Below are 57,671 nucleotides of genomic sequence, written 5' to 3'. Positions count from 1 at the left end.
GATGGGGAGGATCCCATCATGCTCATCATGCCGTCGGACCACGTGCTGGAAGACGGCGAGGTGCTCAGCGCGGCGTTTGCCCAGGCGTACGACGCGGCCCGTCAAGGCGCACTGGTGACGTTCGGCATCAAGCCGACCGCGCCGCTCAGCGGCTACGGCTACATCCAGGCGGACGAGCCCGGCGCCATGGCCCCGGCGCGCCGTGTGCGCCGGTTCGTGGAAAAACCGTCGCCCGAGGTCGCCCAGCGCTTCATCGACGACGGCGGTTACTACTGGAACAGCGGCATGTTCGCCTTCCAGGCGTCGGTCTTCCTGGCCGAGCTGGGCCGGCTGGCGCCCAAGATCCTCGCGCAGGCGCAGTCGGCCGTGGCGACGGGGCATGGCGACAACGGCCTCTTCCATCTGGACGGCCCGGCGTTCGAGGCATGCCCCAGCGATTCGATGGACTACGCCATCATGGAGCGCACCGACAGCGCGGTGGTCATCCCGCTGGCCGCCTCGTGGAGCGACGTGGGTGCGTGGGATGCCGTATGGGGCATCGCCCAGAAGTCGGTGGAAGGCAACTCCACCACGGGCGACGTCATGGTGGAGGATTCGCGCAACTGCCTCATCCATTCGACCAGCCGGCTGGTGGCCTCGGTGGGCCTGGACGACATCGTGGTCATCGAGACGGCCGACGCGGTCCTGGTGGCGCACAAGTCGCGCTCGCAGGACGTCAAGCGCCTGGTCGAGGTCTTCAAGTCGCAGCACCGCAGCGAACTGAACCACCACCGCGAGGTCCAGCGGCCTTGGGGGTCGTACGACTCGGTCGGCCAGGGGCCGCGATACCAGGTCAAGCGCATCACCGTGAAGCCGGGCGCGCGGTTGTCGTCGCAGATGCACCACCACCGCGCCGAGCACTGGATCGTGGTGTCGGGTACGGCGCGCATCTACAACGGCGACAAGCAGTACCTGCTGACCGAGAACCAGTCGACCTACATCCCGCTGGGCGAAATCCACAGCCTGGAGAACCCCGGGAAGATTCCGCTGGAAATCATCGAGGTGCAGTCGGGGGCTTATCTCGGCGAAGACGACATCGTGCGTTTCCAGGACATCTACGGCCGTGTTTAGGGAGCCCCCACGCCGCACACGCTCCGCGCGCTTGCTGCCCCCCGAGGGGGCCGTCTTCGCCTTGGGGCGGCCCGGCGGCGAAGATAAGCCCCCACGCGGCGCACGCTCCGCGCGCTTGCTGCCCCCCGAGGGGGCCGTCTTCGCCTTGGGGCGGCCCGGCGGCGAAGAGCCTCCTCCGGAGCGGGTTCCCTTTTGGCGCCCGGGCATGGCCAAGATCTGCCTGCCCGTGGCGGCCCTCTTTTTCATCGTTCTGATCACGGTGGGCAACCTGCCCGGGCTGGCGGCGGACATGTCCGATGCCTTTGGCGACAAGCGGCTGCATCTGGCCGCCTACGCCTTCCTGACCGGGCTGATCTACGTATCGGTCAACCGGCGCCCGGCGCTGGTGGCCATGCTGGCGGTTACCGCATTGGGAGTGGTGGACGAATCCATCCAGTCCCTTTTTCCCTACCGAGAGGCTGAACTCTTAGACCTTTTGGCCGATATCTCAGCGGCTGGTGCAACAGTAATCTCTTTGCACATTGGTAACGCAGCCATCGGCTCCTTTCGTGCAGTCACTAAGTCTTAAGGACACAACCATGCCAAAACGGGCACTGATTACCGGCGTAACTGGCCAAGACGGGGCCTATCTGGCGGAGCTTCTGCTGGCCAAGGGCTATGAGGTCCACGGCATCAAGCGGCGCGCTTCGCTGTTCAACACCGCGCGGATCGACCATCTGTACCAGGACCCGCACGACCAGCCCCGCAATTTCGTCCTGCACCACGGCGACATGACGGACTCGTGCAGCCTCATCCGCATCGTCCAGTCGGTGCAACCCGACGAAATCTACAACCTGGCCGCGCAAAGCCACGTGGGCGTCTCGTTCGAGGAACCGGAATACACGGCCAACGCCGACGGCCTGGGCACCCTGCGCCTCTTGGAAGCCATCCGCATCCTGAAGCTGGAAAACAAGTCGCGCTTCTACCAGGCGTCGACGTCCGAGCTGTACGGCCTGGTGCAGGAAACGCCGCAGAAGGAAACCACCCCCTTCTACCCGCGCAGCCCCTACGCCGCCGCCAAGCTCTACGCCTACTGGATCAGCGTGAACTACCGCGAAGCCTATGGCATGTACGCCTGCAACGGCATCCTGTTCAATCACGAATCGCCCAAGCGCGGCGAAACGTTCGTGACGCGCAAGATCACCCGCGGCCTGGCGCGCATCGTGCTGGGGCTGCAGGAATGCCTGTACCTGGGCAACCTGTCCGCCCTGCGCGATTGGGGCCACGCCCGCGACTACGTCGAAATGCAGTGGCTGATGCTGCAGCAGGACACGCCCGAAGACTACGTCATCGCGACGGGCATGCAGTACAGCGTGCGCGAGTTCATCAACACCGCCGCGCGCGAACTGGGCATCCTGCTGGCGTGGGAAGGCGAAGGCCTGGAAGAGACGGCCACGGTGCTGTTCTCGCCGGTGCATGACGTCAAGGCCGGCCAGGTCATCGTCCGCGTCGATCCGCGCTACTTCCGTCCGACTGAAGTGGAGACCCTGCTGGGCGATCCCACCAAGGCCCGCGAAAAGCTCGGCTGGTCGCCCCGCACCACGTTTGCGCAGCTCGTCAAGGAGATGGTCGAGGCGGACCTGAAGGACGCGCGGCGCGATGCACTGGTCGAACAGAACGGCTACGAAATCTACGCCTACAAGGAGTAGCCCGCCATGACGAACCTGGACCAACGCGTTTTCGTCGCCGGCCACCGCGGGATGGTGGGCGCGGCGATCACCCGCGAACTGCACCGGCGCGGCTACGAGAACGTGCTGACCCGCAGCCGCGCGGAACTGGACCTGGAAAACCAGAACCAGGTGCACCGCTTCTTTTCGACCACGCCGGTCGACGTGGTGTACCTAGCCGCCGCCAAGGTGGGCGGCATCCTGGCCAACCAGACGCATCCGGTGGATTTTCTGTACAAGAACCTGATGATCCAGTGCAACGTGATCCGCGCCGCGTATGCGGCCGGGGTGCGCAAGCTGCTGTTCCTGGGTTCGTCATGCATCTACCCGCGCGAGGCGCCGCAGCCCATCCGCGAGGACGCGCTGCTGACCGGTCCGCTGGAGTCCACCAACGAACCGTACGCCATCGCCAAAATCGCCGGCCTGAAGCTGTGCGAGGCCTATCAGCGGGAGCACGGCGCGCGCTTCATCTGCGCCATGCCCACCAACCTCTACGGCCCGCACGACAACTACGACCTGCACAGCAGCCACGTGCTGCCGGCCCTGATCCGCAAGTTCCACGAGGGCCGCGAGGCCAACGCGGAAAGCGTGACGATCTGGGGCACCGGGTCGCCGCTGCGCGAGTTCCTGTACGTGGACGACCTGGCGCAGGCCAGCGTCATGCTGATGGAGCATCCGGACGCCGAGGGCATCTACAACATCGGCGCCGGCCAGGACATCTCCATCGCGGACCTGGCGCGGCTGGTGGCGCGCGTGATCGGCTACGAGGGCAAGATCGTCTACGACACCTCCAAGCCCGACGGCACGCCGCGCAAGCTGATGGATTCGTCGCGCGTGCAGGCGCTGGGCTGGCGGCCGGAGATCTCTCTGACGCATGGCATCACGCTGGCCTACGGCCATTTCCTGCGCGAGCGCACGCAACAGGCGCTGCCGGTGGCCTGACGGCCGCGCCAGCATGACAGACAGGGTTACCGATGCTTGGATTCGTGAAGAAACACATCGCCGGCAATGCCTCCTTCTGGGGGCTGGTGGAGTACGGCATCGGTCCCGTCGCGGCGCTGGTGGCGCTGCCGATCCTGTTCCGCCAGCTCGGCACGGTCGGCTTCGGCCAGTATTCGATGATCATCGCGCTGGCCGGCTTCGGCAACGCGGCCAACCTGGGCGCGGCGGTGACTGCGACCAAGCTGGTGTCCGAGAGCGCGCACGAACCCGGCGGCGCCTATCGGGCGGCCGGCGTCAGCATGTCGCTGATCGGCTGTGCGCTGGCCGTCGTGACCCTGGCTGCCGTGCTGCTGTGGGGTGTGGTGGGACTGGGCTGGCCAGAAGCCACGTTCGGCGGCGTGGCGGTGACGATGCTGGCCATGCCGGCGCTCGCCATCTATCTCACGCAGCAGTATGACCAGCTCTTTTCCGGCTGCCTGAAGGGGCGCGAGGACTTTCGCGCCACCGCGCTGTGCGAGGTCTTCAGCCGCACGGGCACGATGGCGCTCGCGTGCGCGGCCGCCTGGTACACCGCCTCGCCCACGTGGACGGGACTGGCGCAGGCGCTGGGCCTCCTGATCGCGGGCAGCGTCAAGATGCGCGTGTTCTCGCGCGCCTACGACCGCTACATCGTGCGGCCCGTGCGCGATCGCGGCGCCATGATGGCCGCCTTCCGGTTCTCGCGCTGGTCGTGGCTGAACAGCCTGAGCGCGCTGGCTTTCGGCTCGGTCGACCGCGTGCTGGTCGGCAGCCTGATGGGGCCGGCGGCGCTGGCGATCTACACCGTGGGCGTGCAAGTGGGCCAGATCATCCACACCGCGTCCGTCGCCATCTTCCAGAAGGCCATGCCGCGCGTGACCCGCCTGTCGGTCTCGCCGCCCTACCCGGGCGCGGCCGAACGCGAGATCCGCCGCATGATGCTGTGGAATCTGGCGCTGTCGGCCGGGGCCACGCTGGCAGTGCTGGCGGTCAGCCGGCCGCTCTTGAACGTGCTGCTGGGCGACAACGTCGCCGGCGGCCATCTGGGCACATTCCAATTGCTGATCGTGGCGTCGGGCCTCTTGTCCCTGAACGCTGCGGCGCATTTCTCCCTGTTGGGGCTCGGCAATTCCCGCGCCGTCGCGATCCTGAACGGATTGGGCGGCCTGGCAATGCTGTGCGTCATGGCGGGACTGGTTCACGTGGCGGGGGAACACGCCGCAGCCTGGGGCCGCATGGCCTACGCGGCGATCACGCTGGCCGGCGTGGCCCTCGCCATCCGTCAATCCCGCCCCGAGTTTCCGGGCGCCATGCCTGCGGCCACCCGATAACCAACATGCTGAGGTCTTACATGCGCAAGCGCCACAACGAGTATTCACGCCAGCTCATCGACTTCGTCCGCGAGCTCCGTCCGCCAGCGCCCATCGCCAGCGGCCTGCTGCCCAAGGTGACGATCGTGACGCCCTCGTTCAACCAGGCCAAGTTCCTGGAGCGCACCATCCTGTCCGTGCTGAACCAGGGGTATCCGCGGCTGGAATACATCATCATCGACGGCGGCTCCACGGACGGCAGCGTGGACATCATCAAGAAATACGAGCGCTACCTGTCCTACTGGGAAAGCACACCGGACCGCGGCCAGTCGCACGCGATCAACAAGGGCTTCGAACGCGCCACGGGCGATTACGTCGGTTGGCAGAACTCGGATGACCTGTATTTCCCGGGCGCGCTGCGCAAGCTGGGCACGGCCGCCGCCAAGGGCCGCGCGCCGATCGTCAGCGGCAACCTGTTCGTGGCGGATGCCAACAACCACATCTTCCGCAAGATCCACTACACGCCCGTCAACCGCGGCACGCTGACGGTGGTGAAGGCGTCGATCCCGAACCAGTCGGCCATCTTCCGCCGCGACCTGCTGCGCAAGTACGGCCTGCTGCAGGAAAGCATGCGTTACTGCATGGACCTGGAGCTGTGGAGCCGGCTGCTGCGCGAAGGCAAGAACCTGATCGTGCCGGACGCGCTGGGCGTCTACACCGCCCACGACGAGACCAAGACGGCACTGATGCAGGACGTGCTGCTGGAAGAGCGCGAACAGATCGTCAGCCGCATCCGGCGTACCGAACCGGGTCTGGGCAAGCTGTTCGAACTGTCCTGCCGCGCCTCGAAAGTCGCCGCGCACGCACGCCAGGGCGATCTGACGTATCTGCTGGAGAAGCTGACCACCAAGATCTTCGGACGCGATGATTGGGCCGCGCACTAGGCCGGACCGACACTGATACGGAACTGCAATGACTACGCGCCGGCTTTCCACCCTGCACCTCCTGGGCCTGTTCGTCTTCACCGCGCTGGCGCTGAACGACGACAGGTTCGTCATCGGGGTGGGGAGCTTCAAGCTCTCGCCCTTCGACCTGCTGTTCGTGGCCATGCTGGGCGTCAAGGCGCTCCGGCTGGCCGACCCGGGCGCGTACGCGTTCCCGCGCGGCGCGCTGGGGGTGCTGCTGGGCATCCAGGCGATCTCGGTGATCTATCTGCTGGTGGTGTCGAGCCATCACCCCGGCATCGAGACCGGCGACGTCGCGCGCGACCTGCGCATCGTCTTCTACTTCCTCTGCACGCCGTTCCTTTGCTACAAGGATATCGACAGTCCGCACGCCTATGCGATCCTGCAGAAGTACATCGTTGCGGCGAGCCTGGCGGTTGCCACGTTGATGCTGGTGGAACAGGCGGCCGGCTTCAGCGTCGCCAATCCCCTGCGCAACGTGCGGCTGGGCGTGTGGGCGATCCCGATGGGCGTGGTGTCACTGCTGTACTTCCGCCGCACGCTGAACGTATCGGGCCCCAAGGCCTACATGTTGACGCTCTACATGGTGATGGCGCTGGTGTTCTCGCTGAACCGCAGCCAGTACCTGCAGCTGGCGATCTCCGTCATCATCGCCGTGCTGCTGGCCGGCAGCGCCGACATCCGGCGCCGCGCCGTGATGATCTTCGCGCCCGCGGCCGTGGCCGGGGTGCTGATCTTCGGCGCCATCGGCTATCTGGACGTGCTGACCGATCGGATCTTCAGCGTCGAGCGCCTGGACGAAGACTCCAGCTACGGCGCGCGCGTCCAGGAGATGGAAGGCCAGATGCAGTTCTTCGCGGAAAGCCCCGTGTTCGGCAAGGGCGCGGGCTTTCGCAGCTGGGTGATGGGCGAGAACGGCTTCGAGCTGAGCACGTTCGCGCACAACTCATGGGCCTTCTATCTGATGAAGTTCGGCGTGGTCGGCACGATCATGATCATGTTGCCGCCATTATTGATCCTGCTGTTCTCGCTCTTTCGGCGCTACGCCCATCCCGGGCTGGAGATGCACCGGCGATATCTGCTCGCCACCGCGCCCATCTACATCTTCATCGACTCGATGTCCGGCGGTCTGGCCTATGCGCCCAAGACCGCGTTTACCGGCTTCCTGCTGTGCTATTGCCTGTCGCTGATGCGCAATGCACAGATCATGCCCGTGCCTCGCCAAGAATCTCCCGCTCCCAGCCCTCGCCCGGATATCGTGCGCCGGGCGCCACCCACGCGAGTAATACCCCATGTCTGATGTCTTGTTTGTCGCACCGGACTTGCATGGCGGCGTCGGAAGATGCGTCGCCTTCATTGTGGATGCGTTGCCGGAACAGGGGGTGGACTCCGCCCTGTTCCTGCTGCGTTCGCGCAATCGCGAGTATCCCATCGCCAATCCCAAGGTCACCCGCGCATTTCCGATCATCGAGTCCCCAACCAAGCTGCGGCTGGCGCTGCCCGTGGCGTTCTTCAAGCTGCTGCAGCACATCCGCCGCGAAAAGCCCGCCATCGTCTGCTCGCACGGTCTGTTGTGCAACATGCTGGTCGTGCTGGCCAGAAAGATCCTGCGCGGCAACTTCCGTACCGTGGCCTTCGAGCACAGCAGCCCGGCCATCCACTACGGCGCATCGAAAATGCGCCGTCTGAAGTGCTGGCTGGTCAGCCAGACTTACCGGCGCCATGACGCCGTGGTGGGCGTGTCGCGCGGCGTGAAGGAAGACCTGGTCAGCATGTTCCCGCCGCTGCGCGGCAAGGTCCACACCATCTACAACGGCGTGCCGCTGGACAACGTGCGCCGGCAAGGCGCGCAACCCAAGCTGAACGACGGTGGCGAGTCGCCCTATCACGTGGTGGCCGTGGGCCGGCTCGAGGCGGTGAAGGACTATGCCACCTTGATCGACGCAGCCGCGCTGCTGGACGACCCGCGTATCGCATTCACGATCCTGGGCGAAGGCTCCGAGCACGCCGCCCTGCAAAAGCGCATCGACGACAGGCCATCGCGCACGCAGGTCACGTTGGCGGGCCATATCGACAACCCCTTTCCGGTCATCGCCGGCGCCGGCGCCTTTGCGCTCACCTCCGTGCGCGAGAGCTTCGGCAACGTGCTGGTGGAGGCCCTGTGCCTGGGCGTGCCCGTGATCTCCACGGACTGCCCGCATGGTCCGGCCGAGATCCTGGACGCCGGCCGCTACGGGCTGCTGGTGCCGGTCGGCGACGCCGAGGCACTGGCCGAGGCGGTCCGGCGCCTGGCCTACGACGGCGAGATGCGCGAGAAGCTGGCGGCCCAGGGCCCCGAGCGCGCGGACGCCTTTTCCCTTGAGCGGCACTGCCGCAACGTCATCGATCTCTTCCGCCCGCTCATGCAGCGCGGAACGCCCTGAACAGGACAGCATCATGCAGAAGATACCGGTATCCGTCGTGGTGATGACGAAGAACGAGGAACGCAACATCGCGAAGTGCCTGAAGGGGCTGGTGGAGTTCGACGAGGTCTTTGTCGTCGACTCCAACAGCACGGACGCGACCTGCTCGATCGCCACGGCGATGGGCGCGCACGTGTCGAACTTCAATTGGGACGGCAAGTATCCGAAGAAAAAGCAGTGGTGCCTGGAGCAGCTTCCTTTTTCGCACCCCGTCGTCCTGTATGTCGACGCCGACGAAGAGATGACGCCAAGCCTCGCCGCCGAGATCCGCGAGGTGCTGCCGCGCTTCGCGGCCGGCGCGGGCGGCGCCTTTGTGCCGTTCGACTACGTGTTCTGCGGCAAGAAGCTCGAACACGGCCACCGCGTCTACAAGCTGGCGCTGCTGGCGCGCGACCGCTCGCGCTTCCTGGACTACGACGACCTGGACGTCGCCAACATGTGGGAGGTCGAGGGCCACTACCAGCCGCAGGTCCAGGGCGAAACGTTCGCGCTGCGCCAGCGCATGGTGCACAACGACCACGATTCGCTCTATCACTACTTCGACAAGCACAACCGCTATTCGGACTGGGAAGCGAACCTGCGCACCAAGGGCCTGATGAACGACCCGCGCGAAGCCAATGTGGGCGGACGCGCGCTGCTCAAGAAAATCTTCCAGGCCATGCCGTTCAAGGCGCCCATCTCGTTTCTGCATTCCTACGTCTTCAAGCTGGGCTTCCTGGACGGCAAGGCGGGCTATGACTACGCCGTCGCGCGCGCCATGTACTACTGGCAGATCCGCATCAAGACCGAAGAAATCCTGAAGGCGCGCCGGGCCAGCGAGGCCGCCTCGCAGCGCGATGCCGTTGCGGGAGCGGCCAAATGAGCACCTTGCAACGCCTGGACCAGTTCGCGCTGGCGCCGGGTCAGCGCGGGCGTTCGGCGCTGACCGTGCAGTTGTGGTGGATGGTGCAAGGCACGCTCTTTCGCTGGTCGCCGCAGGTGGCCTACGGCTTTCGCCGCTGGCTGCTGCGCTGCTTCGGGGCGCGCGTGGGCCACAAGGTGCTGATCCGGCCCACGGCCACGGTCACCTACCCCTGGAAGGTCGAGATCGGCGACTACGCCTGGATCGGCGACGACGCGGTGATCTACAGCCTGGGTCCGATTCACATCGGCGCGCACGCCGTGGTGTCCCAGCGCAGCTATCTGTGCGCGGCGGACCACGACGCCGGCCGGCCCGACTTCCCGCTGCGTGAACGCGCCGTGCGCGTCGAAGACGGCGCGTGGGTGGCGACCGACGTGTTCGTCGGACCGGGCGTGACGATCGCGCGCGAGGCGGTCATCGGCGCACGCAGCTCGGTGTTCCGCAACATGCCTGCCGCAATGGTCTGCCACGGCAACCCGTGCCGACCCATCCGGCCCCGCACCGCCACGCCAACATGAAAATACTCATCTATGGCATCAACTACGCGCCCGAACTGACCGGCACCGGCAAGTACACCGCCGAACTGGCCGAATGGCTGGCCGCGCGCGGGCACGAAGTCAGCGTGGTCACCGCCCCGCCCTACTACCCGCAATGGAAGGTGCACGAGGGCTACCGCGGCTCGCGCTATGCCAAGGAAACGCGCCGCGGCGTGACCGTGCGACGCGCGCCCTTGTGGGTGCCCGAAAGACCTGGCGGCGCCAAGCGCCTGGTGCACCTGGCAAGCTTCGCGCTGTCCAGCCTGCCGTCCCTCCTGCGCGCCGCAATGCGCCGCCCGGACATCATCCTGGTCGTCGAACCCGCCCTCTTCTGCGCCCCGGCCGCGTGGCTGACCGCGCGCCTGACCGGCGCGCGCGCCTGGCTGCACATCCAGGACTTCGAGGTCGACGCGGCGTTTGAACTGGGGCTGCTGAAGGGCGGCGCCTTGCGATCGATGGTCAAGCGCGCCGAGCGCTGGTTGATGCGCCGGTTTGACCGCGTGTCGACGATTTCAAACCGGATGCTGGATCTGGCGCTATCCAAAGGCATCGATCCCGCCCGTGCGGTGCTGCTGCCCAACTGGATCGATGTCAACGCCATCACGCCGCTGGCCGAAGGCGGCGATTACCGTGCGCAGCTCGGCATTCCGGATAACGCCATCGTTGCGTTGTATTCGGGGAACATGGGCGGCAAGCAGGGTCTGCAGATTCTGGCGGACGTGGCGCGGCGTCTCAACCGCGAGGACCGCCTGTGGTTCCTGTTCTGCGGGCAAGGGCCAGAACGCGCGGCGCTGGAAGAGAAGTGCCAAGGCCTGACGCGCGTCATCTTTCTGGACCTGCAGCCAGCGGAACGCCTGGGTGCGCTGCTGGGCACTGCGGATATCCACCTCCTGCCCCAACGCGCCGGCGCCGCCGACCTGGTGATGCCTTCAAAACTGACCGGCATGCTGGCCAGCGGCCGCCCGGTGGTCTGCGGCGCGGCGCGCGGTACGGAGCTGGCCAGTGTGGTTTCGCGGTGCGGGCTGCTGACACCGCCCGAGGATGCCGTGGCGATGGCCGAAGCGGTGCGCAAGCTCAGCTATAACGCACAAATCCGCGAAACTTTGGGCGCGGCGGCACGGCAGTATGCGATGGCGCATCTGCATGTGGACGCGGTGCTAGGTGCGGCGGAGCGGGAGTTTATGGCGATTGCGAAGAGCAAGGGCCGCGAAGCGCCGGCGGGGACGCGGGCGAGTGAGGGGGATGTTTGAGAGGCGGTGTCTGTCGGACTTGGCGCACGCATTGGCGGGCTCGGGACATCATGCACAGCGTCGCCTTGCCCCGCCGTTCTTGTTTAGCCTGAAGAAAAGCCACAATGTCGATTGTTCCCTTCCGGAAATTGAATCTCCGGGTATAGGAGAACGATCAATTGCGGCAAGGCCATGGACGGCATGAACACAAGCAGAATCGCCAAATCCACCCAGATTGTCAGCGGCAACCATAGCCGCGCCTTCTTTGTGGTGAGAGACCTGACGATCCAACGGCCACCGTAGCGCATCAGCACATCACGCGGACTTTGGGGGAATGTGATGATTTTGGGTGGGGGCAAGTCTTCGATCTGGGCCATAAACCGATGAAGCCAAGCCCAGATATGGTCTGCGAAAATTCTCTCGTTGGACATTATGGGTATCTTGACTAATTGCGGCTCAGGCAGGTTGCAGGTATAGCCCACGATGTAAAGATACGGTTGCGCATGACCCGTCATCCACCTGATGCCCTGAAGCCCATCCCAATCAAGTTCCCATATTTCCTCCGAGCTTTCTTCGGGATATGGAACGTAGTAGACCCGACGACTACGGCGATCGAAACGAACTTTCGAACAACGGTATCGATGGCGCGGTCCCAATACGCGAGGAAGGAAGAACAACATAAGCCCTATGACTGGAAAGCCTAGAACGAACAGCCAAATCAATCCGAACCAGTCGTCAACGCCTACGACCACTGCAATAAAAAAAACAACCAGCCCAAAGAAAGTGAACATTCGAAGAATGAGCCCCTCACCTTCGGTTGGCATATCGGATACGACTTCGATGCAATGCTCGTTGAACTTGGTTGCCTCTATGGCGGAGGATTCCTGCGCGTCGGGCTGCAGAGGCAGTAGCGTCGATGCAAAGCGAAATAGCCTCCATTTTTTCTGGATTTCTCTAAATGACGGGCGCGGGCGGCGGGGTTGCTTGGTAGCCCGCATCACGTGGGTTCCTGAACCGGAGCGATCAACGCATCGTCAATGGGATCTTTTAGCCAAGTACCGCGCGTGAAGACAAGCGGTTCGTTTTGTGGAAACAACGCGAGGCTGGGTTGGTCCACCACATCCGGTCGGTAACAGTAGTCCAGCAATATCTCCGTATCTTCACGCATAGTGATTTGCCAGCTCAACTGGCGGGTGCCATCGCGGATGAAATCCTTGCCAATAACTATGCATTCTGTGTCATAGGGAAAGCGGTAATCCGGAGGTGTAGCGATGGGCCCGCGGGCCATATTCAGGCTTTTGCCGTTCCTCTTGGCCTTGAGCGTGTATTGGAAAATATCGGCATGACTAATGACGGTCTCGCCTTCGCCCAAAGTGGGATAGCCGGGCAAGACCACTGTGAGCGAAAGCGTTCCCACTCCTTCCTTGGCGATAGCACGTTTTAGATCAGCGCTGTCTAGCCAAAGGCCATAAACAGGGATGCTGCGAATTACGATATCGCCTGCCGACATTGAGGGAGTCTCCCAATTCGCTACAGCGCGGACACCGTACACGGCACCGTGGAATGCATTGAGTTCCTGGTCCAGCGAGTTATAACGATATGCCCGATTACCCAGGCTCCAATGACTATGTGCCAACCAGACTTCGTCGGGCTGGAATTTGGCGAGAGCGGCCTGGAAACTGAAATAAGCTGCTCCCGCTGTGGCAATGAACGCCACCACAAACCAGCCGACTGGTCCAACGACGCCTAGAACGGTGCCTAAAGCGCTTAGAACCAATCCAGCAGCCGCCAAAACCCCACAACCAGCGGACGCCAGATACAGTCGGCCCGCTTCGGCGTTTTGTTGAGTGGTGAAGGCGTGTGCAGCGCGCAGTCCATCCGCGATGGCCGAAATAGCGGCCGTTATTGAGCCGACCCATGTGGCTAGGGTCCGAGATGCCAATGCAGCCTCTCGCGCCAACGCAAGCGACTTTCCATTTGCCAATGCACGCAATTGGATTTGATCGCCCTTCACTAACAAGCCGGAACTAATCACGGCTGTCACTGCCGCAAAGGCGTTAACGCCGTTGGCGGCGCCGGCAATCGACAGATCAATCTTACCGTTCGCGAAGTCTTTGATCGATGATCGAAGCGCCATGATGGCAGAAACCGCCGCAAGTCCTGTAAATGCATATTCCCCACGCACAATCGCAGTCTGCGCGGCGCCGTAGGCCGGACTTTGGCGCCCCCGCTCCAACATACGCTTGAACACGTTGCCTTCAAGTTGAAACGGCTGCCGATTGTTCACTGTCGGTTGAACGGAAGAAATGCGCTTCACCTGATCACCGAAGCGCACCTCTTCGTAAAGGAGCACCGTTGCCGCCTGGTTGCGCAATGGCCGCTTGACCGTAATGCCCCACTTCCTGAGTCGTTCGGTGTTCATGTGTTGCTCACCATGAAACTGGGCGTATTGAAAGCGCGCCTCAGCGCTGGACACGCGGTACGTGACGATCGTGCTGCCAACACGGACTTCAGCAAATAGGCGTAAACGTCGAACTATCCTGTCGGCCGTAGCATCGGACAAACTCATATCGCCTAGTTGAGACAGCATTTGGTTTATGAGTACACCTGAGGACTCAGTCGCCGGATAAGAGACATTGAACTCGAAGATTGGCACAAAGGCAGCACCCCCGACGTCCAGCGCGCTCTTGAGTAGCGGCGGGTTGGTCATGTTTTCGTGCAACTCTGGAATGCCGTGCCCCAGCGCCAACCAGACGGGACTTTTTCCTGGTTGGGCCAACAACATCTTTCGGTAGGTGGATCGACCGCTTTCGCTGTGAGTCAGGTTACCAACGCAGTGGGCAACAACCCGCTCGTAGTCTTGCGCATTCTCTTTTGCGCCCAGGTCGAAACAGGACAGCATCTTGCTGAACCACCCATCCTGCCAATCGTCGGCGATGGTGCTGCCGCCAGTCTTGATCCAACTCTCCAGGTCGTTCACTAGCGTGTCGATGGCGGACTGTTTCCGCTTGACGGCTTCTTCGTACGCCAGCATGTATGGAACCGCATTGCCGAACGAGACGTCCGCATTGCTGTTTTGATCGAAGCGAACCAGATCTCGCCTTTTGGCGTAGGCTTGCGGGGTCGCCCGCTCCTGAACGCTCTGCAAGTACTGTTTGATGACAGTCGCGCTCGTGTATGCGTGATTGTTATCGATTTCATAAACTTGCCGATCTGCCGCGGCAACAGCGACGAGATGCGCCAATTCACTCACGACGCCGATCGGGTCGTGCAGTACGACCGCCAGCGGAACGATATCCTTTATGGGAACAAGCTCGACGTGAGCGCCTGGAATGACGGTGTCGTAGGTCGTGAACGACTCGGGGAGAGATATCTCGCTCCATGTGTAGCCCGGCTTTTCGTTCGAGCCGGGTCGTCGCAGTTCCGGTGCTGCGTGAGCAAGCAGCGCAATGTTGAACGCATGGGGCTGTTCAACGCCACCGGACGGTCTGACCGTTGTCGCCAACCTGGTGCGGATGCCATCGGCATCATTCTCAATGCTCCATAGCCGAGCATGGGTGAGCATCGTCTCACTGGTCAGCAGGTAGACAACGTCCGCTGTCTTGCTCTCTGGGGCAGATAGATAGGGTCTGGCGCTGGCGATCTCGGGGCGAGCGAGCCGCCCCGGGATCTCATCCTGATCGTCTTCGCGAGTCCACCAAATGCGTGCAAAGCGCAGGTCATCGGTGACTTGATAGTGCTGCGTCCACATACGGCCGTGCTGGAAATAGCACAGGTAGACGTAGGCGCCGGGACGCAGCACGCGCAGGCCGTATGCCTTGCCAGCGGCCAGCTCGGGATAGCCATCGGTGCTAAGCGTTGGAAACACGCCTTCTTCCCAGGAGCGCTCTGCAACGCCATAGCGCAAAGGATAGATGGGCGCGCATCGCTGACACGCTGGCGGTGAGATGGCCTTGCCCAGTTGTTTTTCATTGGGACGGTCGGGACCCAGTGCTTTCTTGTAGGGCTTCGTCATGTCGGCTTCCTCAAGATGGTGTGACACCGGATCGTGAGCGCCGCTGCGTGATCAAGAACATTGCGGAGGTCGGCGGCCGCATTGGCGATAGCCAGGGCCACATGCATCACGAAGTTCCTGAACAGACTTCTCTGCAATGTGAAATCGACCACGACGAAGGACTTGTCGTAGACGGCAAATGTGAACCGAAGATCGGACTGGATAGGAATGGCGTGCTCCCGGGAACAACAGGCCTTTTCTCATCCCCGATGAGTGCTCAGCCCGCGCCCGGCCATTACGGCATGCCAACACAGGCTTGGATATCAGACACGTATGATTTTGAAGTGCACCAGCTGAGAACTTGATCGGGTTCGCAACCTTGGGCGTGGCCGGGACCCGCCACGCGCCGCTGCAATGCTCAGTGGCACAGCATCCGATGACGCAACGCTCAACGAACGACTTTTATTGCGATAACTTTCACGCGCCCAAAAAAGCAGAGCCCGTGCAGGCAGCATCGCCACCCGCACAGGCCCTGACTCGCGTCATCGCATCAACCCGCTTCGCCCTTCCCGGGCGCGGGCTGCCCATTCGAGCTTCGCACCAACCCCATCTGCACCGCGATGTACGCGGCCTCGGCCTGGTTGCGCGCATTGAGCTTCCAGTACAGCGTGCGCGCGTGGCTCTTGACGGTGGCGACCGAGATGCCGACTTGCTGGCCGATCTCGCGCATCGTCTTACCCTGCACAAGGAGCTGCAGGATTTCCTCCTGCCGCTGCGTAAGCTCACGCAGCTCCTGCACGGACGCGTGTGTCGTGCTGGGCGGCCTGCCTGCGGGTTGGGGATAGCATTCGCCGCCTGCGATCACCAGGCTGACGGCCGCGGCCAGCGCGTCGGGGCTGGACGCCTTGGGCAGATAGCCCGCGACGCCGGCGCGCGCACACGCGGCCATGACGCTCTGGTCCATCGCAGAATACAGCACCAGCACCAGCCTGGGCATGAAGAACGCCATCGCCTGGGAAAGAAGCCCGATGTCCTGCTCCGCAGTGCCGCTGCAACCGACCACCAGCAACTCCACTGGCTTGTTGATCGAGCTGGACATATTGAGAAGGTGAGCTGGCGAGATGGCCAGGATATCGTCGGCGTTGCGCACACGTTCCAGCACATGCTGAATTGCGACACGAAGCAGAGCGTAGTCTTCGATCAGTACGGTTGTCATCCCGGGAAGAACCTTGTGACGCATGGCCCATTACGGCTCCCATGACGCTGGCGCGACGCCGCGCAAGGCGCGGGTTCACGCGCGTCGCCAGGTTCAAGGGAATCCTGTCCGCAGCCTTGGGATTGCAGTGGCGAGACTAAGTGATTCGCCCTATCAATCCATGCTTGCGGACACAACTCATGCTATCAGCGGCTACGTTCGCTGAATCTCGTTCAGGAGGATGATTGGTGGCGGAAAGCGAGGTGACAGCAACCCGAACACCTGCTTTCTATGCCTTAGCCGTATTGGCTATGCGCAACCCCGGCAGCGTTGGAACTGGGCGTTCCTGCTGCCGGGCAGGCAGCGCAAACCTGACTCAACCGAGCTTGCGCCCATAGATCTGCCCGGCATCCACTTCGCGCCCGTTCGGTTCATGCCATTCCAAGGTCGCACCGCGTTGCAGCGCCGCGTAAACGGCTTCGCCCTTGTTCTTGACATGCAGGCGTTGATACAGCGTGCACGCGTGCGTCTTGGCCGTCGCCACCGAGATGTTCAACATCCGGCTGACGGTCTTGATGGGATAACCCCGTGCAAGCAGCACCAGCACTTCGTACTGGCGCGGCGTGATCTGCAGGAGCTGTGCCCCCGCGCTCACGGGCATGGTGCCCTTCGAGCCGGCTTCTTCCGCGTCCCGCGACGGCAAGGCGCATACGGTGGAGGCCGGAGCCTGCAGCGCCTGTTCGCTGGGGAAGCATTGCCCGCCCGCCATCACCAGGCGGATGGCGGCCTCGAGGATCTCGACCGAGGCCGTTTTCATCAGGCAACCGTACACGCTGGCGCCAGGCAGGCCTTGCACCGGCATGGGCAAGGGCATGACGTCCGTCAAAAGCAGAATCCGCTTGGGCGTCAGAACGCGCTGAATCTCGTGCAACGCGCTCCATGCTTCATCGGTATCCACTGGCAAACCATAGATCAGAAGATCGGCGCCCGCGTGCACGCCGTCGGCCTTGGACACGTCCGCAAGGCCCATCCCCTCGATCTCCCACACATCATCCAACTTGCTAAGAATCTGCCACAAACCCAACCGCAGTAGCGGATGAGCTTCAATCAGGACCATCTTGGCCATGGTGTCCTCCCGGTTTTTCGACGGGCCTAGAAGGGATCTTCGCTGTGCTGAAGACTATTTTTTATCCAGCCCTGCGGGGGTGGTCCGCATATCCCGGAATATCTAATGAAGCTGAACCGGGACGTTTGGGCTGGGCGACTTTGGTAGCCAACATAACGGATGGCATGGAACCCATCTTATGGTTCGGATTTGTCAAAATCAAGACGTTTCAGGGCGATATAATCCGACAAAATCAGAAATCAATCGTTAGCCTTAATCACGTTCCTAAATATGGATGAGAATTTCATCTCGTCCTTTTCGCCGCTAGGGTTTTCACCAGCGGCGACGGGCTTCGGGGACGTGTCTCCCTCTATGAAACGGCCCGTCAGGGCGGCCCTCACAGGCGCTCTGGCCCTTGTTACAGACGAAAAAAAGCCGCGTCGGGACATCAGCCGGACGCGGCGTCGAGTAGCCGGTGGAAGAGGGAAACCTGTCAACTTGTATCCGTAGACACATCAAGCCCGTGAACAGTCCCTGTATTCGAAATAACGGTAACATTTTTTATTTACACGCCCGCAGGCGGATTTACTCCATATAGGCGAAGTCAAATACCGTGTGCCCCCCCTGATGATGCCAATGGTGCATTGAAGCATGGCGTTTTCTCAGGAAGTTTGCGTAGTGGATTTCGCCGTCGGTTTCGACATAGGTGGAAGGCGTCAATTCCTCGATCTGGTTGAGCGAGACACCCTTGCCGTAGTGACAGAAGCCCTGGTACTGCGCGCACCGGATCACGTCTCCCCCAGGCGAGACAACGATTCCGGCGTTGCGGGCGCGCATCGGGTTGCGCACGATCGGGTTGCAGGCGTGCGGCGTCCAGGTCGTGGAACGTGGCGAATCGGAGAAGAACGCGAACAGCTCGTCGCAATGGCTCTGCCCGTCCGTCCGGTCGATATTTGTTAATAGCCACCAGTATTCTCCGTGTTTAAAAATAATGGTATCCACGGCCGAAATATTGGTCATCAGATTAACATCAAGCTCCCATTTCAGCGGAAATTCAGTGCATTTCCACAGTTCAATACTGCGATTTCCGCACGTTTCCGGAACCATGTACGTCACGCCTTCGTGTTCAAAAATATACGGAAACGAGAGGTGATAGGGCAGGTTCAGCGCAGTGCCCAGCAGCCGGAAAGCCCCGTCGGAGTAGGTCGCAACCGAGATCGTGCCCTTGCGGGACGTAAAATCGTAGTCTTCGAAGAATATATATGGTTTTTTATCGTGCGTATAAACGAAAGGGTCGGCGAAAAACCGGCCCTTTGGCGGCTGCAATACCATGGCTTCGGAGACCACGGCCTGCTGGCGCGCAGACGGAAACATACCGATCCGCCAGCGGACATTGCGTTTCATGATGCGGCGCACAACGAGATCGGACATTAACCAAGCCTGGCGCGCAATATATGCAGCGCTATCCCACTCAGCCGGATCGGCCCGGCGCGGGCCGCTCATGATCTGCATGGCGGGCGGGGCGACGCCCGGGCGGTCATGGGCCAGCGCCTGCAAGGCGTCGTAGACCATGAAGTTTCCCAAACTGAATGCGCGCGCCTGATTCTTCAGCCAGAACACTTCCGTATTGAAGCTGCGCTGGTCCAGAAGCTCGTCGTCTTCCTGCCTGGCGCCCACGCGCCAGAGTTTCACGGTGGTGTGATCCTCGCGCTGAAAGACCTCCCAGAAACCCGCATATCGGCTTGTCGCCACCGCAATATCGGAATAGCTCAACTGCCAGACGCCCAGCCGCGACCAACTGGCGAGCTGCGCCCGTGTGGCCGGCGACGCACCCAGCGTGATGACCAGGTCCAGCCCCAGCGCCTGGACCTCGGCGCGCGCGTGCGGATCCTCGTCGCCCGGCGCCAGCGGGATCACCGACGCGCCCGCCTCCTGCAGGCCATCGCGCATGTCGCGGCAGGCCAGCATGTCCCGCTGCTTCTGCGGCAGCAGCTTGCCTTCCAGACGCGACAGCGAGCCAAACAGTGCCTTCACGCTCAGCCTGGGCGCGGTATCGGCAGCCTCGCCGTTCATCACCAGCAGTGCCGTCAGGTCGAAATCCTGGCTATGGAGTAACCACTCAACCATCTCGTGCATCCAGCCGGGTTGCTCATACCCGTCAACCAGCAGTCCCACCTTGTACGTCTTCATTTCTCGTGCTCCTGTATCAGGGCGATTGGCCTGCCGCGTCGTGACTGCGCGGGTGCCTCGCCCGGCACACACCCGGGGCAATGCGTTCATGTTCTCGCGCTGATACTGCGGGGTTTTGGGCGTGCGTTCCAGAGCACATTCATCCTAGGGCCGGTGTCCGAGGCCGATCGGCCAAAACTCAACCTGGCGGACATGTCGCGCCTCATTCTTCTTTCCGGCGGGTCTCGTCCTTACGCCCGATGCGAAGCGCACGTGCCGCAAAACCGACACATCACGCGCGCCTGGTTAGGGGTAAACCCTATTGGGGATAGCAGAGGCTCGCCTCTCATCCCTGCCTCCCGCATAATGCTTTGAAACAAACGTTTGAATTCAACCTTATGCAAGAAATCCGCGCCACGTCCACCAGAGAAACCATCCTCGACACCGCCGAATCCCTGTTTGCGCAACAGGGACACGAAGCGACGTCGATGCGCCAGATCACGGGCGCGGCCGGTGTGAATCTCGCTTCGGTGAACTATCACTTCGGCTCGAAAGAGTCACTCGTGCAGGCGGTGCTCAAACGCCGCCTGGAAGTGCTGAATCGCGAGCGCATGCGCCTTCTGGACGAACTCGAGGCGCAATCCGGCGGCAAGCCCCTGAAGCCCTCCCAGATCGTGGATGCGTTCTTCGGCACCCTGCTGCGCCTGGCCGCCGATCCGGCGCAGGCCGGCAGCACCTTCCTGCCGCTACTGGAGCGCACGATGACCGACCCCACGGATTTCATCCGCGCGTTGTTTGCCGAGGAATATGCCGACGTGCTCGCGCGCTACCGCAACGCGCTGTTCGCCGCCCTGCCCGACGTGCCGCGCGCCGAGATCATCTGGCGCTTCCAGTTCATGCTGGGCGCGACGTCGTACGCCATCATGGGCACCGACCTGCTGCGCTCGGTCACCGGTCTGGCCGGCGACGAGGCGGAACAGCCCAACGACCGCGAGCTGCTCTTGCCGCGCCTGATGAGTTTCCTGCTGGGCGGGCTGCGCTCGCCCCTGCCGCACTTGAATGCAAGCCCCGGAGGCGCCTGACCGCCTTCCACCGCAACAGGCCGGCGAGCCGCCTTCGGTCACCGCCAGGCAACTGAAGAACAACGAGGAGACAAGAAAATGTACGCAGTCATCGTCGCGCTGGTTGTCATTGCGCTCCTGGCCGCCGTGTTGCTGGGCGTGCGCCCCATCCGGCGGGCGCTGCTGTCCGCGCCGATCTTCAACCTGTACCGCAAGGTGCTGCCGCAGATGTCCGACACCGAGCGCGATGCGCTCGAGGCCGGCACGGTCTGGTGGGAGGGCGAACTCTTTCGCGGCCGTCCCGACTGGAGCCGCCTGCTGGCGTATCCGCGCCCCTGCCTGACCGACGAAGAGCAGCGCTTCCTGGACAACCAGGCCGAAGCCGCCTGCCGCATGGTCAATGACTGGAACGTCACGCAAGAGCGCTTCGACCTGCCCGCCGACGTCTGGAACTACCTGAAGTCCGAGGGTTTCCTCGGCATGATCATTCCCAAGCAATACGGCGGCCTCGCGTTTTCCGCTTACGCCCACTCCGAAATCGTGACCAAGCTGTCCACGCGGTCTTCCGCGCTGGCCGTGTCGGTCATGGTGCCGAATTCGCTCGGTCCCGCAGAGTTGCTGCTGCATTACGGCACCGAAGAGCAAAAGAACCATTACCTGCCGCGTCTTGCGCGCGGCGAAGAGGTGCCGGCCTTCGCGCTGACCAGCCCGTGGGCAGGTTCGGACGCCGCAGCCATCCCCGACAGCGGCATCGTCTGCAAGGGCGAATGGCAGGGCCGCGAAGTCATCGGCATGCGCGTCACCTGGGACAAGCGCTACATCACGCTGGCGCCCGTCTGCACGCTGCTGGGCCTGGCGTTCCGCCTGTACGATCCGGACGGGCTGCTGGGCGGCAAGAAGGACCTGGGTATCACGTGCGCGCTCGTGCCGCATGATCACCCCGGCGTGGACACCGGCCGCCGCCACTTCCCGCTGAACGCCATGTTCATGAACGGCCCGACGCGCGGCAACGACGTCTTCATGCCGCTGGACTTCATCATCGGCGGTCCCGCCATGGCCGGCCAGGGCTGGCGCATGCTGATGGAATGCCTCGCCGCGGGGCGCTCGATCTCGCTGCCCTCTTCCAACACGGGCATGTCCAAGCTGACGGCGCGCGCAGTGGGCGGCTATGCCCGCGTGCGCAGCCAGTTCCGCATGCCGGTCGGCAAGTTCGAAGGCGTCGAAGAGGCGCTGGCCCGCATCGGCGGCAACACCTACATGATGGACGCCGCGCGCACCATGACGGCGGGCGCGGTGGACCTGGGCGAGAAGCCCTCGGTCGTGTCGGCCATCGTGAAGTACCACGTGACCGAACGCGCGCGCCAGGTCGTCAACGACGGCATGGACGTGATCGGCGGCAAGGGCATCTGCCTGGGACCATCCAATTTCCTGGGCCGCGCCTACCAGCAGATCCCCATCGGGATCACCGTGGAAGGCGCCAACATCCTGACGCGCAGCCTGATCATCTTCGGCCAGGGCGCAATCCGCTGCCATCCTTATGTGCTGGCGGAAATGCAGGCCGCGCAATCGCCGGACCGCAAGCAGGGACTGGACGATTTCGATGCCGCGTTCTGGGGCCACGCCCGCTTCGTGGTGCGCAACACGCTGCGGGCGCTGGGCACCTCGCTGACCGGCGCGCGCTTTGTGGCCGTCAACGCCGACGTCGCACCGGACATGAAGCGCTACTACCAGCTCCTGGGCCGCTACTCGGCCGCCTTTGCACTGCTGGCCGACACGTCGATGCTGGTGCTGGGCGGCAGCCTGAAGCGCCGCGAGCGTCTGTCGGCGCGCCTGGGCGATGTGCTGTCGCAGATGTACCTGATCAGCGCCACGCTCAAGCGCTTCGAGGACGAAGGCCGCCAGAAGGCCGACGCGCCGCTGGCGCACTGGTCGATCCAGGACGCGCTGTGCAAGTTGCAGGAGGCCTTTGACGGCGTGCTGGACAACTTCCCGAATCGCGCTGTCGCGTGGATCATCCGCCGCATCGTGTTCCCGTGGGGCCAGAGCCAGATCCCGCCGTCCGACCAGCTTGGCCAGGACGTGGCCCGGCTGCTGATCAGCCCCAGCGCAACGCGCGACCGCCTGACGGCAGGCTGCCACCTGCCCGATACCGCGGACGAACCCGTGGGCGCGATCGAGCAGGCGCTGGCCGCCACGCTGGAGGCCGAGCCCATCGAGGCCAAGATCCGCGAGATCGAAAAACGCGGCGTGCTGGACGGCAATCCGCAAGCCAACGTGCGCGACATCGCCGACGCGGCGGTCACCATCGGCGCGATCACCGCCGAAGAGTATGCGGTCGTCAAACGCCGCAACCGCTTGCGCGATACCGTCGTCAAAGTGGATGATTTCCCCTTTGACCTCGGCGCCGCCGACGCAGACCGGCCCACGGCCGAACGCAAGGTCGCCTGAGGGAGGAAGCGGATGGCATTCAAACCGGTTTACGTCGTCGATGGTTCACGCACGCCTTTCCTGAAGGCCCGTACGGGCCCGGGACCCTTCTCCGCCGGGGATCTGGCGGTACAGGCCGGCCGCGCCCTGCTGCTGCGCCAACCCTACGCGCCCACGGATCTGGACGAGGTTATCGTCGGCTGCGCCGCGCCCTCGCCCGAGGAAGTCAACATCGGCCGCGTGATCTCGCTGCGGCTAGGCTGCGGCGACCGGGTGCCGGGGTGGACCGTCATGCGCAACTGCGCGTCGGGCATGCAGGCGCTGGACTCCGCCATCGCCAACATCCAGAACGGCCGTTCGCACCTGGTGCTGGCCGGCGGCACCGATGCGCTGTCGCGCGCGCCGGTGCTGTTTTCGGACGGCATGGTGCGTTGGCTGTCGCACTGGTATGCCGCGCGCGGCCTGGGCGCCAAGCTCAAGGCGCTGGGCGGCTTCAGACCGAAACACCTGGCGCCCGTCATCGGATTGCTCAAGGGGCTGACGGACCCGGTGGTGGGACTGTCGATGGGACAGACCGCCGAAAACGTCGCCACGCTCTTTCACATCGACCGCGCCGCGATGGACGCCTATGCGGCGCGCAGCCACCAGCGCGCGCTCGCGGCGCGCGCGGCCGGCATGCCCGAGATCACGCCGCTCATCGACACGCAGGGCAAGCTGCATCCCCACGATGACGGCGTGCGCGACGACTCCACGCCGGACAAGCTGGCCAAGCTCAAGCCCGTGTTCGACAAGCCCTGGGGCAACATCACCGCAGGCAACAGCTCGCAGGTCACCGACGGCGCCGCGATGCTGGTGCTGGCCTCGGAAGAGGCCGTGCAGAAATGGAACCTGCGCCCGCTGGGCCGCATCATCGATACGCAATGGGCCGGGCTGGATCCCGCGATCATGGGGCTGGGCCCCGTGCATGCCGCCACGCCGATCCTGCAGCGCCACGGCCTGGGCTTGAATGACCTGGACTTGTGGGAGATCAACGAGGCCTTCGCGGCGCAGGTGCTAGGCTGCCTGGCCGCGTGGCGGGACGAGGCCTACTGCCAGCAGAACTTCGGCACACCTGCCTGGGGCGACCTGGACCCCGCACGGCTCAACGTCGACGGCGGCGCCATCGCCATCGGCCACCCGGTGGGCGCGTCTGGCGCCCGCATCGTGCTGCATCTGCTGCACGCCCTCAAGCGCCGCGGCGCCCGGCGCGGCATGGCGGCCATCTGCATCGGCGGCGGTCAAGGCGGCGCGATGCTGGTCGAAACCCTGGACGAGGACCGCCCATGACGACACTGGACACGCTTTCCCACTGGCGCCTGGACCGCGACCCCGACGGGCTCGCCTGGCTGACCTTCGACCGCGCGGGCAGCGCGGTCAACGCGCTGTCGGCCGACACGATGGCCGAGCTCTCCGTGGTGCTGGACGCGCTGGACGCCGATCCGCCCAAAGGCCTCATCATCCAATCCGGCAAGGCCACGGGCTTCATCGTGGGCGCCGACGTCAACGAATTCGCCACGCTGGACACGCCCGAGCAGGCGCGCGGGCTGGTGTCGCGCGGCTGGAACCTCATGAATCGCCTGGCCGGCGTGCGCTATCCCACGCTGGCGCTGATCCAGGGCCATTGCCTGGGCGGCGGCCTTGAATTGGCGCTGGCCTGCCGCTACCGGCTGGTGGCCGATCAGCCCGGCGCCTCGCTGGCGCTGCCTGAAGTCATGCTGGGCATCTTCCCCGGCTGGGGCGGCATGCTGCGCCTGCCGCAGGTGATCGGCGCGCCCGCCGCGCTGGACATGATGCTGACCGGCCGCGGCGCCGATGCGCGCCGCGCGGCCTCGCTGGGGCTGGTCGACGCGCGTGTTCCCCCACGGCTGCTGCTCGCCGCGGCACGCCAGACCGTGCTGTCGCGCAAGCCTGCCCGGCGCGCGCGCGGTTTGAGCGGACTGCTGAACCGCTGGCCGTTCAAGGCCATCGTCGCCAACCGCGCCCGCAAGCAGATCGCGGCCAAGGATCCGCTCGGCCACTACCCGGCTGCGCCGGCCATTGTGGAGATCTGGGAAAAACATGGGGGCAATGCGCTGAAGGCGCCCGACCTCATCGACCGCATCATTTCGTCCGGCACCGCGCGGAACCTGTTGCGCGTGTTTCGCCTGCAGGAGCGCCTGAAGGCCAATGGCAAGCAGCCCGGCGTCGCGCCGGCCCGTCACGTCCATGTGGTGGGTGCGGGCGTGATGGGCGGCGACATCGCCGCCTGGTGCGCGCTCAAGGGCATGACCGTCACGCTGCAGGACCAGGAAATGTCGCGCATCGCGCCCGCCATCAAGCGCGCCGCCGAACTCTACGCGCGCCGCCTGAAGGATCCGCGCCTGGCGCGCGCCGCGTTCGACCGGCTGGTCCCGGATCCGGCGGGCGGCGGCGTGCCGCTGGCGGACGTCATCATCGAAGCCATCAGCGAGCAGCCCGATGCCAAGCGCGCGCTGTACCAGTCGCTGGAGCCGCGCATGAAGCCCGACGCGCTGCTGGCCACCAACACGTCCAGCCTGTCGCTCGAAACGCTCCGCGAGGGCCTGGCCCGTCCGGATCGTCTGGTAGGCATCCACTTCTTCAACCCCGTGGCCAAGATGCCGCTGGTGGAAGTCGTGCACGCGGACGACGGCGATCCCGCCATAGAAGCCCGCGCCTGCGCCTTTGTCGGCCAGATCGACAAGCTGGCCCTGCCGGTCAAGAGCGCGCCCGGCTTTCTCGTCAACGCGGTGCTGGCGCCCTACATGCTGCAGGCCATGCGCAGCGTGGACGACGGCGTCGCGCCGGAAACCGTGGACGCCGCCATGGTGGCCTTCGGCATGCCGATGGGGCCGCTGGAATTAGCGGACACCGTGGGCCTGGACATCGCGCGGGACGCTGGCGCGCAGCTTGCCGACGGCGCGGCGCCGCCGCGATGCCTGGCAGACCGTCTGGCCCGCAACGAACTCGGCAAGAAAAGCGGCAAGGGCTTTTATACCTGGCGCGACGGCAAGCCGGTCAAGCAACGCGACCCGGCCGCCGCCCCGGCGGGCCTGGCGCAGCGCCTGATCCAGCCGCTGATCGACGCCACGCGGCAACGCGTGTCCAGCGGCATCGTGGCCGACGCCGACCTGGCCGACGCCGGCGTGATTTTTGGAACGGGCTTCGCGCCTTTCACGGGCGGCCCCTTGCATTACGAAGACGGCAGCACCCAGCAGCACCGCAGCACAGCGGCTCGCGCCGAATAGACCGGCAGCAACAGGCCGGCAGTGGTAGAGAGAGACACACATTCAACTCGAGGAGTCAGTACCATGCGCAGACGTCCATTGTCCCTGAGCACCCTGTCGGCCATCCTGGTCGGCCTGGGCGCATCCGCAACGTCCTACGCTGCCGGCTTTCAGCTCTTGGAGCAGAACGCCAGCGGCCTGGGCAACGCGTATGCCGGCTCGGCGGCAAACCCGGAGAATGCCAGCATCATGTATTTCAACCCGGCAGGCTTGACCTATCTGCCAGGGCTCAATTTCTCCGGCGGGGTAAACCTGATCAAACCGTCGTTCAAGTTTTCGGACAACGGAAACAGCCGCAATCCCAGCGTGCCCGGTATTCCCGGATCAGGCTTGAACGGTTCGGTTCCCACCGGCGGCAATGGCGGGGACGCGGGCCACCTGGGCGTCGTGCCCAACATTTATGCCTCCTGGCAACTGAACGAGCAGTGGTACATCGGCCTGGGCGTCGGCGCCCCCTTCGGCCTGATGACCGAATACGACGACGGTTGGGTCGGCCAGTACCACTCGAACAAGTTCGACATCAAGACCATCAACGTCAACCCGTCCATCGCCTACAAGGTCAACGAGAAGTTTTCGATGGGCTTTGGCGTGAACTGGCAGCACATCGATGCGACCTACAAGAAAAAGACCGTCGTGCCCATCGCCGGCCTGCCGCTGGCCACGAATGGCGACGCGGACCTGAATCTGAAGGGTGACGCGTGGGGCTGGAACGTCGGCTTCATGCTGCAACCCACCGAAGACACGCGCATCGGCTTGTCTTACCGCTCGAAGATCAAGCACTCGGCCAAGGGCGACACCGACATCGACAACATCGGCCCCACCGGCCAATCCGTGTCGTTTGACGCCAAGGCCAACGTCGACCTGCCCGACTCGCTGATCCTGAGCGCCACGCACCAGCTCAACGAAAAGTGGGAACTGCTGGGCGACGTGTCCTGGACGGGCTGGAGCAGCATTCCGGAGCTCAAGATCAAGAACTCGGGCCCGGGCGCGCGCGACGACGAGCTGCCGCTCAACTTCCGCGACACCTGGCGCGTCGCCGTGGGCGCGAACTACAAGTTCGCCCCGGCCTGGAAGTGGAAGTTCGGCCTGGCCTTCGACCAATCGCCGGTGCACGATGCGGCCGACCGTCCCACTTCCCTGCCCGACAACGACCGCTACTGGTTCTCGACCGGCGTGCAATGGGCCGCCACGAAGTCCACCACGATCGACGTCGGCTACACGTACCTGTACCTGCGCAAGACGGACATCGACACCACGTCCGGCAGCCAGGCCACCAAGGGCCGCGTCGCGGGCACCTACGACAGCAGCGGCCACATCTTCGGCCTGCAGCTCTCGTCCCGCTTCTAGCCGTGAACGGGCGGGCGGCCGCGCGCCGTCCGCCCGCCTTTTCAGGAGACTCCCTTGAGCAAGTTCGTCGTCAAACACGTCGCCGTGCTGGGTGCCGGCGTCATGGGCGCGCAGATCGCCGCCCACCTGGCCAATGCCGGCGTGCCGGTCACGCTGTTCGACCTGGCCGCCCGCGAAGGCGACCGCAACGGCACCGTCAAGAAGGCGCTGGCCGGTCTCAAGAAGCTGGAACCCGCGCCGCTGGCCGGCGCATCACGCCTGGCGCTCATCACGCCCGCCAACTACGATGACGACCTGGAGCGCCTGCAAGGCTGCGACCTCATCATCGAAGCCATCGCCGAGCGCATGGACTGGAAGACGGCGCTGTACGAGCGCATTGCCTCGCATGTCGCGCCCGGCGCCATCGTCGCCTCCAACACCTCCGGCCTGTCCATCGACGCGCTGGCCAACGCGCTGCCCGCCGGGCTGCGCGACCGCTTCTGCGGCATCCATTTCTTCAATCCGCCGCGCTACATGCGCCTGGTGGAAATCATCGCCACGTCACACACGCAGCCGGCCGTGCTGGACCAGCTGGAAACCTGGCTGACGTCTGCGCTGGGCAAGGGCGTGATCCGCGCGCTGGATACCCCGAACTTCGTGGCCAACCGCATCGGCGTGTTCTCGATCCTGGCCGCCATGCACCACACCGCGCGCCTGGGTCTGGCCTTCGACGAAGTCGACGCGCTGACCGGCCCCAAGATCGGCCGACCCAAGAGCGCCACGTACCGCACCGCCGATGTGGTCGGGCTGGACACGCTGGCCCACGTCGTGGGCACGATGGAAAAGAACCTGCCCGACGATCCGTGGCATCAATATTTCGCGCTGCCGGAATGGCTGTCGGCGCTGATATCCAAGGGCGCGCTCGGGCAGAAAAGCGGCGCCGGCGTCTATCGCAAGCAGGGCCGCGAGATCCAGGTGCTGGATCTGAAAAAGCAGGATTACGCCCCCGGCACCGGCAAGCTGGCTGACGAGGTGGCGGCGCTGCTCAAGGAACGCGATCCGGCCAAGCGCTTTGCCGCGCTGCGCGCCAGCGACCATCCGCAGGCGCAATTCCTGTGGAGCCTGTTCCGCGACATCTTCCACTACAGCGCCGTGCAGCTTGAGCACGTGGCCGACAACGCGCGCGATCTGGACCTGGCCATGCGTTGGGGCTTTGGCTGGTCGCAAGGCCCGTTTGAAACGTGGCAGGCCGCCGGCTGGCAGGCGATTGCCGCCGCCGTGGCCGAGGACATCGCCGCCGGCCGCGCCATGAGCAACACGCCCCTGCCCGCCTGGGTGCTGGAGCCCGGCCGCCAGGGTGTGCATGCGCCGGAAGGTTCGTATTCGGCGCGCACCGGCAAGCTGCATCCGCGCTCGACGTTGCCCGTGTACGCGCGCCAGCTGTTCCCGGAGCGTGTCGTAGGCGAAGCGCCCGACGACCGGGGCGTCACCGTCTGGGAAAACGAAGGCGTGCGCCTGTGGAACCTGCCGCAGGTCGACGCCGGCATCGCCATCCTGTCCGTCACGTCGCGCAACCACACGTTGGGCGCCGAAGTGCTGGAAGGCGTGCTGCAGGCGGTGGCCAAGGCCGAACACGAATTCGACGGCCTGGTCATCTGGCACGACGCGCCGTTTGCCGTGGGCGCCAACCTGCAGCAGGTGGTAGAAGCCTGCGCGGCGGGCCAATGGGAGATGCTGGACGCCACGGTCGAAAAATTCCAGCGCGCCTCGCAGTCGTTCAAGTACGCGCAGATTCCGACGGTGGCCGCCGTGCAGGGCATGGCGCTGGGCGGCGGCTGCGAATTCCTGATGCACGCCTCGCACCGCGTGCTGGCGCTGGAAAGCTACATCGGCCTGGTCGAAGCCGGCGTGGGCCTGATCCCGGCGGGTGGCGGCAGCAAGGAATTTGCCGCGCGCGCTGCGGCGCTGGCGGCCAAGACGGCCACGCCCGGCGAGGTCTTTCCGTATCTGCAGCCGGTCTTCCAGACCATCGCCATGGCCCAGGTCGCCAAGAGCGGCCTGGAAGCCATCGACGCCGGATTCGCGCGCGAGCACGACATCGTGCTGTTCCATCCCGGCGAACTGCTCTACGTGGCCATTGGCCAGGCGCGCGCCGCGGCGCAGGCCGGCTACACCCCGCCCGCGCGGTTGCAGAACGTGCCGGTGGCCGGCCGCAACGGCATCGCCAACTTCGAGATGGTGCTGGTCAACATGCGTGAAGGCGGCATGATCAGCGCGCACGATTACCGCGTGGCACGTAGCGCGGCGGTCGCGCTGTGCGGCGGCGAGGTCGAGACCGGCACGAAGGTCGACGAGGAATGGCTGCTGGCCGTGGAGCGCAAGGAGTTCGTGGCGCTGCTGCGCACGCCGGAAACGCAGGCGCGCATCCGCCACACCCTGGAAACCGGCAAACCACTACGGAACTAGCCCAAAGGAAATGGATATGAGCACGCAGATCCAAGACGCCTACATCGTCGCCGCCACGCGTTTGCCGGTGGGCAAGCGCAATGGCGCCTACGTCACCACCCGCCCCGATGACATGCTGGCCGCCGCGCTGAATGGCGCGTTGGCGCAGGTGCCGGGGTTGGACGCAGCCCGCATCGAGGACGTCATCGCCGGCTGCGCCATGCCGGAGGCCGAACAGGGCATGAATGTGGCCCGCATCAGCCTGCTGCTGGCGGGACTGCCGCAAAGCGTGGCGGGCGTCACCGTCAATCGCTTCTGCGCGTCCGGCTTGCAGGCCGTGGCGGACGCCGCCGCCCGCATCCGCATGGGCGAGGCCGACATCATGATCGGCGCGGGCACCGAATCCATGAGCGCCATGCCGCAGATCATGGGCAACAAGGTGTCCATGAATCCGGAAATCTTTGCCCATGACGAAAACGTCGGCATGGCGTTCGGCATGGGGCTGACCGGCGAAAAGGTTGCGGAGCGCTGGAAGGTGTCGCGCGAAGACCAGGACGCCTTTGCGCTGGCGTCGCACCAGAAGGCGTGCGCAGCCATCGCTGCCGGCCACTTTCGCGCCGAGACCACGCCTTATGAAGTGGTCACGCATCTGCCGGACGGCGCCAGCGGCGCGGTGCGCGTGGCGCGCCGGCTTATCGAGGTCGACGAAGGCCCGCGCCCGGATAGCAGCCTGGAAGCGCTGGCCCGCTTGAAGCCCGTGTTCTCCACGCGCGGCAGCGTCACGGCCGGCAACAGCTCGCAGATGTCCGATGGCGCGGCGGCCGTGATCCTGGTGTCCGACCGCATCCTGCGCGAATTCAACCTCAGCCCGCTCGCCCGCTTTGTGGGCTTTGCCGTGGCAGGTGTTCCACCCGAGGTCATGGGCATCGGTCCGGTCGCCGCTATTCCCAAGGTGCTGGACCGCGCCGGCATCAAGCAGGACGCGCTGGACTGGATCGAGCTCAACGAAGCTTTCGCGGCGCAGTCGCTGGCCGTGATCCGCGAGCTGAAGCTGGACCCGGCCAAGGTCAACCCGCTGGGCGGCGCCATTGCGCTGGGCCACCCGCTGGGCGCCACCGGCGCGATCCGCACCGCCACGATCACGCACGGACTGCGCCGCACCGGCGGCAAGTACGGGCTGGTGACGATGTGCATCGGCACGGGCATGGGCGCCGCCGGCCTGTTCGAGGCCCTGTAAGCAGGCGGCGGACAGCGTGAAGCCCTACTGGTTCAAGAACCTGTCGCCCGAGTGGCGCGCGCGGCTGATGCGGGTGGGCTTCAACCTGCATCCGGCGTTTCGCGCCACCGGCGGCCGCGTGTTGCACGTGTCGCCGGACTTCCAGCACATCCGCATCAAGCTGCCGCTCTTGCGCCGCACGCGCAATATCGTGGGGTCGATGTACGGCGGCTCGCTGTTCGCGGTGACGGACGGCGCGCATCCGACCATGCTGATGTCGGCACTGGGCGCCGATCACATCGTGTGGGACAAGGCGGCATCGATCCGCTTTCGCAAGCCGGCCTACACCACGCTGTACGTGGATTTCCGGCTGCCGCCGGGCGAGATCGCAGAAATCCGGCGCCTGCTTGCCTCGCATCACGAAACGACCCGCACCTACACGGTCGAATTGAAGGACAAGGACGACGTCGTGTACGCCGTCGTGGAACGCACGATCTACATCGCAGACAAGAAGTTCTACAAACAGAAGAACACTGGAGGTGACCAATGCGTTTCAACCCCGGAGGGCGCGCCGCCGCCCTGAGTCTGATCCTTGCCGCCAGCCTGGCGGGCGCGCCGGCCCACGCTGACGTCGACGTCGCCGGCGTGCGCGTGCCCGAACAGCTTGCCGAAGGCGGCCACGCGCTGACGCTGAACGGCGCCGGCCTGCGCACCCGTTTCGTCGTGAAGGTCTACGTGGCGGCGCTGTACGTCACCACGAAGACCCACGACCCCGCCGCGATCATCGGCAGCACCGAGCCGCGTCGGATCCGTCTGCAAATGCTGCGCGACGTGGACAGCAAGAGCCTGGACGGCGCGCTGCAGGACGGATTGCGCGACAATACGCCCTCGCAGGCGCTGGCCGCGTTGAAAGAACCCGCCGAACGCCTGTCGCGCCTGATGGCCGACATCGGCGCCGCGCGCGAAGGCGACGTCATCGACCTGGACTTCGACGCCCGCGGCGTGGCCATCGCCAGCAACGGCAAGCCGCGCGGACGCATCGACGATCCCGCCTTCGCCCGCGCCCTGCTGCGCGTCTGGCTGGGCGACAGCCCCGCGCAGGCTTCCCTGAAGAAAGCCCTGTTGGGCAACTAGGGCCTTGCGCCCCAACGGAACCGCAAGACATGGAACGAATCTGGCACAAGAGCTATCCCTACGGTGTGCCCGCCGAGATCGAGACCGACGGCGAGACAACCCTGGTGACGATCATCGAGGAAAGCTTCCGGCGCTTTCCGGACAAGACGGCCTACATCAGCATGGGCAAGTCGATCACCTATGCCGAACTGGACGCGCTGACGCGCCGCTTTGCCGCATGGCTGCACGCCCAGGGCCTTGCGCGCGGCGACCGCGTCGCGCTGATGATGCCCAACCTGCTGCAATACCCGGTCTGCCTGTTCGGCGCCCTGCGCGCCGGCTGCATCGTGGTCAACTGCAATCCGCTCTACACCGCGCGCGAACTGGAACACCAGTTGGCCGACGCTGGCGCCCGCGCCATCGTGGTCGCGGACAACTTCGCGGCCACGTTGCAAAAAGCCTTGCCCGGCACGCAGGTCGAGCACGTGGTGGTCACGTCCATCGGAGAAATGCTGGGCCCGATCAAGGGTCGCCTGGTGGACTTCGCGGTCCGACGCGTCAAGCGCATGGTGCCCGCGTGGTCGCTGCCCGGCTCGCACAAGCTGGGCGACGTGCTGCGTGCGGCGCGCGACCTTCCCTACACCGACATGCGGCTCTCGCCTGCCGACCTGGCGTTCCTGCAATACACGGGCGGCACGACCGGCGTGGCCAAGGCCGCCATGCTGTCGCACGGCAACATGGTCGCCAACGTGAGCCAGGCCTACGCGTGGGTAAGACCCCTGGTGAAAGACGGCGAGGAATGCATCGTTACGGCCCTGCCGCTGTATCACATCTTCGCGCTGACGGCGAACTGCCTGACCTTCATGAAGCTGGGCGCGAGCAACCTTCTCATCGTCAATCCGCGCGACATCCCCGGCCTGATCAAGGAAATGGGCAAGGTGCCGATCTCGGCCTTCACGGGCGTCAACACGCTCTTTAACGCGCTGCTTAACCACCCGGATTTTGCCCACCTGGATTTTTCGCGCCTGCGGCTCACCATGGGCGGCGGCATGGCGGTGCAGCGGTCGGTGGCGGACCGGTGGCGCGCAACGACCGGCGTATCGATCGCCCAGGCCTACGGCCTGACTGAAACGTCGCCCGCCGTCACCATCAATCCGCTGGACACAAAGATCTTCAATGGATCCATCGGATTGCCCGTGCCCTCCACGGATCTGTCGATCCGCGACGACGCGGGCCGCGAACTGGGCATCGGCGAAAACGGCGAAATCTGCGTGCGCGGTCCGCAGGTCACGCGGGGCTACTGGAACCGGCCGGACGAGACGGCGCTCGTCATGTACCCGGACGGCTTCCTGCGCACGGGCGACGTCGGTTATGTCGACGAGACCGGCTACGTGTACCTGGTCGATCGCAAGAAGGACATGATCCTGGTGTCCGGCTTCAACGTGTACCCGAACGAGGTCGAGGACGTGGCCGCGTTGCATCCTGGTGTACGCGAGGTAGCGGCTGTCGGCGTGCCGGACGAACGCTCCGGCGAGGCGGTCAAGCTGTTCGTCATCCGCAAGGACCCCACGCTGGACGCGGAAACGCTGATCGCGCATTGCCGCAGCCAGTTGACCGGCTACAAGGTGCCGCGCCACATCGAGTTCCGCGACGACCTGCCGCGCACCAACGTGGGCAAGATTCTGCGGCGTGAGCTGCGTCCGGACGCGCCGGCGCCCGCCGCCACGCCCGCCGCCAACCCTCCGGTCCCCGCGAATCAGGCGACCCGCCAGGACTGATCGGCGCACCGCCGAGCGCACCCCGTTTTTGCGGGTTCAGCACTGTCGCGCGCCGCCAACAGCGGCCGCGGCAGCGTCCCGCATCAAGCCGCGCTTCAACCTAATGAATTCACAGGGGATTTCTGTGGAAGCCCTGCCACGCTGGAGCGCCGCAGGGCTTTTTTACATCTTCCCGCGACGCGCGCTATTGGCTGAGCACATCGCCACAATTGATAATTATTATCGTTGTCATTTCTATACGTAACTGGCCGCACCCAACCGACGCCAGTGGGGAGATCCTCTTGAAGCACCACCACACCCCCGCCGCCCCGCGCGCGCGGCTGCACACCCGTGTTCCCGCCGCCGCCGCGCTGGCCGCCTGCCTGGGCGCGGGCGCCGCGCATGCGCAGCCCGAACAGCCCGCCACCCTGCCCGCCGTGCAGGTGCTGGGCACCGGCGAAACCGCCACCGGTCCCGTCGACGGCTACGTAGCCCGTCGCAGCGCCACCGGCACCAAGACCGACACGCCATTGTCCGAAACACCCCAGGCCATCACCGTGATCCCGCGCGAGCAGATCATCGACCAGGGTTCGCAGAACGTGCAGGACACGATGAACTACGCAGCCGGCGTGCGGCCCAACGCCTACGGCGTGGACAACCGCGGCGACTACGTGCGTGTGCGCGGCGTGGAGCCCGTGCAGTACCTGGACGGCCTGCGCCAGTTCTTCAGCTTCAACAACCCGCGCACCGAGGTCTATGGCCTGGAACGCGTGGAGGTGCTGCGCGGCCCGTCGTCGATGCTGTACGGACAGGGCAGCACGGGCGGCATCGTCAACCTGGTCAGCAAGCGCCCGCAGGCCGAGCAGCAGGGTGAAATCGGCGTGCAGCTGGGCAACTTCAACCGCCGCGAGATCCAGGCCGACATCACCGGCCCGCTGACCGAGGACGGCCAGTGGCTGTATCGCGTGGTGGCGCTGGGCCGCGACAGCGACACGCAGGTGCAGTATGCGCAGGACGACCGGATGTTCCTCGCGCCGTCGCTCACGTGGCAACCCAGCGCAGCCACGTCGCTGACGCTGCAGGCCTCCTGGCAGAAGGACCGCTCCGGCACGACGCAGTCGTTCCTGCCCTGGAGCGGCACGGTGGATCACAATCCCAACGGCCGCATTCCGACGCGCCGTTTTGCCAGCGAACCGGGCTTTGACACCTACGACACCGAGCAATTCAACGTCGGCTGGCTGTTCGAACACAAGTTCAACGACACCTGGAAGGTCCGCCAGAGCTTCCGCAACACGGTCAGCAGCGTGGACTACAAATCGCTGTACCCGAACGTGTATGGCGACCGCCGCGGCGATTCCTACATCGACCCCGAGCAGACCACCGTCGACCGCTACTACTACATCAACAAGCCACGCATGCGCACGCTGCTGGCCGACCAGAACCTGGAAGGCAAGCTGAACTGGGGCCGCACGCAGCACACCGTCATCGTCGGCATGGACTACACGCGGTATCGCGAAACCAGCCAATCGGACAGCGGGCTGGGATCGCCGCTGAATCTGTACCACCCGGTGTATGGCAACGCGCCCGACTACACGCTCAGCGACTCGCCCAAGCAGCGCCAGCAGCAGCTGGGCTTCTATGCGCAGGACCAGATCACGTTCGACAAGAACTGGATCCTGCTGGCAGGCATCCGCCGCGATCGCGTCGAAAGCACGGCCGAGGGCCAGGACAAGGAAACCGATCAGGCCACGACCAAGCGCTTCGGCCTGATGTACGCGGCCGACAACGGCTGGTCGCCGTACGTGAGCTACAGCGAGTCCTTCACCCCCATCGCGGGCGCGGACTTCTACGACCAGCGCTGGAAACCCATGCGCGGCAAGCAGTGGGAACTGGGCTTGAAATACATGCCCCCGGGCGCCGACCTGGAATTCACGGCGGCGGCGTACGACCTGCGCGAAAGCAACCGCCAGACCAACGATCCGGACAATCCCAACAACCAGATCCAGGCGGGCAAGACGCGTACACGCGGCGTCGAACTGGAAATGCGCGGGCGCGTCACGCAAAACGTCGACGTGATCGCCAACTACATCTATACCGACATCGATCCGCAGCTTGAAGGCATGCCCAAGCACATGGTGTCGCTGTGGAGCAAGTACCGCTTCGCTATCGCGGGCCAGCCCGGCTTCGCGGTCGGCGCCGGCACGCGCTTCCTGTCCAAGTTCCGCGACGGCGGCGCGCCGGAGACGCCGTCCGTGACGTTGTTCGACGCGATGGTCAGCTACACCAACGGACCGTGGCGCTATGCGCTCAACGTCAACAACATCGCGGACCGCACGTATGAAGTGGTCTGCCTGGACCGTGGCGACTGCTTCTACGGTGCGCGCCGCACAGTCATGTTGAGCGGCGCCTACCGCTTCTGACGACAAAACCGTCCCCATATCCGGGACGGCAATTGGGGTCAACCTGTACGTACATGCTGTACGTACAGGTGTACACTACGATTTTTTCACCCGTCCGACAGACGCGCGCATGAACGTCTGCAACCCAGAAAAATCGTCCTGGAGACCTCGATAGTGTCGACCGCAACTACCCGCTCGCCCTTTTTTGGCACGATGCAGAAAATCCCTGGTGGATTGATGCTGGTGCCGCTGATCCTGGGTTCCCTGATCGGCACCTTCGCCCCTGATGCGCTCGCAATCGGCGGCTTCACCACCGCCCTCTTCAAGAACAGCGCGCTGCCGCTGATCGCGCTGCTGATCTTCGCGACCGGCACGCACGTCAACGCCCGCACCGGCGGCCCGATCCTGGCCACGGCGGGCACCATCCTGCTGATGAAGACGCTGGTGCCCGCCACGCTCATCATCATCCTGGGCAGCTACGTCGGTCTGGACGGTCTGTGGGGCGTGTCGATCCTGGCCATGCTGGCCGCGTTCGACAACAGCAACGGCGGCCTGTGGCTGGCCTACACCGGCCAATACGGCGATGCCCGCGACCGCGGCGCCTACGTCGCCAGCGCGGTCAACGACGGCCCCTTCTTCAGCCTGCTGTTCCTCGGCGCGTCCGGCTTGGCCGACATCCCGATGATCGCCTTGGTCGCTGCACTGGTGCCCTTCCTGCTGGGCGTCGTCGTCGGCAACCTGGACCCCAAGTGGCGCGACGTGCTCAAGCCCGTGCCCAACATCGTCATTCCGTTCTTCGCCTTTGCGCTGGGCACCGGCATCGATCTGGGCGCCGTGGTTGGCGGCGGCATCAGCGGCCTGATCCTGGGCCTGATCATCAGCCCGATCACGGGCGGCCTGGTCTACCTGGGCTACCGCATGATCCTGCGCCGCGGCGGCAAGAGCGGCCTGGGCTTCGCAGCCGGCACCACCGCCGGCAACGCCATCGCCACGCCCGCCGTGGTCGCGGCAGCCGACCCCAACTTCCAGCAGTACGTGTCCACCGCCACCGCGCAGGTCGCCGCATGCGTGCTGATCAGTTCCATTCTGGCCCCGGTGCTGGCATCCTGGTTCCTCAAGCGCGCCGGTGAACTGAAGTCCGAGGACGCCGACGCCACCGTCGCCCCGCCCCTGACCGAAGCCCGCGGAGAGGCCCTGTGAAACCCACCATCGCCATCGTTGCCGACGACCTGACCGGATCCGGCGACACCGCCGTGCAATTCGTGCGCGCCGGCTGGTGCACGCACCTGTCGATCGGCGGCGCGGACGAGGCCCTGTCCGGGCCCGCCCACGACGGCGTCGAGGTGCTGGCCGTCACGACCAACAGCCGCGCGCTTAGCGCGGCCGATGCGGCCGAAGTCATCCGCGGCAACGTGCGTCAGTTGCGCGATGCCGGCGTCACGCGGCTGTACAAGAAAGTGGATTCGACGCTGCGCGGCGCCTTCAAGGCCGAGATCGACGCGGCGCGCGACGCCTGGGGCGATGACGCGATCGCGGTGGTCTGCCCCGCCTTTCCGGCGACGGGCCGCACCGTCGAGCAAGGCATTCTTTATGTGAACGGCAAGCCGGTCACCGAAACCTCGGCCGCGACCGATCCGGTCACCCCCGTGACCGAAAGCCACATCCCCACCCTGCTCGGCTGCGCCCACGTCGCGCCGCTGGCGGAAGACACGCCGGAAACGCTGGCCGCGCGCATCGCGCACGCGGGCGGCGCCGTGGTGGTGGACGCGGCCACCGATGCCGACCTGGAACGGCTGGCGCGCGCCGTCGGCCTGCTGGGCGAGCGCGCCCTGCCCGTGGGCGCGGGCGGCCTGGCCGTCCCGCTGGCCCGCGTTTGGGCGGGCGCCGACCAGACCGCCCCCGTTGTCGTCGTGGTGACCTCGCAGCACAGCGCCGCACGCGGCCAGGCTGCCGCATTGCAGGCTGCGGGCGCCGACACCTGGCGCCCGTCGCTCGAACAACTGGCCGACGACGCGCAGTGGCAGGCCTGGAGCCAACCGCTCCTGCAGGCGCACGCGCAGGCCCCGCTGGAGGCCGGCACCATTCTGCTGCTGGCCCCCGAAGGCCAACGCGCCGGCCTGGATTCCGACAAGGTCGCCGACCGCCTCGGCAGCCTTGCCGCGAAATTGATCGCCGCCTCGCGCGCGGCAGGTGTCGTCGCCACCGGCGGCGACGGCGCGCGCAGCGTGCTGGTGGCCCTGCAGGCCAACGGCATTGCGTTGGTGGATGAAGTAATGGGCGGCGTGCCTCTGGGCACGCTGACCGGAGGCACGGCCGCTGGCCTGCCCGTGGTGACCAAGGCCGGCGGCTTTGGCACCGAAGACGTACTGGTTCGCGCGGTGCGCGCGATCCGCGACAGGAGATTCAAGCGATGACACAAACCCCTCCCGCAAAGCTGCCCCTCTTGGCCGTGACCTTGGGCGACGTAGCGGGCATCGGGCCGGAAATCACGGCCAAGATGCTCATGGGCCACGACGAACTGCGTCAGAAGGCGCGCCTTTTCGTCGTTGGCGACGCAGACGTCATGGCCAATGCCGTGCGCAGTCTGGGCGCCGACCCCGCCATCGTGCGCAAGATCGAACGTCCGGCCGACGCGACCAACACCCTGGGCTTGATCGAAGTGCTGCAGGCCGGCCCGTCGCTCGCGCACGTCAAGCTGGGCGAGATCAGCGCCGACGCCGGCGACGGCTCGGTGCGCTTTGTCACCACGGCCTGCGCCCTGGCGCGCGCCGGCGAGATCGACGGCATCGTCACCGCCCCGCTGAATAAGGCCGCGATGCACGCCGCCGGCCACAAGTGGCCCGGCCACACCGAACTGCTGGCGCATGAGTTCGGCGTCAAGACCTTCTCGCTGGTGCTGTCGGCCGGCGACCTCTACATCTTCCACGCCACGACGCACGTGTCGCTGCGCCAGGCCATCGAAGACGTGAACCCTGCCCGCATGCGCGCTGTCCTGCGTCTGGCCGGCTCGTTCGCCACGGCCTTGGGCCGCGCCGACGAACCCGTCGCCGTCGCGGGCCTGAACCCGCACGCCGGCGAAAACGGCATCTTCGGCAGCGAAGACGCCGACATCCTCGCGCCCGCCGTGGCCGAAGCCAACGCCGCCGGCATCCTGGCCGCCGGTCCCATCCCGGCCGACGCGCTGTTCCCGCAGGCCGTGCGCGGCAAGTGGAAGTTCGTGATCGCCTGTTACCACGACCAGGGCCACGCGCCCTTCAAGTCCGTGTACGGCGATGACGGCGTCAACATCACCGTCGGCCTGCCCGTCGTGCGCGTGTCCGTCGACCACGGCACCGCCTTCGACATCGCCGGCAAGGGCATCGCGCGCGAAGACAGCCTGATCCTGGCCGCCGAGCGCGCCGCGCATCTGGCCCCGGGCTGGACGCATGTATGGGAAACTGCGCGGGCACAAACCGGAGGTTGATTCCCATGGCGCCCGCCACGCACGACGCATTGCCCGATCTTGACCGCGCGGGAGACATCCCGCTGCATGCCCAGGTGGCGTCGCGGTTGCGCGGATACATCCGCACGAACAAGCTCGCGGCGGGCGCCGTGCTGCCCAGCGAGGCCGCGCTGTGCGACCGCTTCGGCGTGGCGCGCAGCGTGGTGCGCCAGGCCCTCGCAGCACTTGCCGCCGAAGGCCTCATTCAACGCGAGACCGGCCGCCCTGCCACCGTGGCGGCGCCGCAGGAGCACCGCCGCCTGGTGCAGCGGTCCACCGGTCTGTACGAACAGTTCGCCCAGTCGGGCGTTGCGCTGCGCACGCGCGTGCTGGCGCTGGGCCCGGCCGAGCCGCCCGCCGAGGTTGCCGAGTTCTTCGGCACCAGCCGCCTCCTGATGCTCGAACGCCTGCGCCACGTGGCCGAAGCGCCGCTGGCCTACGTGCGCACCTGGCTGCCCGCCGACGCGGTGCCCGGCCTGCGCGCCGAGCACCTTTCCGACGCGTCCCTGCACGGCGTGCTGACGCGGCAGTTCGGTCTGCGCCCCGGCGCCGGCCGCAACCAGATCCGCGCGGTCGCGGCGGACAGCGCGCTGGCGGCCCTGCTGGACACGCAGGCCGGCACGCCGTTATTGATGCTGCAGGGCCAGGGCATGGACCAGCACGGCAAGCCGCTGGAATGGTTCACCACCTGGCACCGCGCCGAACAGCTGGTGTTCGACGTGGACGTCAGCATGGGTCATGAAAGCGTGCAGCCCCGGCTGCATGAAACCGCGCCCGAACCGCAGGCGCCGGTCAACACACCGGATCCGCTGGCGCGCGCGCAGGCGCTGGTCGCGGAGTTGTCGGCAGAATTGGCGCGACTGCGCGGGCAGTCCTGAATCACAACGCAACGCGCGCGATGCGGTTTTCAGCGTTCTGAGCCGCTGCGATGCGCAGGCGCTTCAAGCCGCTTCAAGGCGCTTCAAGCCGCCTTCGCGCCGGCCCCGCTCGCCTTCCAGGCCGCCAACACGCTGTCGCAGATCGCCGGCGCCTCGCCCACATAATTCGCCGGATTGCCAAGACGATCGAGGTCATCGTCACTGAGCATTCCACGCGTCGCGGCATCGCTTTCCAACGCCTCGCGCAGCGCATCCCTGAGCGAAAGCCCGTTCGCAACAGCATCGCGCGACGCGCGTTCCACCAGCGCATGGGCGGGCAGACGGCCCAGCCGGGCGCCCAGCGCCAGCATGTAGGCCTCGCCCAGGATGAGGCCATCGGTCAGCGCAAGATTCTTTGCCATGCGGTCCGGATACACCTGCAGCCCATCCAGCACGCTGCCCAAATGGCGCAACGCCCCACCCGTCAGCGCGGCAATCTGGGGCAGCACATCCCATTCGGCCTGCCAGCCGCCCAGCGCGCGTTCATGTTCCTGGATCATTCCCGACAGCATCGTCGACACCAGCGGCGGCACGCGTATTGCGGCGGCCAGGATGGCCGCGCAGCCCACGGGATTGCGCTTGTGCGGCATGGTGCTCGATCCGCCTCGCCCCGGGCCCGATGGCTCGCTCACTTCGCCGACCTCGGATTGCGCCATCAGCGACAGGTCCCGCGCAATCTTGCCCATCGTGCCGGTCAGCACCCCCAGCGACGCGGCCAGGCTGGCAAGCCGGTCGCGGTGCGTGTGCCATGGCACCGCAGCCGCGCCCAGGCCCAGCTCGGCGGCCAGCGCCTGCACCACCTCGTTTGCCGACGGTCCCAGGCTGGCCAGCGTGCCCGCGGCGCCGCCGAACTGCAGCAGCGCCATCTGTGACGTGTCCTGCCGCACGCGCAGCCGGCTACGTTCCAGCGCCGCCAACCAGCCTGCCGTCTTGGCGCCGAATGTCGTGGGCAGCGCATGCTGCAGCCACGTGCGTCCCACCATGATGGTGTCCCGATGCGCGCAGGTCAGCCGCGCACACGCCAGCGAGGCGCGCTCCAGCCCCGCGTCCAGCCTGGCCGCCACCTGAAGCAACTGCAGGACAAGCGCGGTGTCCAGAATGTCCTGGCTGGTCGCGCCCCAATGCACGTAGCGGGCGGCTTCGGCATCCACGCGCGCGACGGCCGCGGTCAGTTGCTTGACGAAGGGGATGGCGATGTTGCCCGCCGCCACCGCAGCCCTGGCAATGCCGTCCACGTCCAGCACGTCGCGGATTTCGCCACCCCGGCAGACCTCATTGATGGCGGTTGCGGCACTTGGGGGAATGACGCCGCATTGCGCCTGCGCGCGCGCCAGGGCCGCCTCCACGGCAAGCATCTGGCCGAGGGTCGCCGCGCCCGAAAACAGCGACAGGATCGCATCATCCGAATAGATGGATTCGGTCAGCCCGGAAAGGTTGCTCATCGTGTAGACCTCGTCGCACACCGGCTCAGATGTCGAAGAACACGGTTTCTTCCGAACCCTGCAGGACGATGTTCCAGCGCAAAACGCCCGCCTCCGCCGCTGTTGCCACCAGCGTGCCGCGCCGGTGTGCGGGCACTTTGGCCAGGATCCAGTCCTGCTCGTTGGCGCCGGGCTCATCCGGAAAGTACATCCGCGTCGACAGATGCTTGAGCAGGCCGCGCATGAAGACGGACACCACCAGATGCGGCGCCTGCATCTGTCCTTCCGGGCCGGGCACACAGCCCGGCTTGATCGTGGTGAAACGAAAGCCGCCGTCAGGCTGCGTCGCCACCCGGCCAAAGCCGCCGAAGCCCGCGCCGCCCTCGTCATGCCGGGGGTCGTCCGGATGCCCGTACACACCGCGCGCATCGGCCTGCCATATCTCGACCATGCCGTCCGGCACAGGATTGCCCTCGCCATCGATTACGCGTCCTTCGATGACGACGGGCGCCGCGCCCAGGTCGCCGCACCCTGCCGTCAGATCGTCACGGTTCAACCCGGACAGCCCGATGTGCAGATAGGGACCGACAGTCTGTGAACTGGTGGGATAGAGCATGCGTTACTCCATGGGGGTGGCGTTGCGGCCGCGCAGGACGATGTCGAAGCGATAGCCCAGCGCGTACTCGGGCACGGTGGTCTCCCAATCCAGCGCAGCGATCAGCCGGTTGCGCGCCTTGGCGTCTGGCACGCACTGGAAGATGGGATCGAACTCCAGCAGCGGGTCGCCGGGGAAATACATCTGGGTGACCAGACGCGTGGCATAGGCTCGGCCAAACAGCGAAAAGTGAATGTGCTGCGGACGCCATCCGTTGTAATGGTTGCCCCACGGATACGCCCCCGGCCGGATCGTCTTGAACTGGTAGCGCCCCTGCGCGTCCGTGACGGTTCGCCCTTCGCCGCTGAAGTTCGGATCCAGCGGCGCATCGTGCTGATCGCGTTTGTGCAGATAGCGGCCCGCGGCATTGGCCTGCCAGATCTCGATCAGCGCGTCCGGCACCGGCCGGCCGTTCTCGTCCAGCACCCGGCCGGACACGATGATGCGCTCGCCGATCGCCTCCGCCGTGGAGACGCGGGTCAGGTCGTTATCGCCCTGTTTGACGAACGCCGCACCAAACATCGGCCCCGTGACCTCCGAAAGCGTCTGCGGCACGACGATCAGCGGTTCGTTCGGCGAGCGCAAACGCGTGGATCCATACGGATCGAAACGGTAGCCCGGCTGGGTGTCCCAGAAGGGGCGCCGGTATTGAGCAAGATCGGACATCGCGAAAAATCTCCAATGAATCGGGCTTCAGGTTGCGCCGGCGAGCGGCGCGGGAGGCGCGTTGGCGCCTACCCGCCAAACCACCGCGCGGGAATGATCACCAGGGCCGGAAAGGCCACCATCAGGAACATGACGAGAAACTCGGCGGCCATGAACGGCAGGACGCCGCGCGTCACGTCGTCCATCTTCATCTTCCCCACGCCGGCCACCACATTGAGCACGGTGCCCACGGGCGGCGTGACCAGCCCGATCGAGTTGTTGATGATGAACAGCACGCCGAAATACACCGGATCGATGCCCGCCGCGCGCACCACCGGCATCAGCACGGGCGTCAGGATCAGGATGGTCGGCGTCATGTCCATGGCCGTGCCCACCACCATCACCAGCACCATGATCGCGGCCATCAGCAGGATCTTGTTGCCCATGAAAGGCTGCAACATGTCCACGACCTTGGACGGCAGATCGGCCACGGTGATCAGCCACGCGCTGACCATGGCGGCGGCAATCAGGAACATGACGATGGCGCTGGTCTTGGCTGCCGACACGAACACTGCGTAGAGCTGATTGAGCTTGAGTTCGCGGTACACCAGCGTCGACACCAGCAGCGCGTAGGTCGCAGCGACGACCGCGGCTTCGGTCGGCGTGAAGACGCCCATCCGCAGCCCAACCAGGATAATCACCGGCAGCATGAGCGCCCAGATCGCCTTGCGGAACGCGGTGGCAATTTCCTGCGGAGACTTGCGCGGCGGAGGCACGATCTTTTCGCGCCGGACCAGAAACGCCCACGTCAGCCACAACGCCCCACCGATCATCAGGCCGGGCGCGATCGCCGCCATGAACAGTTTGGAAATTGACACATTGGCCGCCACGCCGAAGATGACCAGGCCGATGCTGGGCGGAATGACCGGACCGATCACACCTGTCGCGGCAATCAGGCCGCCCGCGGTCTGCTTCTTGTGGCCGGCGCTGACCATCATCGGCAGAAGCAGCGCCGTCAACGCGGCGGCGTCCGCCACAGCCGATCCCGACAGCGCCGACAGCAGGCAGCCCGCCATGATCGTGACGTAGCCAAGCCCGCCCTTCACGTGACCGACCAGCGCCAGCGCAAGATCGACGATACGGCGCGACAGCCCGCCCACGTTCATGATTTCGCCGGCCAGCATGAAGAACGGCACCGCCAGCAGCGGGAAGCTGTCCGCCCCGCCAATGACGTTCTGCGCGAGGATCTGCGCGTCGAAGATGTCCAGATGCCACATGAGCGCCACGCCGCTGGCCAGCAGCGCAAAGGCGATCGGCACACCCAGCGCCATGACCCCCAGCAGCGATCCGATGAACACGGCGATCGTCATGCGCTTCTCCCGGGCGCGCCGTTGCCGGCATCCTCGAGAATCTGCTTGAGCTGCACCGCCTCTTCGGATTCCTGGACCATGATCAGATCCTGGTCCTGCAGCTTGCCGGCGAGCACGCGGTACAGATCCATGGCGATGATCAGGCCCGCCATCACCGAGAACACCAATCCGGCCACGTAGACAATGGCCATCGGCAAGCCGCTCACGGGCGCGCTGACGTCCGCATTGATCACCGCCTGATCCCAGCTTCCCTTGAACATGAGGCTCACGATGTAAAGCATCAGGACCTGTCCCGCGACGAGGCAGATCTTCTTGCCCGCCGTGGGCAGCTTGGCCACGACCATGTCCATGCCCAGGTGGCCACGCTCCTTCAGGGCGATGACCGCCCCTAGAAACGTCAGCCAGATGAACATCCAGCGCGACAGCTCTTCCGACAGCGTGATGCCGGAGTTAAAGCCGTAACGCGCCACGACATTGCCGAAGACCAGCACCACCATCGCCGCCAGCAGCAAGGCGATGGCGAACTCCAGCACACGGCAGACCGCGCCGATGAATCTGTCTATGACGACCATGGCCAGCCTCCTTGCGGCGTCTGATGCGCAGGCGCCGGGCTCATGCCTTGGCGTCCTGCAAAAGCCCGACCAGGCCACGCAACGCCGTCAGGTAGGACTGGGGGCCCAACCCTTGCACCGTGCCGCGCACCGCCGGCGAAATGATTGAATGCGCGCGCCAGGTCTCACGGGCGGCGATGTTCGACATGTGCACCTCCAGCGTGGGAAACGGCATGGCCTTGATGGCATCGTGCAGCGGCACGCCGTGCTGGGTCAGCCCGGCAGGGTTCACCAAGGCGCCCTGGGCGGAGTCGATGTTCTCGTGCAGAAAGTCGATCAACGCGCCCTCATGGTTCGATTGCAGCGTCGACAACTGGACGCCCAGTTCCGCGGCCAGCGCCGCCAGGCGGTCGTTGATCTCCGCAAGCGTCGTGGTTCCGTAGATGTGCGGCTCGCGGCGGCCGAACAGGTTGAGGTTGGGGCCGTGCAGGACAAGGATCTTCATGATGGGGATGCCGGTGCGGGTTACTTGCGGATTCGGGCGAGTTCGTCGTTGTAGAGCTTGACGATCGCGGGGTCGTAGCTGCTGGTGAAGTGCTCGATCACCGGCTTGACGACCTGCTGCATGCGCGCCTTTTCGCCCGGTTCGATCGTGTTGAACTGGATGCCCTTGGCCTGCAATTCCGTCACGGCCTTCTGCGCGGCGGCCCGGCTGACTTGGCGCTGGTACCCGCGCGCTTCAGTAGCTGCCTCTTGCAGGATCTTCTGCTCGGCGGGCGACAGCTTGTCCCAGAACTTCTTGCTGACCAGCACGATATTCGCGGCATACACGTGGTTGGTCGCGCTGACGAACTTCTGCACTTCATAGAACTTGTTGGACAGGATCACCGAATAGGGATTTTCCTGGCCGTCGACCGCCCGCGATTCCAGCGCCCCATACAGCTCTGCAAAGGGCATCGGCACGGGATTGGCCTTGAACGCCTTGAACGTATCGAGGAAGACGGGATTGGGAATCACGCGGATCTTCAGGCCCGCCAGATCCTCCGGCTTGCCGATGGCGTGCTTGGAGTTCGTCACGTTGCGAAAACCGAGGTCCCAGAAGCCCAGCGCGACCAGTCCTTTTTCGGGCAGCTTGGCTATCAGCGCCTGCCCCAGCGGGCCGTCCAGCAGCGCGTCGGCCTGCCCGAAGTCCGTCACGGAAAACGGCAGATCAATCAGCCCGAATTCCTTGACGATGCCCGCCAGCGACGTGGAGGCCGGCGCGGACATCTCCTGCACGCCGCCCTGCAGCCCGGACTGTTGCTGCATTTCATTGCCAAGCTGCGAGGCGGGAAATTCCTTGACCTTCAGCTTGCCGCCGCTCTTGGCCGCCACCAGTTCCGTGAACTTCTGCACCCCGGCGCTCACCGGATGATCGGTGTTGTTCAGGTGGCCAAAGCGTATCGTGCGCTCCTGGATGTCCTGCGCGGCGGCCGTCATGGCGCTGGCGCACAGGGCCGCCGTCAATGCAATGCGGAAAAGGCTGGTCTTCATCGTTGTCTCCGGTGTTATTTGGAATTTTTTCGATGTCTGGCAAGACTCGGTAGTGGAATGTAATTCCGAGTGGAATAGTTTTCCACCTAGGGTTATCATCCATCACCCCACTACTTGTTGAGATGACATGGCCGGAGTCCTCGAACGCGCGCTCGCCGTCATGGAGTACCTGTCCTCCAGACCCGAAGGCGTCCCCCTCGCCTCACTTGCCCAGCAACTGGAGATTCCGCAGAGCGCCGCGCACCGTCTGCTGACAGACCTTTGCCGCTGCGGCTATGTGCGCCAGATCCGGGATCACGGCGACTACGCGCTGACAGCCCGCGTCGCTTCAATCGGGTTGAGCTATCTTGCGGCGACAGGCATCGTCGACATCGCCCAGCCGCTGGTGGATCGGCTGGCGGACATCTCCGGCGAACTCGTGCGGCTGGCCATCGTGGACAACGAAGAGCGGCTGACCTGGGTTGCGAAGGCGCAGGGCGCGCGTCACGGCCTGCGCTACGACCCGGAGATGGGCTCAGAAGCCAGGCTGTCGTGCAGCGCCTCGGGCCACGCGTGGATGCTGACGATGACCGACGAACGCGCGCTGGACCTGGTCTCGCGCCAGGGTTTCGGTGCGCCGGAGGAATACGGTCCCAATGCCCCCACCACCATCGCCGCGCTGACGAAGATGCTTCAGGCCGGACGCAAGCGCGGCTACGCCATGATCAATGAAGTGTTCGCGCCGGGCATGACCGCGATGGCAGCGCCCGTGCAGCGCAAGGGCGAGGCGGCCATTGGCGTGTTGAGCATTGCCGGTCCCGCGATGCGCCTGACCGAAGCGCGGATGGAGGCGCTGGGTCCCGACCTGCTGGCGGCTGCGCAGGAACTGGCGCTAGCCAGCCTGGCATCGCCGATGTTCCGGACACGCTTCCCGATGCAGGGCCGCAATTCCGGAGACGAGGCGTCCGCGGATTAATCCGCCGCCGGCTCTTCACCCTGCGCGGGGCCGTTTCCCCAGGTGCCCACGCGCGCGGAGCGCAGCAACGGCGAGGCGTCTCCGGCCTGCGCCAGCTCGCTTGCCGCGCGCAGCAGCGCCGGCCCGAATTTCTCCATGGCTTTAACGGTCAAGCGTTGCGACGGACCGGCCACCACCAGGATGCCGGTGCTTTGATGCCCGGGACGGCGGATGGGAGCCGCCATCGCGCTCATGCCGGCCGCATAGACGTCCTGCAGAATGCTGTAGCCGCGCCGCCGATGCGCGTCCAGGCTGGCGAGCAACGCGCGGATCGACGTGGGGGCATTCGGCCCGAAATCCCGCGGTTTTCCCAGCCCCTGTTCGGTGACGTAGGCAATGGCCTGGTCTTCGGGCAACGTCATCAACCACGCGTGGCCGGCCGCGCTGCACGACAGGCGCAGGTCGATGCCCATGTCCGGGTCGTACAGCAGCCCGGATTTCGCACCTTGCGCCTTGGCCACCAGCGTCAGGCGTTTGCCGTCGACGATGGCCAGGCGCACGAGTTCACCGGTTGCCGCTGCAAAACGGTCGATGACCGGCTGCGCGATGTCGATCACGCCGGACCGGCTCAGGAAACTCAAACCCATCGACGCCAGCTTGGTCGTCAATGCGTATTCGCCCCGCACCGACGTCTGCCGGACGTAGCCAAACTTCATGAGTTCGTGCAGGGTCCGGTGACATCCGCTGCGCAGTTGATGCAGGTCGTCCGCAATGTCGGCGAGATTCGCGCCGTCGGGATGGGCAGCCAGGTATTCAAGCAACGCCAGTGTTTTTTCGATTGCCCCGCTCATCGCGCTCTCCGGGTGACCATCCATGGAATCGTTCAATTTTTGAATTCAATCAAATTTTGAACGGGATTCAAAATTATGCCCTATGCTCGCAGCCGGGTATTCACACGATGGCCCGCCGCCGTAACCGCATCAACCGGACCTTTGCCAACGACAACCGAAGAAGGTGCTTGTGATGAATTCAAATAAAACGTGCTTGCGCATCGCCGTGAATGCCGCAGCGACCATCCTGGCCTGCCTTGCCGTAGCGGGAACCGCCGCCGCACAGGAGATCAAGGCGCGCACGATGAAATTCGCGTTCAGCCTGGCTGCGGACCATCCCCTGGGCCAGGGCGCGCAGAAATTTGCCGATCTGGTCGCCGAGAAAAGCGGCGGCAAGATGAAGGTGTCGATCTACGCCAATGCGGTGCTAGGCGGCGATCCCCAGAATCTGTCGGCCGTTCGCGGCGGCACGCTGGACTTCACCTCGATGGCGACGGGCCTCCTGGCCGGCATCGACAAGCGGTTCATGGTCTTTGACCTGCCGTTCCTGTTCAACGACGCACGAGAGGCGTACGCGGTTTCGGACGGACCCGTTGCCCAGCGCCTCTTGAATGGCCTGTCCGATCACGGCCTGATCGGCCTGGGCATCTGGGACCTGGGCTTTCGCAACATGACCAACAGCAAGCGCCCGATCGCGCAGGCGCAGGACCTGCAAGGCCTGAAGATGCGCGTCATTGCCGCCCCTGTCTACATCGACATGTTCAAGACGCTGGGCGCCAACCCGGTGCCGATGACGTTCGGAGAGGTCTACGGCGCGCTGGAGTCCAAGGCCATCGACGGCCAGGACAATCCGGTGGGCGTGATCCTGTCCGCCAAGTTTGCCGAAGTGCAGAAATACCTGTCGCTGACGCGCCATATCTACACGGGCATGCCATTCCTGATGAGCCGCAAGACGTGGGACAGCATGTCGGAGGCCGAGCGCAAGATCATCCTGGAAGCGGCCGCCGAGGCCAAGGCGGAAGAACGGCGGATCTCGCAGGCCAAGGAAGCGGTGGCCATCGACGATCTGCGCAAGGTCATGCAGGTCAACACCTTGACGCCTGAAGCGGTCGAGCGCCTGCGCGGCGCAGTCAAACCGGTGGTGGACAAGTTCGCGGGCGAAATCGGACCCGACGTCATGCAGCAGGTCACCGCGGAACTTGCCGCGTTGCGGGCCAAGAACTGATCATGGCCATGCTCGGAAAGGCCGCGATCGCAATGTGGTGGGACATTGCGCCGGCTTGGCGCGAGGAGTTCGAAGACTGGCATACCCATGAGCACTTCCCGGAGCGCATGGGCGTTCCCGGGTTTCTGCGCGGCACGCGCTGGACCAGCGCCCAGGGCGGAGAAGGATTCTTCGTGTTGTACGAGCTGGATGCCTACGAAACGCTGGTCTCCCCCGGCTACCTCCAGCGGCTCAACGCCCCCACGCCGTGGTCCACGAAGCTCATGCCGCAGCACCGCAACATGATCCGCAGCCAATGCCGCGTGGTCGAGAGCGTCGGCGGCGGCTTGGCCAGATATGCCCTGACGATTCGCCTGTCCCCCCAGCCGGGGTTGGAGGAAGCGCTGCGTGCGTATCTGAAGGCGCATGCGGCGGCCGCAGCGACGCAGCCGGGATTGTCCGGCGCGCATCTGATCGTGACGGACACGCCGGCAATGAACGCCACCACGGAACAGAAAATACGCGGCGGAATAGACCGCGCGGCCGACTGGATCTACGTCGTCAATGGTTATGCGATCAACGCGGTGACCGCCTGCGACGGCGACATTCTGAACTCGGCCCAGATGCGCGCGATGACGGGTGGTGGCCCGGCGTGGTCAGACGTCTATTGCCTGTCCCACACACTGGAGCGTGCGGGGGCAAGGTAGTTCCCTGCCCCGCGCCCTGCCCCGTCACCGCCCGGCGAGATGCCGATCAGCGCACCATGCAAGGCCGCTTGTTGTCGAACTTCCATCCAGGCACCAGATACTGCATCGCCGTAGCGTCGTCGCGCGCGCCCAGGCCGTGCTGCAGATAAAGCTGATGGGCGCGCTCGATCGCGTCCATGTCCAACTCGATGCCCAGCCCGCCGGTCTGCGGCAGCTCGACATAACCGTTGCGGATCTGCAGCGGGTTGCGGGTCAGGTGCTGGCCGTCCTGCCAGATCCAGTGCGTGTCGATCGCGGTGACGCGGCCCGGCGCGGCGGCGCCCACATGCGTGAACATCGCCAGCGACACGTCGAAGTGGTTGTTGGAATGCGAGCCCCACGTCAGGCCGAACGCCTGGCAGGTTTGCGCCACGCGCACCGAGCCCTGCAGGGTCCAGAAATGCGGGTCGGCCAGCGGGATGTCGACCGATTGCAGCGACAGCGCATGCGCCATCTCGCGCCAGTCGGTAGCCACCATGTTGGTGGCGGTGGGCAGGCCGGTGGCGCGGCGGAATTCGGCCATGACCTCGCGGCCCGAAAACACGCCTTCGGCGCCGCACGGGTCTTCCGCATAAGCCATCACGCCATGCAGGTCGCGGCACAGGCGCACCGCGTCCTTGAGCAGCCAGCCGCCGTTCGGGTCGAGCGTGACGCGCGCCTCGGGAAAGCGCTCGTGCAAGGCGCGGATGGCTTCGACCTCTTCTTCGCCGCGCAGCACGCCACCCTTGAGCTTGAAGTCCTGGAAGCCGTAGCGTTCGTGGGCCGCCTCGGCAAGGCGGACGATGGCCTCGGGCGTCATTGCCTTTTCGTGCCGCACGCGCAGCCAGCCTTCGGCGTCGGGCGCCGTCTGGTAAGGCAACGGCGTTTGTGCGGAGTCGCCCACGTAGAACAGATAGCCCAGCATCTGCACGGACGTGCGCTGCACACCTTCACCCAGCAGCGCCGCGACGGGCACGCCCAGGTGCTGGCCCAGCAGGTCCAGCAGCGCCGATTCCACCGCCGTCACGGCATGGATCGCCACGCGCAGGTCGAAGGTCTGGGCGCCGCGGCCGGCGCTGTCCAGCCCAGCGAAGGCCTGGCGCATCTGATTCAGCGTGTGCTGATAGTTGCCGATGGAGCTGCCCGCGATCAGGGCGCGTGCGTCCTCCAGCGTGGTGCGGATCTTTTCGCCGCCGGGGACTTCGCCCACGCCGGTGTTGCCCGCGCTGTCGGTCAGGATGACCAGGTTGCGCGTGAAGTAAGGGGCGTGAGCGCCGCTCAGGTTGAGCAGCATGGAGTCCTGGCCGGCCACCGGCACGACGCGCATGCCGGTGATCGTGGGCGTCTGGGAGGCTTGGGATGCGTGAAGAGTCATGATTGCTTCTTGAAAAAGCCCGGCCGCCACGGCCGGGCGCGTTGCGTCATTGCACGGAGATGCCGCCGGTCTCGATGACCTGCTTCCAGCGGGCGCTTTCCTGTTGCTGGAATTTCGTGAAGGCTTCGGGCGAGTTGGCGACGACCTCCAGGCCGATGTCGGTGAAGGGCTTGCTGATCGCCGGATCCTTCAGGGCGGCGGTCAGGGCGGCGGACAGCTTGTCGCGCACGTCGGCGGGCAGGTTCTTCGGGGCCACGACGGCCTGCCAGGCGTAGACGTCGACGCCCGGCACCGACGCTTCGGCGAACGTGGGCACGTCGGGCAGCACCGGCGAACGCTTGGAACCCGTGACGGCGATGGCCTTGAGCTTACCGGACTTGATGTGCGGCAGCACGGCATTCACGTTCTGAAAGGACATCTCCACCTGATTGCCCAGCAGATCGGAAATGGCCGGTGCGCCGCCCTTGTACGGCACGTGCAGGCCCTTCGTGCCGGTCTTCTGCCAGAAGAGTTCGGCAGTCAGGTGGTCGGACGACCCCGCGCCCGACGTCGCGAAGCTGATCGCGCCCGGCTTTTCCTTCAGCAGCGCCAGCACATCCTGCACGCTGTTGACCTTGGAGGCGAGCTGCGGGCTGACCACCAGCACGTTGGGGGTCTGCACGGCCACGGTCAGGTACGTGAAGTCCTTGGCCGGATCGTAGGTGATGCCCTTCATCAGGTGCGGCGCCACCACCAGCGGGGCCAGCGACGTGACCATCAGGGTGTAGCCGTCCGGCGCGGCGCGGGCCACCTGCGAGGCGCCGATCGTGCCGGTGGCGCCGGCCTTGTTTTCCACGACGAAGGATTGCTTGAGCTGTTCACCCAGCTTGTTGGCCAGCGCGCGCGCCACCGAATCGGTCGCGCCGCCGGGCGGGAACGGCACGACGACGGTGACGGCCTTGTCGGGCCAGGCGTGCGCCACGCCGGCCGCGGCCATCAGGGTCAAACCAACAATCCACTTGCGCGCGTTGCTCGTCATTACTGTCTCCGGTATGGGTTCTTTTATGGACGTTAACGTTAACATTTCCTTTGTTAACGTTAACATCGCGGCCTTTTTAGAATATTTCTTCGCCCTCTCCGGCTACTATCCGGACAAACCCTAACTGCCTCCGGCCCGCAAGACCGGCGTCTGCAGGTAGGCTTGACCCCAGTTTCACGTCCGTTCCTGCTCCCCTTTCGATGCGCCCGTCCCGAATGCCGTCCGCCGATTCGCCTTCCCGCTCCCCGGAGCGCGCCAACGTCACCGTGCGCGAGGTGGCGCAGGCGGCCGGGGTGTCCATGATCACCGTGTCGCGCGCCATCAATACGCCGCAGCAGGTTTCCCCGGCCACGCTCGACAAGGTCAATGCCGCGATCCAGGCGCTGGGCTACGTGCCCAACCTGATGGCCGGCAGCCTGCGCCTGTCACGCAGCAACCTGGTCATGGTGCTGGTGCCCTCGATCACGGGCTCGCTTTTCGGCGGCATGCTCACGGCGTTGACGCGGTCGCTAGAGGCCAAGGGCTTCCAGCTCATGGTGGGCCAAAGCGGCTACGACTCACCGCGCGAGGACGCCCTGCTGCGCGCCATCATCGGGCGCCGACCCGACGGCATCGTGCTGACGGGCGTGATGCATTCGCCGCAAGGCCGGCAATTGCTGAAAGCATCCGGCATCCCCATCGTCGAAACGTGGGACGCGACGGACGCGCCCATCGATATGCTGCTCAGCCTGTCGCATGACGCGATCGGGGCCGCGGTCAGCCACTACCTGCGCGACGCCGGCAAGACGCGGCAGGCGGTGCTTAGCGGCGACGACCACCGCGCCCGGCTGCGCGCCGAAAGTCTGGTCCGCGCCGCCGTCGATTCGGGCCTGCCCGAACCGCTGGTGCACTACATGCCCGCGCCGACGACGCACGCGCAAGGCCGCGAAGGCCTGCGCGCCCTGCAGCGTTCTGGCCAGGGCATCGACGCGGTGTTCTGCAGTTCGGACATGATGGCCGCTGGCGTCCTGACGGAGGCCGCGGCGCAAAAGCTGGAGGTGCCGCGGCAATTGGCCGTGATGGGCTTTGGCGACATGGAGATCGCCGCGTCGATGTCGCCGGCCATCACGTCCGTGCACGTGGATGGGGCCGCCATCGGCGCGCAGGCGGCCGAGATGATCGGCCTGCGCGCGAACGGCCAGCGTCCCGCGCAATCGGTGGTGGAAATCGGCTTTCGCATCGTGACCCGCGACAGCGCATAACTCTGGCCCGCAGCATCCTCGCAGCGCATTGTTGTCGCCCGGACAACACCGTGCGTCCCTGCGCGGGTCTACCGCGCCGCGAGCGCCACCTCTAGGATCTGTCCTGACCGGCCACGCACCGCGGCGCGGCGATTCCAGGAGATCCCACATGCCCACGTCCGCCATCGCGCCCCACCGCAATACGCAGGGAGCGCCGCATGCTGCCGCATGAATGGATCGCGCAATACGGCGTGCTGGCCGTGTTCCTGAACGTGCTGGGCGCATCGCTCGGCCTGCCGCTTCCCGTCATGCCCACGCTCATCGCCGTGGGCGCCAGCCAGGCGGCGACGGCCGGCGCAGCGGGCCACGTCGCCTTGCCGCTGGCAGTCGTGCTGGCAGCTGCGGTGCTGGCGGGCGTGCTGGCGGACCTGCTCTGGTTCCGCGGCGGCCGACGCTATGGGCCGCGCACGCTGCACACCGTGTGCAACCTGTCGCTCTCGCGCGAGGCCTGCATCAGCAGGACCGAGCGCTTCTTCAACCGCTGGGGCGTGCGCCTGTTGATCGTCGCGCGCTTCATGCCCGGTCTGTCGATGGTGGCCGTGCCGCTGTGCGGCGCAAGCGGCACGCGCCTGCGGTCGTTCGTCTGGCACGACTGCGCGGGCTTGGCGTTGTGGGCCGCGGCGGGGCTGGTGCTGGGCGCAGTATTTTCCGCGCGGGTGGAAGCGTTGTTGGCAGCACTGAGCGCGCTGGGCGGCCGCGCGTCGGTCGTAGCCATCGCAGCGGCGGTGCTGTTCCTGGCGTATCGCTATGCCCGGCGCGCGTGGGGCTCGAAAGCGGCGCGCCAGGCCGACCCGACCGCTCCTTGAACGGACGTCTGAAGGCAATCAGGAATCGACATCATGCACCTCGGAAAATCCTATCGCCTGTGCGAATTCGTGGTCTGGACGCGCCGGACCATCTATATCCTCGCCGCCCTCAGCCTTGTGCCCGTGCTGCTGTACCAGGTGGCCGGCATGAAATGGCTGACGCTGCCTTTGTCGGTGGTGACGCTGTTGGGCACCGCGACCACGTTCGTCGTGGGCTTCAAGAATGTGCAGACGTACACGCGCACGGTCGAAGCGCAGAAGATCTGGATGGGTATCGTCAGCGCCAGCCGCGCGTGGGGCATGCTGTGCGGCCACTATGCGGGTGACGCCGGGCGCGCCGCAGGGCTGGTCGACCGGCATCTGGCGTGGCTGACGGCCCTGCGTTATCAGCTTCGCGCGCCCCGGGTCTGGGAGTCCATGCAGAACCGGCCGAATGCGGAATACGGCAAGCGCTACGTGATCCCCGAGCGCCGCATGCCGCTTGATTCCGCGCTGGCCCGTTACCTGCCCGAAGCGGAAGTCTCAGCCTTGGCGACGGCAGACAACAAGGCGGTGCAACTGCTGGATGGGCAAGCCCGCGCGGCCAGGCAACTGTTGGACGAGGGCGCGATCACGGCGTCGGAATACGCTGACCTGAACGGGCGACTGCGCGACCTGCTCGACCTGCAAGGGCAGGCCGAACGCATCAAGGATTTTCCGTATCCGCGCCAGTACGCGATCATCAACACGCTTTTCGTGCGCGCGTTCTGCGTGGCGCTGCCTTTTGGCCTGACCGCGCAGTTCGACCTGATCGGCGACGCTGCGGGCGGCTTCATGCAGGGCCAGATGGCGTGGCTGGCCGCGCCCTTCAGCGTCATCATTTCGTGGATCTACACCTCGCTGGAACAGGTGGGCCAGAGCACCGAAAATCCGTTCGAAGGCAACGCTAACGACGTGCCGATCAGCCAGTTGAGCACGATGGTGGAACGGGACCTGAGGCAGATGCGCGGCGCCACGGCGCTGCCGCCGCTGTGCACGAATGACATCGTGCTGTAGCTCTCGCGGCTCAAGATGGGAGATCGCCATGGACGTCCCGCGCGCTTGTCGCAGGCAGGCCCCTGCGGCAAAATACCTGCCTCCCTCCCCCCTCGTCCCGGCGCTGGCCCTCTCCATGACCGACTCTGTCGCCCTCTTCGACCAGCACCGTTCCCGCCTTTACGCCATCGCCTACCGGATGCTGGGCGCCGTGGCCGAGGCCGAAGACGTGGTGCAGGAAGCCTGGCTGCGCTGGCACGGCGCCGACCGCGCCGTCATCCAGAACCCGGAAGCATGGCTGGTCACCGCCACGACGCGGCTGTCCATTGACCACCTGCGCGCCGCCAAGGCCGAGCGCGAGAACTACGTAGGCGTCTGGCTGCCCGAGCCCATGCTGATGGCCGCGCCGTCGACGCCGGAGCAGATCCACGAGATGGCGGACGACGTTTCGGTGGCGTTTCTGTTCATGCTGGAACGACTGTCGCCGGATGCTCGCGCGGCGTTTCTGATGCGCGATGTGTTCGACGCGGACTACGAAGACATCGCACAAACGCTGGACAAGAACCCCGCCGCCATCCGCCAGATGGTACGGCGGGCGCGGCAGCAACTGCGCCAGGGCGCACCGCGCGAAACAGTGCCGCGGGCAACGCTGCAGCGTCTGTTGCAGGCGTTTGCGGATGCGATGCAGCGCAGCGATTTCAACGGGCTGCTTGCTTTGCTGAGCGACGACGCCGAACTCATCGGCGACGGCGGCGACAAGGTCACGGCATTTGCCAGCCTGGTTGGCGGCAAGCGACTGGCGCAACTGTTTTATGCGGGCAAGCGCCGGTATCGCGACGCGCTGGACGTCGAGGTGGTGCAGGTGAATGGGCAATGGACCTTGTTGCGCTTCATCGATGGCGAGCTGGAATCCGTGCAGTCTTATGAGACCGACGGCGAGCGGTTGACGCGGGTGCTGGTGCAACGCAATCCGGACAAGCTGGCTCGTATCGCTGCGGAGCTCAAGCGTTCCTGACCGACGCGGTTTGCGCGGTTTCGGAGTTGTTGGTTGTAGTGCCGGGTTGGAGTTAGGGGCGCGGTTGGGTTCTTAAGACGCCCGGCGCGGCGTGGGCCTGGGGTGGGCGGGGCTCCGATTGCGGTCCGGAGCCTTCGCTCCGGACTACCCCGTCCTCAACCTCGTCCGCCTTCGGCTCCCTTCGGTTT

49 protein-coding genes (1 of these 49 running past the window's edge) are annotated in these 57,671 nt (G+C 65.4%); 34 read left to right on the top strand and 15 right to left on the bottom strand.

Annotation, left to right across the window (positions count from 1 at the left end):
- From MHZ91_RS07865 to MHZ91_RS07815, 11 genes are all read left to right on the top strand, one after another.
- Positions 1-1,110: the 3' portion of a mannose-1-phosphate guanylyltransferase/mannose-6-phosphate isomerase gene (locus MHZ91_RS07865; RefSeq protein ID WP_239213176.1), read on the top strand. It extends 321 nt beyond the left edge of the window; only the last 1,110 of its 1,431 coding nucleotides appear in the window; its start codon lies off the left edge, out of view; it ends in the stop codon at positions 1,108-1,110.
- Between the two features lie 205 nt (positions 1,111-1,315).
- Positions 1,316-1,678 (top strand): VanZ family protein, encoded by a 363-nt coding sequence (locus MHZ91_RS07860; protein ID WP_175138037.1) that lies wholly within the window; start codon positions 1,316-1,318, stop codon positions 1,676-1,678.
- Positions 1,679-1,688: 10 nt separating this feature from the next.
- A complete protein-coding gene (gene gmd, locus MHZ91_RS07855) occupies positions 1,689-2,798 on the top strand; it encodes a GDP-mannose 4,6-dehydratase (protein ID WP_175126163.1) in 1,110 nt (369 codons plus the stop codon).
- Positions 2,799-2,804: 6 nt separating this feature from the next.
- The gene (locus MHZ91_RS07850) at positions 2,805-3,758 is read left to right on the top strand and encodes a GDP-L-fucose synthase (RefSeq protein WP_105239707.1); all 954 of its coding nucleotides are present in this window, start codon (positions 2,805-2,807) and stop codon (positions 3,756-3,758) included.
- Positions 3,759-3,802: 44 nt separating this feature from the next.
- Complete coding sequence (locus tag MHZ91_RS07845; protein ID WP_239213175.1) at positions 3,803-5,107, top strand: lipopolysaccharide biosynthesis protein; 1,305 nt, start codon at positions 3,803-3,805, stop codon at positions 5,105-5,107.
- A gap of 5 nt (positions 5,108-5,112) precedes the next feature.
- Positions 5,113-6,030 carry a glycosyltransferase family 2 protein gene (locus tag MHZ91_RS07840; RefSeq protein ID WP_224776689.1) on the top strand — a complete coding sequence of 306 codons (918 nt, stop codon included), beginning with the start codon at positions 5,113-5,115 and terminating at the stop codon, positions 6,028-6,030.
- A 28-nt stretch (positions 6,031-6,058) separates the two neighbouring features.
- On the top strand, positions 6,059-7,351 hold the full coding sequence (locus MHZ91_RS07835; RefSeq protein WP_175126166.1) for an O-antigen ligase: 1,293 nt from the start codon (positions 6,059-6,061) through the stop codon (positions 7,349-7,351).
- Positions 7,344-8,474: a glycosyltransferase gene (locus MHZ91_RS07830; RefSeq protein WP_239213174.1), complete on the top strand. Its 1,131-nt coding sequence runs from the start codon at positions 7,344-7,346 to the stop codon at positions 8,472-8,474. Before MHZ91_RS07835 ends, MHZ91_RS07830 begins: the two co-directional genes overlap by 8 nt.
- A 13-nt stretch (positions 8,475-8,487) precedes the next feature.
- Positions 8,488-9,375: a glycosyltransferase family 2 protein gene (locus MHZ91_RS07825; RefSeq protein ID WP_175138034.1), complete on the top strand. Its 888-nt coding sequence runs from the start codon at positions 8,488-8,490 to the stop codon at positions 9,373-9,375.
- Positions 9,372-9,932 (top strand): putative colanic acid biosynthesis acetyltransferase, encoded by a 561-nt coding sequence (locus MHZ91_RS07820; protein ID WP_056563330.1) that lies wholly within the window; start codon positions 9,372-9,374, stop codon positions 9,930-9,932. Before MHZ91_RS07825 ends, MHZ91_RS07820 begins: the two co-directional genes overlap by 4 nt.
- Positions 9,929-11,200, top strand: a complete 1,272-nt coding sequence (locus MHZ91_RS07815) for a glycosyltransferase WbuB (RefSeq protein WP_239213173.1) — start codon at positions 9,929-9,931, stop codon at positions 11,198-11,200. The genes MHZ91_RS07820 and MHZ91_RS07815 overlap by 4 nt, the downstream gene beginning before the upstream one ends.
- Positions 11,201-11,283: 83 nt before the next feature.
- Here the strand turns inward: MHZ91_RS07815 and MHZ91_RS07810 are convergent, their stop codons facing one another.
- Positions 11,284-12,177 (bottom strand): hypothetical protein, encoded by an 894-nt coding sequence (locus tag MHZ91_RS07810; RefSeq protein WP_239213172.1) that lies wholly within the window; start codon positions 12,175-12,177, stop codon positions 11,284-11,286.
- The gene (locus MHZ91_RS07805) at positions 12,177-15,194 is read right to left on the bottom strand and encodes a toxin VasX (protein WP_239213171.1); all 3,018 of its coding nucleotides are present in this window, start codon (positions 15,192-15,194) and stop codon (positions 12,177-12,179) included. Before MHZ91_RS07805 ends, MHZ91_RS07810 begins: the two co-directional genes overlap by 1 nt.
- Positions 15,195-15,241: 47 nt before the next feature.
- Between MHZ91_RS07805 and MHZ91_RS07800 the strand changes: the two genes are divergently transcribed.
- The gene (locus MHZ91_RS07800; RefSeq protein ID WP_239213170.1) at positions 15,242-15,538 is read left to right on the top strand and encodes a hypothetical protein; all 297 of its coding nucleotides are present in this window, start codon (positions 15,242-15,244) and stop codon (positions 15,536-15,538) included.
- Positions 15,539-15,723: 185 nt separating this feature from the next.
- Here the strand turns inward: MHZ91_RS07800 and MHZ91_RS07795 are convergent, their stop codons facing one another.
- The 3 genes from MHZ91_RS07795 to MHZ91_RS07785 all read right to left on the bottom strand — a co-directional run bounded on the left by MHZ91_RS07795 (position 15,724) and on the right by MHZ91_RS07785 (position 19,663).
- A complete protein-coding gene (locus tag MHZ91_RS07795) occupies positions 15,724-16,389 on the bottom strand; it encodes a response regulator transcription factor (RefSeq protein WP_191575823.1) in 666 nt (221 codons plus the stop codon).
- A gap of 355 nt (positions 16,390-16,744) precedes the next feature.
- On the bottom strand, positions 16,745-17,494 hold the full coding sequence (locus tag MHZ91_RS07790; protein WP_175138027.1) for a response regulator transcription factor: 750 nt from the start codon (positions 17,492-17,494) through the stop codon (positions 16,745-16,747).
- 564 nt (positions 17,495-18,058) lie between these two features.
- Positions 18,059-19,663 carry a hypothetical protein gene (locus MHZ91_RS07785; protein WP_175126201.1) on the bottom strand — a complete coding sequence of 535 codons (1,605 nt, stop codon included), beginning with the start codon at positions 19,661-19,663 and terminating at the stop codon, positions 18,059-18,061.
- Between the two features lie 377 nt (positions 19,664-20,040).
- Here MHZ91_RS07785 and MHZ91_RS07780 point away from each other — a divergent pair, with 377 nt between their 5' ends.
- The 15 genes from MHZ91_RS07780 (at position 20,041) to MHZ91_RS07710 (ending at position 41,068) form a co-directional block, all read left to right on the top strand.
- Positions 20,041-20,724: a TetR/AcrR family transcriptional regulator gene (locus MHZ91_RS07780; RefSeq protein WP_239213168.1), complete on the top strand. Its 684-nt coding sequence runs from the start codon at positions 20,041-20,043 to the stop codon at positions 20,722-20,724.
- 78 nt (positions 20,725-20,802) lie between these two features.
- Positions 20,803-23,151, top strand: a complete 2,349-nt coding sequence (locus MHZ91_RS07775) for an acyl-CoA dehydrogenase (RefSeq protein WP_239213166.1) — start codon at positions 20,803-20,805, stop codon at positions 23,149-23,151.
- 12 nt (positions 23,152-23,163) lie between these two features.
- On the top strand, positions 23,164-24,456 hold the full coding sequence (locus MHZ91_RS07770) for an acetyl-CoA C-acetyltransferase (RefSeq protein WP_239213164.1): 1,293 nt from the start codon (positions 23,164-23,166) through the stop codon (positions 24,454-24,456).
- Positions 24,453-26,414, top strand: a complete 1,962-nt coding sequence (locus MHZ91_RS07765) for a 3-hydroxyacyl-CoA dehydrogenase NAD-binding domain-containing protein (RefSeq protein ID WP_239213162.1) — start codon at positions 24,453-24,455, stop codon at positions 26,412-26,414. The genes MHZ91_RS07770 and MHZ91_RS07765 overlap by 4 nt, the downstream gene beginning before the upstream one ends.
- Positions 26,415-26,477: 63 nt before the next feature.
- The gene (locus MHZ91_RS07760) at positions 26,478-27,800 is read left to right on the top strand and encodes an OmpP1/FadL family transporter (RefSeq protein ID WP_175126198.1); all 1,323 of its coding nucleotides are present in this window, start codon (positions 26,478-26,480) and stop codon (positions 27,798-27,800) included.
- A gap of 54 nt (positions 27,801-27,854) precedes the next feature.
- On the top strand, positions 27,855-30,245 hold the full coding sequence (locus MHZ91_RS07755) for a 3-hydroxyacyl-CoA dehydrogenase/enoyl-CoA hydratase family protein (RefSeq protein WP_239213160.1): 2,391 nt from the start codon (positions 27,855-27,857) through the stop codon (positions 30,243-30,245).
- 16 nt (positions 30,246-30,261) lie between these two features.
- Positions 30,262-31,461, top strand: coding sequence for an acetyl-CoA C-acyltransferase (locus MHZ91_RS07750; RefSeq protein ID WP_239213158.1), 1,200 nt, complete (start codon positions 30,262-30,264; stop codon positions 31,459-31,461).
- 16 nt (positions 31,462-31,477) lie between these two features.
- On the top strand, positions 31,478-32,023 hold the full coding sequence (locus MHZ91_RS07745; protein ID WP_175126195.1) for a DUF4442 domain-containing protein: 546 nt from the start codon (positions 31,478-31,480) through the stop codon (positions 32,021-32,023).
- Positions 31,987-32,574, top strand: a complete 588-nt coding sequence (locus MHZ91_RS07740; protein ID WP_175126194.1) for a chalcone isomerase family protein — start codon at positions 31,987-31,989, stop codon at positions 32,572-32,574. The genes MHZ91_RS07745 and MHZ91_RS07740 overlap by 37 nt, the downstream gene beginning before the upstream one ends.
- Positions 32,575-32,603: 29 nt before the next feature.
- Positions 32,604-34,331 carry an AMP-binding protein gene (locus tag MHZ91_RS07735; RefSeq protein ID WP_239213156.1) on the top strand — a complete coding sequence of 576 codons (1,728 nt, stop codon included), beginning with the start codon at positions 32,604-32,606 and terminating at the stop codon, positions 34,329-34,331.
- A gap of 281 nt (positions 34,332-34,612) precedes the next feature.
- Entirely contained in the window at positions 34,613-36,730 is a 2,118-nt protein-coding gene (locus MHZ91_RS07730; RefSeq protein ID WP_370633054.1) for a TonB-dependent siderophore receptor, read from the top strand.
- 192 nt (positions 36,731-36,922) lie between these two features.
- On the top strand, positions 36,923-37,909 hold the full coding sequence (locus tag MHZ91_RS07725) for a 2-keto-3-deoxygluconate permease (RefSeq protein WP_255809193.1): 987 nt from the start codon (positions 36,923-36,925) through the stop codon (positions 37,907-37,909).
- The gene (gene dtnK / locus MHZ91_RS07720) at positions 37,906-39,123 is read left to right on the top strand and encodes a D-threonate kinase (protein ID WP_239213154.1); all 1,218 of its coding nucleotides are present in this window, start codon (positions 37,906-37,908) and stop codon (positions 39,121-39,123) included. Before MHZ91_RS07725 ends, dtnK begins: the two co-directional genes overlap by 4 nt.
- Positions 39,120-40,172 carry a 4-hydroxythreonine-4-phosphate dehydrogenase PdxA gene (gene pdxA, locus MHZ91_RS07715; RefSeq protein ID WP_239213152.1) on the top strand — a complete coding sequence of 351 codons (1,053 nt, stop codon included), beginning with the start codon at positions 39,120-39,122 and terminating at the stop codon, positions 40,170-40,172. Before dtnK ends, pdxA begins: the two co-directional genes overlap by 4 nt.
- Positions 40,173-40,177: 5 nt before the next feature.
- Entirely contained in the window at positions 40,178-41,068 is an 891-nt protein-coding gene (locus MHZ91_RS07710) for a GntR family transcriptional regulator (RefSeq protein WP_239213150.1), read from the top strand.
- 83 nt (positions 41,069-41,151) lie between these two features.
- On the opposite strand, the gene MHZ91_RS07705 is transcribed toward MHZ91_RS07710, so the two are convergent.
- The 7 genes from MHZ91_RS07705 to MHZ91_RS07675 all read right to left on the bottom strand — a co-directional run bounded on the left by MHZ91_RS07705 (position 41,152) and on the right by MHZ91_RS07675 (position 47,282).
- A complete protein-coding gene (locus MHZ91_RS07705) occupies positions 41,152-42,549 on the bottom strand; it encodes a 3-carboxy-cis,cis-muconate cycloisomerase (protein WP_239213148.1) in 1,398 nt (465 codons plus the stop codon).
- A gap of 25 nt (positions 42,550-42,574) precedes the next feature.
- On the bottom strand, positions 42,575-43,144 hold the full coding sequence (gene pcaG, locus MHZ91_RS07700) for a protocatechuate 3,4-dioxygenase subunit alpha (protein ID WP_218344584.1): 570 nt from the start codon (positions 43,142-43,144) through the stop codon (positions 42,575-42,577).
- 3 nt (positions 43,145-43,147) lie between these two features.
- The gene (gene pcaH / locus MHZ91_RS07695; protein WP_175126187.1) at positions 43,148-43,849 is read right to left on the bottom strand and encodes a protocatechuate 3,4-dioxygenase subunit beta; all 702 of its coding nucleotides are present in this window, start codon (positions 43,847-43,849) and stop codon (positions 43,148-43,150) included.
- 68 nt (positions 43,850-43,917) lie between these two features.
- A complete protein-coding gene (locus MHZ91_RS07690) occupies positions 43,918-45,198 on the bottom strand; it encodes a TRAP transporter large permease subunit (RefSeq protein WP_175138018.1) in 1,281 nt (426 codons plus the stop codon).
- Entirely contained in the window at positions 45,195-45,761 is a 567-nt protein-coding gene (locus MHZ91_RS07685) for a TRAP transporter small permease (RefSeq protein WP_370633061.1), read from the bottom strand. The genes MHZ91_RS07690 and MHZ91_RS07685 overlap by 4 nt, the downstream gene beginning before the upstream one ends.
- Before the next feature lie 49 nt (positions 45,762-45,810).
- On the bottom strand, positions 45,811-46,254 hold the full coding sequence (locus tag MHZ91_RS07680) for a type II 3-dehydroquinate dehydratase (protein WP_056563405.1): 444 nt from the start codon (positions 46,252-46,254) through the stop codon (positions 45,811-45,813).
- A gap of 20 nt (positions 46,255-46,274) precedes the next feature.
- Positions 46,275-47,282 carry a TRAP transporter substrate-binding protein gene (locus tag MHZ91_RS07675; protein ID WP_239213146.1) on the bottom strand — a complete coding sequence of 336 codons (1,008 nt, stop codon included), beginning with the start codon at positions 47,280-47,282 and terminating at the stop codon, positions 46,275-46,277.
- Between the two features lie 127 nt (positions 47,283-47,409).
- Between MHZ91_RS07675 and MHZ91_RS07670 the strand changes: the two genes are divergently transcribed.
- Positions 47,410-48,237 carry an IclR family transcriptional regulator gene (locus tag MHZ91_RS07670; protein ID WP_239213144.1) on the top strand — a complete coding sequence of 276 codons (828 nt, stop codon included), beginning with the start codon at positions 47,410-47,412 and terminating at the stop codon, positions 48,235-48,237.
- Here MHZ91_RS07670 and MHZ91_RS07665 read toward each other — a convergent pair.
- Positions 48,234-49,067 (bottom strand): IclR family transcriptional regulator, encoded by an 834-nt coding sequence (locus MHZ91_RS07665; protein ID WP_175126182.1) that lies wholly within the window; start codon positions 49,065-49,067, stop codon positions 48,234-48,236. The two genes, MHZ91_RS07670 and MHZ91_RS07665, sit on opposite strands and share 4 nt — an antisense overlap.
- A 172-nt stretch (positions 49,068-49,239) precedes the next feature.
- Between MHZ91_RS07665 and MHZ91_RS07660 the strand changes: the two genes are divergently transcribed.
- Positions 49,240-50,271, top strand: coding sequence for a TRAP transporter substrate-binding protein (locus MHZ91_RS07660; protein WP_239213142.1), 1,032 nt, complete (start codon positions 49,240-49,242; stop codon positions 50,269-50,271).
- Positions 50,272-50,273: 2 nt separating this feature from the next.
- Complete coding sequence (locus MHZ91_RS07655) at positions 50,274-50,957, top strand: hypothetical protein (protein ID WP_239213140.1); 684 nt, start codon at positions 50,274-50,276, stop codon at positions 50,955-50,957.
- 46 nt (positions 50,958-51,003) lie between these two features.
- On the opposite strand, the gene gudD is transcribed toward MHZ91_RS07655, so the two are convergent.
- Both gudD and MHZ91_RS07645 read right to left on the bottom strand, forming a co-directional pair.
- Positions 51,004-52,350: a glucarate dehydratase gene (gene gudD, locus MHZ91_RS07650; protein ID WP_175184018.1), complete on the bottom strand. Its 1,347-nt coding sequence runs from the start codon at positions 52,348-52,350 to the stop codon at positions 51,004-51,006.
- Positions 52,351-52,396: 46 nt separating this feature from the next.
- A complete protein-coding gene (locus MHZ91_RS07645; RefSeq protein ID WP_175126178.1) occupies positions 52,397-53,368 on the bottom strand; it encodes a tripartite tricarboxylate transporter substrate binding protein in 972 nt (323 codons plus the stop codon).
- Positions 53,369-53,583: 215 nt separating this feature from the next.
- Between MHZ91_RS07645 and MHZ91_RS07640 the strand changes: the two genes are divergently transcribed.
- The 4 genes from MHZ91_RS07640 (at position 53,584) to MHZ91_RS07625 (ending at position 57,483) form a co-directional block, all read left to right on the top strand.
- Positions 53,584-54,609, top strand: a complete 1,026-nt coding sequence (locus tag MHZ91_RS07640; RefSeq protein WP_239213138.1) for a LacI family DNA-binding transcriptional regulator — start codon at positions 53,584-53,586, stop codon at positions 54,607-54,609.
- A gap of 197 nt (positions 54,610-54,806) precedes the next feature.
- Entirely contained in the window at positions 54,807-55,454 is a 648-nt protein-coding gene (locus tag MHZ91_RS07635) for a DedA family protein (RefSeq protein WP_239213137.1), read from the top strand.
- 33 nt (positions 55,455-55,487) lie between these two features.
- The gene (locus MHZ91_RS07630) at positions 55,488-56,489 is read left to right on the top strand and encodes a bestrophin family protein (RefSeq protein ID WP_239213136.1); all 1,002 of its coding nucleotides are present in this window, start codon (positions 55,488-55,490) and stop codon (positions 56,487-56,489) included.
- Positions 56,490-56,604: 115 nt separating this feature from the next.
- A complete protein-coding gene (locus MHZ91_RS07625; RefSeq protein WP_239213135.1) occupies positions 56,605-57,483 on the top strand; it encodes an RNA polymerase sigma-70 factor in 879 nt (292 codons plus the stop codon).
- The last annotated feature ends 188 nt before the right edge of the window (positions 57,484-57,671 follow it).

The organism is Achromobacter sp. ACRQX (assembly GCF_022346505.1).
Taxonomy (GTDB): Bacteria; Pseudomonadota; Gammaproteobacteria; order Burkholderiales; family Burkholderiaceae_B; genus Achromobacter; species Achromobacter animicus.
Note: the sequence above shows the minus strand (reverse complement) of the source record. Positions and strands in the feature narration are given on the sequence as shown.

Coding starts and splice junctions, on each gene's coding strand:
- MHZ91_RS07820 (WP_056563330.1), top strand. CDS start 9,372: ATGAGCACCTTGCAACGCCTGGACCAGTTCGCGCTGGCGCCGGGTCAG.
- MHZ91_RS07825 (WP_175138034.1), top strand. CDS start 8,488: ATGCAGAAGATACCGGTATCCGTCGTGGTGATGACGAAGAACGAGGAA.
- pcaG (WP_218344584.1), bottom strand. CDS start 43,144: ATGCTCTATCCCACCAGTTCACAGACTGTCGGTCCCTATCTGCACATC.
- MHZ91_RS07725 (WP_255809193.1), top strand. CDS start 36,923: ATGCAGAAAATCCCTGGTGGATTGATGCTGGTGCCGCTGATCCTGGGT.
- MHZ91_RS07625 (WP_239213135.1), top strand. CDS start 56,605: ATGACCGACTCTGTCGCCCTCTTCGACCAGCACCGTTCCCGCCTTTAC.
- MHZ91_RS07830 (WP_239213174.1), top strand. CDS start 7,344: ATGTCTGATGTCTTGTTTGTCGCACCGGACTTGCATGGCGGCGTCGGA.
- MHZ91_RS07710 (WP_239213150.1), top strand. CDS start 40,178: ATGGCGCCCGCCACGCACGACGCATTGCCCGATCTTGACCGCGCGGGA.
- MHZ91_RS07645 (WP_175126178.1), bottom strand. CDS start 53,368: ATGACGAGCAACGCGCGCAAGTGGATTGTTGGTTTGACCCTGATGGCC.
- MHZ91_RS07765 (WP_239213162.1), top strand. CDS start 24,453: ATGACGACACTGGACACGCTTTCCCACTGGCGCCTGGACCGCGACCCC.
- MHZ91_RS07670 (WP_239213144.1), top strand. CDS start 47,410: ATGGCCGGAGTCCTCGAACGCGCGCTCGCCGTCATGGAGTACCTGTCC.
- pcaH (WP_175126187.1), bottom strand. CDS start 43,849: ATGTCCGATCTTGCTCAATACCGGCGCCCCTTCTGGGACACCCAGCCG.
- MHZ91_RS07860 (WP_175138037.1), top strand. CDS start 1,316: ATGGCCAAGATCTGCCTGCCCGTGGCGGCCCTCTTTTTCATCGTTCTG.
- gudD (WP_175184018.1), bottom strand. CDS start 52,350: ATGACTCTTCACGCATCCCAAGCCTCCCAGACGCCCACGATCACCGGC.
- MHZ91_RS07785 (WP_175126201.1), bottom strand. CDS start 19,663: ATGAAGACGTACAAGGTGGGACTGCTGGTTGACGGGTATGAGCAACCC.
- MHZ91_RS07835 (WP_175126166.1), top strand. CDS start 6,059: ATGACTACGCGCCGGCTTTCCACCCTGCACCTCCTGGGCCTGTTCGTC.
- MHZ91_RS07750 (WP_239213158.1), top strand. CDS start 30,262: ATGAGCACGCAGATCCAAGACGCCTACATCGTCGCCGCCACGCGTTTG.
- MHZ91_RS07805 (WP_239213171.1), bottom strand. CDS start 15,194: ATGACGAAGCCCTACAAGAAAGCACTGGGTCCCGACCGTCCCAATGAA.
- MHZ91_RS07660 (WP_239213142.1), top strand. CDS start 49,240: ATGAATTCAAATAAAACGTGCTTGCGCATCGCCGTGAATGCCGCAGCG.
- MHZ91_RS07635 (WP_239213137.1), top strand. CDS start 54,807: ATGCTGCCGCATGAATGGATCGCGCAATACGGCGTGCTGGCCGTGTTC.
- pdxA (WP_239213152.1), top strand. CDS start 39,120: ATGACACAAACCCCTCCCGCAAAGCTGCCCCTCTTGGCCGTGACCTTG.
- MHZ91_RS07740 (WP_175126194.1), top strand. CDS start 31,987: ATGCGTTTCAACCCCGGAGGGCGCGCCGCCGCCCTGAGTCTGATCCTT.
- MHZ91_RS07640 (WP_239213138.1), top strand. CDS start 53,584: ATGCCGTCCGCCGATTCGCCTTCCCGCTCCCCGGAGCGCGCCAACGTC.
- MHZ91_RS07760 (WP_175126198.1), top strand. CDS start 26,478: ATGCGCAGACGTCCATTGTCCCTGAGCACCCTGTCGGCCATCCTGGTC.
- MHZ91_RS07850 (WP_105239707.1), top strand. CDS start 2,805: ATGACGAACCTGGACCAACGCGTTTTCGTCGCCGGCCACCGCGGGATG.
- MHZ91_RS07665 (WP_175126182.1), bottom strand. CDS start 49,067: ATGAGCGGGGCAATCGAAAAAACACTGGCGTTGCTTGAATACCTGGCT.
- MHZ91_RS07840 (WP_224776689.1), top strand. CDS start 5,113: ATGCTGAGGTCTTACATGCGCAAGCGCCACAACGAGTATTCACGCCAG.
- MHZ91_RS07735 (WP_239213156.1), top strand. CDS start 32,604: ATGGAACGAATCTGGCACAAGAGCTATCCCTACGGTGTGCCCGCCGAG.
- MHZ91_RS07705 (WP_239213148.1), bottom strand. CDS start 42,549: ATGAGCAACCTTTCCGGGCTGACCGAATCCATCTATTCGGATGATGCG.
- MHZ91_RS07690 (WP_175138018.1), bottom strand. CDS start 45,198: ATGACGATCGCCGTGTTCATCGGATCGCTGCTGGGGGTCATGGCGCTG.
- MHZ91_RS07810 (WP_239213172.1), bottom strand. CDS start 12,177: ATGCGGGCTACCAAGCAACCCCGCCGCCCGCGCCCGTCATTTAGAGAA.
- MHZ91_RS07815 (WP_239213173.1), top strand. CDS start 9,929: ATGAAAATACTCATCTATGGCATCAACTACGCGCCCGAACTGACCGGC.
- gmd (WP_175126163.1), top strand. CDS start 1,689: ATGCCAAAACGGGCACTGATTACCGGCGTAACTGGCCAAGACGGGGCC.
- MHZ91_RS07790 (WP_175138027.1), bottom strand. CDS start 17,494: ATGGCCAAGATGGTCCTGATTGAAGCTCATCCGCTACTGCGGTTGGGT.
- MHZ91_RS07675 (WP_239213146.1), bottom strand. CDS start 47,282: ATGAAGACCAGCCTTTTCCGCATTGCATTGACGGCGGCCCTGTGCGCC.
- MHZ91_RS07780 (WP_239213168.1), top strand. CDS start 20,041: ATGCAAGAAATCCGCGCCACGTCCACCAGAGAAACCATCCTCGACACC.
- MHZ91_RS07775 (WP_239213166.1), top strand. CDS start 20,803: ATGTACGCAGTCATCGTCGCGCTGGTTGTCATTGCGCTCCTGGCCGCC.
- MHZ91_RS07795 (WP_191575823.1), bottom strand. CDS start 16,389: ATGACAACCGTACTGATCGAAGACTACGCTCTGCTTCGTGTCGCAATT.
- MHZ91_RS07680 (WP_056563405.1), bottom strand. CDS start 46,254: ATGAAGATCCTTGTCCTGCACGGCCCCAACCTCAACCTGTTCGGCCGC.
- MHZ91_RS07630 (WP_239213136.1), top strand. CDS start 55,488: ATGCACCTCGGAAAATCCTATCGCCTGTGCGAATTCGTGGTCTGGACG.
- MHZ91_RS07655 (WP_239213140.1), top strand. CDS start 50,274: ATGGCCATGCTCGGAAAGGCCGCGATCGCAATGTGGTGGGACATTGCG.
- MHZ91_RS07770 (WP_239213164.1), top strand. CDS start 23,164: ATGGCATTCAAACCGGTTTACGTCGTCGATGGTTCACGCACGCCTTTC.